Source organism: Helicobacteraceae bacterium, assembly GCA_031258155.1.
GTDB lineage: Bacteria > Campylobacterota > Campylobacteria > Campylobacterales > SZUA-545 > JAIRNH01.
The window spans coordinates 1-57671 of sequence record JAIRNH010000062.1; the positions used below are offsets into that span (position 1 = coordinate 1).

Genomic DNA, 57671 nt, shown 5'->3' on the forward strand with positions numbered 1-57671 from the left:
CTCGGTAATTTCGCCCCTAAAGGAAAGCGCGGCGCCCGTAACGCCAATAATGGCGATAATTACGCCAAGAACAATGCTTAAAAGCCAATGGATTCTGAACCACCACCCTTTTTTCACGAAGCGCCTTTTCTTGAAATCTAATCTCGCAATCATACATGATAACAGCTTCTACAATCACAATTGTATTGTTTGGGTTTCAGAGGTATTTAGCGCGGTCATTATTTGATCCGTCCGTGATCTCTTCGTGAATTGCAAGTAACGCGCCGAATCGTTTGGGGCGGAACCGGTCGCCAAAATTTTTAAACGATCGAAAGCGTTTGATCTAGCCCTCGCGACAAAGGGCGCGAAACGCCGCCGCGATGGAACGGTTTTTGTTTTACGCCTTCAAATACAAGGAGGAAACGTTGAGCCGAGTAGCCGCTATTCGCAGAGATATTCCCGTAAACGTCGTGCGAAGAACAATCAAAAATACGTCAGACAGCGCGTTTCGCTTAAGATTGATGATCATAGAAAAACTGCTTAGCGAGCCGGAGCTTAGCCTCCAGTCCGTCGCGAGATCGCTGATCGTCAATCGCGAAACGGTTACAAAATGCTTGCGTCTATTTAACGACGGCGGGCTTGACATGCTAAAACCAAAACGCGCGGGGCGTAAAGAGGGCAACCCAAAATACGACGGCGAAATTTTTCTGGAGTTGGTAAAAACGCTCAAAAAAACAAAAGAGGACTGGTCGGTTTATCGAATGCAAGACTACATTCGCGAACAGCACGAGGTAACGGTTCCCGAATCAACAATCTACTACCGCATCGCCAAACTAGGCTTCGGCAAGCGATCGCGCAGAAGCGCTTAACCCGCGCGTTTGACTATATTCGCCGTTCGTCTGACGATAACGGCGGCTTTTTGTCAGGTTGTTAAAAAGATTCCTCGCGAGCGAGCGTGATTGGCGGCGATTCGATCGCGAGCGAAACGAGACCGCCTACCCCTCCCCGCCGATCCCGCCTTTGCAAAAAGCGCCGAAAGGTCGAACGACCAATCGCCGCGAACGAGGATACTCCCCCTCTTTGCCGACCGTCGTAAGATAGCGCGAAGAACCGCCCGACTCTCTCTAGCCGGCGAGGGCGCGAAAATTCGTTAATCGGACTAGAACAGTATCTCCTCGTTCGTATTTACGCGGTTTTCGCGAATCTCTCTCGGCGGCTTGCTCGTGTCGGTGAATATCTCCTTGCGTTTATCGCTCGTCGTAATTTCGCGCACGCCTTCCGGTCGATCGAAACGGCGTTTGCGTTCCGGACGCTCGCGCGTTAGCTCCCTGTAGTAATCGGCGAAAACGGGCGCGCTAAAGCCGCCGCCCGTAGCCGCCGATCCCATCGGCGAATCGTCGTCGTTGCCAAACCATATAATCGTCTGCGTGTCGGGCGTGATGCCCACAAACCAAGCGTCCCTAGAGTCGTTCGTGGTGCCGGTTTTGCCCGCGATCTCTATATCCGCCACCCGCGCGCGCATACCCGTGCCGCGTCTTACCGCGTCTTGCAAAACGTTGATTAGCAGATAGGCTTGCTCCGGCTTGGTAACGACCGTGGAGTTGATCTCGTATTCGCGAACCTCGCCGAAGCGATCGATAATTTCGTTTGCCAGACGAGTTTGCGTCCGCTCGCCGTAGTTTGAAATCACGGTGTAATACTCCGAAAACTCTAAAAGGGTTAAGCTGTGCGCCCCAAGCGCGATCGTCATATCGTATGGCAACGGTTTTGGCAGATAGGTCAGCAATTTGTCGAAGATGGGGATCATGCCGATAGAGTCTATAAGGTTGATGGTGGCGAGATTGCGCGATCTGACGATAGCCTCGCGAGCCGTCATTAAACCGACAAGATTATTCTCGTAGTTTGTGGGACGCCAAATTTTTTCTTCCTCGTCCGCGCCCGCGGCGTATCGATAGGTTCTTGAAATATCGGCGATCTGGCTTGCGGGCGAGTAGCCTAAATCAAACGCGGCAAGATAGATAAACGGCTTAAAGGAGCTTCCAAGCTGCCTTTTTGCCTGAAAAGCGCGGTTAAAAACGCTTTTTTGGTAATCGACCCCGCCCACCAGCGCCAGCACGTCGCCCGTTTGCGGCTCGATCGTTACCAGCGCGCCGTTTAGCTGAGCGACTTTATTGCTTACGGCGGTTTCGTTTAGCTCCCAATTTGAGTAGTTGTTATCTAAGCTAGGTTTAATTTTTGTCATAAGCGCCGATTGGCTTTTGGCGATTTGATCTATTTCGTCGTTTAGTTTCTCCCGCTCTTCCGCCGTGCGATTTATATCGCGCGCGGCTCTTAGCTTTATAAGCGCGTTGTAGCGGTCGGTTTGAGCGCGATAAAAACTTTCGATTCTGTTTGCGTTCGCCTGATAACCTCTTTGCAACGCGCCCTCGGCAGCCTGCTGCATCTGTATATCCAGCGTCGAGCGGACGATATAACCGCCGCTTTTAATATCGGGGTAATCGGCGCGAAGCAAGGCGACAATCGCGTCGATCGCGTATGGCGCTCGATTTTTCGTCAGCGTGTCGTCATAAACCTTTGGAATCTCCATAATCGCCGCTTGATACTCCTCGTCGCTAATCCAACCTAGCGCCTTCATGCGTTCGATAACGATGTTTGCGCGCGCAAGCGTCGCCGAAAGTCTTTTTGTCGGATCGTAAACGTTAGGCGATTGGGGAATGCCGGCTAACATGGCGATCTCTTTTAGGCTTAGTTCGTCAAGCTCTTTGCGAAAATAGCCCAAAGAAGCGGTGCGCACGCCATAGTAGCCGTGTCCGAAAAAGATGGCGTTTAGATACCGCTCCATAATCTGCTCTTTGCTCAAGATAAGCTCGACTCGCATGGAAACAATCGCCTCGATCAGTTTGCGATCAAAGGTTTTTTCGCGCGTTAACAGGATATTTCTAACAAGCTGCTGCGTGATGGTGCTGGCGCCTTCGACCTTGCGTCCGGCGCGGATCATCTTATACGCCGCGCGAAAGATCGCCTCCAAATTAACGCCGTAATGCTCGAAGAAGATCGTATCCTCGATCGCTACTAACGCCTCGACAAGCCTAGACGGCATTTTGTCGAACGGAACATAGATTCTATGCTCGTCGGCAAAAAGATTCGCGATCAGTTCGTCGTTGCGATCAAACACCTGCGTAGTCAATTGCGGATTGTAATAGATAAGCGGATCGATATTTACGCTCAAACCGCGAACAATATATACCGCGCCAACTATGATCGCGACAATCGACCCCGTCAGCGCGGTTATCCACATTGTTAGCATAATTTTTTTTATCTTTGTCATTTTCTGAACTCCCTGTTTTCGAAGCCGGACTCGATTAACCTTTTGGTCTGCGCGTTTTTCGGAGCGCTTAAAATCTCGCGCGTTAAACCCGTCTCTATAATTTTACCTTGATCTATTACGGCAATCGCGTCGCTGATCGCCGCCACGCTCGCGAAATCGTGAGAAACAAAGAGCGCTTTTACGCCGCCGTCCTTTATTGTTTTAAGCAGCGCTATTATCTCCGTTTTAGACTTGCCGTCCAACGCGGTCGTAGGCTCGTCCAAAAGCAATAGCTTCGGGGCGCTAGATAGCGCGATCGCGCAGATTACGCGCTGCAGCTGCCCGCCGCTAAGCTCCGCAGGAAAACGATCTAACGCCCACGCGCCAAGCCCCGTTTGCTCTAATAGCTCTCTAGCCCTCTCTTTTTTCGTATGAAACTGATCCTTAATTTTACTCATCGGGCTAAGCGCGGTAAAGGGGTTTTGCGGGATAAAAGCCGCGCTTCTGCCGCGCTCGATCGTAAAAGGCGCCTCGATCTCCTTTTCGACGCTCATCGATTGCGGCAGAAGATTCAACAGAGCTTTTAGCGTCAGGCTTTTTCCGCTACCGCTAGCGCCGACAAGCCCAAGCGCGGAGTCGATTGTAAGCGAAATATCGACGAGCGTCCTATCGCCCAGCGCGATTTTGAGCTTTTTAATTACTATGCTCATGCCGTTTTCGCCGTTTATGTCGCGCGATATAGCCAACAGTCAAAATGGCGATAAACGCCAAAGCCGCCGCGATCGCGCCGTTTAGATAGGGTTTGATCGCCTCTTCGTTCTCGCCGATAAAATAGCCCAGCAGCGTTAAGACGATCACCCAGATTCCGGCGCCCAGCGCGGTAAATACGCTAAACGCCGCGATATTCATTCGCGCCAGTCCCGCCGGAAGCGATATATACTGCCGCGCTACGGGAATCAGCCGCCCGCTGAATATGGAGATATGCCCGTGCGTCTTGAAGTAGTTTTCCATCTTTGTCATAGTTTCTTCCGTGAAAAACAGGTAGCGCCCGTAACGAAGCAGCGCTTTTCGCCCAAGCGTGGCGGCTAGATAGTAGTTAAACAGCGATCCTAAGAGACTGCCTATAACGCCGCAGGCGATCGCCGCGTAAATATTCATTTCGCCTCTGCTTGCCAAATAGCCCGCTGGGATCATAGCCACTTCGCTTGGAAACGGAAAAAAACTACTCTCCAAAAACATCATGACTACTATGCCCGTATAGCCCATATCGGCTACCAGCTCCACGATAAAATTAACGATTTCGCCGAGCATTTACGATAAAAACCCAAGCGTTTTTTCGTCGTCAAAAGCGCCGCTTAACTCTTTTTTAATTGCGCGATCAAAAATCTCGTTGGTAAAAAGCGGCGTTTTTTGAACCGCGACGCTCATAGCGGCGTTTTTGATCGTAAGCGCGATCTGCGCCCCCGTGAGCTGATATTTAGCGAGCGTTTTGAGGTTGAAATTTTTTGCGATCGGCGCGTTTTTTGGAAATAGTTTTTTCCATATCTCAAGCCGTTCGGATTCGTTTGGTTTTTCAAACTTGATCTTGTAATCAAATCTGCGCGAAAACGCGGGATCGATGTTGTCAAGCAAATTAGTGGCGGCGATCAATATCCCGTTAAAACGCTCGATCTGTTCCAAAAAGATATTCTGCATCTGATTGTGCATCTTCTCCGCGCCGCCGATCGCGCCCGCAACGCGTCCCGATAAGAACTGATCGGCTTCGTTTAACAGCAAGATCGGCTCGGTTTTGGTTTTTGCCGAAATCTCTTTGTAGGCGTCGAAAATCCTGCGGACGTTTTTTTCGCTCTCGCCCACGTACATAGATAGTATCTTGGAGCAATCAAAACTAATCGCCCGTCTTTTGAGGGTTTTGGCGATCGAAAACGCGGTCATCGTCTTGCCGGTTCCGGGCGCTCCGTAAAAAATAATTTTGGCGTCGATTCCGCGCGATTTATCTTTGATTCCCCACTCTTTAAGCCGCTTCACGACAAGGCGATCCATCTGTCTGACGATATTGTTTAACGCCTCTTTGGTTTCGACTTGCAAAACAACGTCGTCCAGCGTGGTTTTCGGATCGATCAATTCAAAAATATCCTGCTCTTTTATCAACGTTTCTAGCTTGATCGCCCGCCCCCTTCTCTTTTTTGGGTGAATAATCTCCTTTAACGCGTCGTCGGCGACGTAGAACGATCTGCTAACGCCGCCGAAGGGGGTCAGCACCTCCTCGTAATCGATAGCGCCTTTAGAAATTAGCGGCGCGTTCTCCTCCAAAAGACTTCGGTTTTTGATCTTGTCGTAATCGTCGAAACTGACAATCTCGATAAGCGCGTTCATATCGCGCAGGCTATCCTCGTTGCCGCCGTATTCCTCTTTGAGCAGCGCTAAAAATATGATCCGCTCCTTTTCGTCAAAACGCCGATCTTTGAAGTATTTAACGAGTTTTGGCGGCTCTTTAGAGGCTAAAATACGCGCCTGAATCTGATTTTCAAGCGCCGCGATCCGCCCCCTTAACCGCTTGAAACTAGAGGTGGAAGGATCGTAGTTTTGACGCATAAGCGCCAGCTTCTGATAGAGATCGACGCGTAAAAACTCCTCTTGCAGATATTCCAAATGATCGTCGTAAGGCTTCACCTCCTGCGGCGGCGTATCCAAACTGCCGTCTTCGATCAGCTTCATAAAGGTTGTAGAGAGCGAGATTGACTGGCGTAACAGCTCCAGCGATACGATTTCGCTTGTGCGCCCGTGATGAAATCCGCCCAGCGTTACCCAACCTAGATCGATCAGAGTTCTCACTTCGTTTATGCGGGTTACGCAACCGGCGCGCTCTTTTTTATACGCGTCGCTTAACAAATTATAAACGCTGATCTCCGTCGCGCCCTCCAGATAGGCTTTGGTAAGCAGCCGCAAAAGCTCCGCTTCGGCTTCCGTGCATTTTAACTGCGCGAAGATCGCGCTCTGTTTTGCCGATTGCGCCTCGATAAAGTCAAGTAATAGTTCTAACGTTTTATCGTTTTTTTGCATTCTCTTTCCTCTAATAGCGCGTCTAAAACCTCGCGCCTCGCTTCCAAATAATCGTTGCGATCAATAATCTCCTTAGGCGAAACGAAACGGTTGTAATAACCGACCGTCAAAGACGGCATAATATAAGCCGAACCGCCGCTTACGGCAAAACCGGTCGTAGGCGCGATTATCGGAGCGAGACTGAGCATCGCTCCGACGCCGACGGCGAAAATATGCAGCGGCACGTTTTCGTCCTTCGCCTCCTGCGCGGCGAGCCTGCTGCGCGCAAGCTGAAAATCAATCGAGTCGCTTTCGTAAAAAAGCGCCTCGCACGACTTGACCGCGTCAATCTGCCTATGCGACGGGGCGCAACCAAGCGATATTAACGCAAACAACGGAAAAATAAAGCGAAACGCCGTCATCGATCTCATTTTTTACGGATTTTATTGAAAACAGGCTAAAAACGACGATTTAAATCCCGTTTAACCGTTTTTTGCATAATATTACGAGCCGAATTGACCGACGCGGAGAGCGATAGATGAGATTATTTGCGTTTTTTCTGTGTTGCTGTATTTCGCTTCTATCCAATCAGGTAACGGAAAAAACATGGGCGACCAACCTCGCCTTTTACGACTACCTCGCGGCGAACAATATCGACTCCTCTTTGCTCGCCGATCTTGACGACGAAACTTTCGGCGCGCTCAAAACGATTCTCGCGGAAACGCCGTATTACGAACATCGCGACGAAGAGAGCGACAGACTTCTGCACGCGCTTATTCCCATCGGCGACGAGAGGCAAATTTCGCTCTACTACGACAAAGCGGCGTATCGCGTCGAGATTATTCCCGTGCGCTACTACTACGTAACCGAAACGCTAAACGCCGAACTGAAAAACTCTTTGCGATACGATCTCGCGCAAATTACCGGCAACGGCAAACTCGCTTCCGAACTAGTTTCGATCTTCGAGGCGAAAATCGATTTTAATCGCGATCTATTCAAAAACGATCGCGTCGGAGCCGTCTATGATCGCAAAATCAGGCTGGGCAGAACGTGGAGCGCGATAATCGTGAAATCCGCGTTTATAGAAACGCGCAAAAAGCGTCATTACGCCATCTACCGTTCCGAAGACGAGAGCTATTACGACGAAACGGGCAAAACGTTAGCCAACCTCTTTTTGAAATATCCGACGCAGTTTCGCAAAATTACCAGCGAATATCTGCCAAACGGGCGCGTTCACCCTCTGTTGGGAGTTATTCGTCCGCACCTCGGAGTCGATTTCGCCGCGCCAAAGGGAACGCCTGTAGTCAGCGTCGCGGACGGCGTGGTGCGCTTTCGCGGCTGTCAAAAAGAGTGCGATAGCGGCTACGGCAGGCTCGTAATCATAGAGCATAAAAACGGTTGGGAGAGCCGTTACGCGCATTTGAACGATTTTGCCAACTCTTTAACTCCGGGCGCGCGCGTTAAACAAGGGCAAACGATCGGTTTTGTGGGGCAATCGGGAACGGCGACGGGATCGCACCTGCATTTTGAAGCGCGTAAAGGCGGTCAAACAACCAATCCGCTCGCGTTGCGCAACGTGCGTCAAAACGGGCTTGAGGGCAAAGAGCTAGAAAAGTTTTTAGCGGAGGCGAAAGAGCTGTTAGTAAGGCTCGATTATCTAGCGGACGTGGCGGAAAGCGGCGTAACCCGCATTACTTCCGCAAGGTTGTCCGAAAGCGACGCCGCGAACTAACGCGATGCGTTTTTTATTCGACAAGAACGCGGGCGACGCGGCGGTTATCGTATCTAGCAAAGCGCTCTCGCACCTGAAGGTCAGGCGCGCGCGAGTCGGAGATAGGATCGCGCTTCGCAATCTACTAGACGATAATATCTACTACTACTCGATTGAAAATTTTGGAAAAACGGGCGCGGTTTTAGCGTTTATCGAAAGCGAGCTAAAACCGGTTTTGCCCCGCCGCGACGTCTCCTTAGCGTGGTGCGCGGTCGATCCCAAAACAATAGCGAAAACGTTGCCCGCCCTCAACGAAATTGGCGTCGGCAAGCTAACCCTGCTCTTGAGCGAAAGAAGCCAACGCAACTTTCGCGCAAATCTCGATCGCCTCGATCGCGTTGTGGCGGGATCGTGCGAACAGTGCGGGCGATCGCGCAAAATGGAGATCGTTTTTAAGGAGCTTTCGCAATTCGCGGAGGAAACTCCAAACGCGGCGGTTTTTGATTTTGGCGGCGCGAAGCCGACTAGCGAGGCTTTGCGTAGTCATACGCTTGTCGTCGGTCCCGAAGGCGGTTTTGCAAACGGGGATTACGCGGCGCTGAAAAACCCGCCGCGTTTTGGAATCGATTCGCCGTTGATCTTGCGCAGCGAAACCGCGATCGCGTTACTCGCCTCTCTAAGCCTAGCTTACGCCTAACTCATCGTTCGCAAACGGATAAACGCGGCTTTCAAAAGCGCCGTATCGGTTTAATTTGGCATGTTAAGATTTATAGCGTTTAAAAAAGCCGCATTTTATTGCAAACGTTTGACGCGGCTTTTACATTTACGGTTTAAACGCAAAACCTTAATCGCGGCGACGATAGCAATTCGGGAGAATATCGCGTTCGCGCGCCGATTGAAACGGAGTATGCGCCCATATTTTCAAAACGCGCCTCGGTCGCGCCGCTTGCGAGCGCATATATTGAAACGGCTTATTTTGCCTGCCTTTCAACGTCGCGAGAAGTCGCGCTCTTTAACGGTCGCCCCTCTCGTCATACCCGCGCGGAGCGATAGGGCGGTTTCCGCCCGTAATCGCGTAGGAAGGCGGGTATCCAATAAAAACAAACGCAAACTTCTCGTCATTCCCGCGTAGGCGGGTATCCACCTTTTAATGATTGTTGTTATAGATTCCCGCTTTCGCGGGAATGACAATGCGCGTTATACCGCGTCTTCCTTATTTAGCGTTGATCGTCGTTCGCCGTTATACCGCGCGATTTTTGCCGTTTCGCCGTTTTACTTCCGGAGCGATTTAAGTCAAATAAGCGTTGGCGCGTTTAAAACGCTTTGATTGATATTTTAAGGTCGATTTGCTAAAAACGCGCATATGATTTTTGTAAAACGTCGAGATATAAGATTTAAGCGCTTTAGTAGTTAGAGCCTATTGCTCCCACGAAAGATAGGAATAGCCGTTACTCTCGTCTATAGCCTAAGGATTAGTCGCGTCAGTCCCAAACGACCAACCTAAGCTCTCGTAGGTCGTTCTCTGTTTTAGACTCAATTAAGCGCGGAAGGCGGCAAAAAAATAAATTATCTCTCGCGTTATTTCCGCGACGAAACGTTAACCGTTCCGTATTCTTTGTCTTTGCGAGGGATTGAAAGCGGTTCGCGAAACGAAAGTCGGTTGATTGTCGCCGTTTTACCGATAATTCGTCTTGATTAAGACGCGCGCTATATTCTTTCGACGAAATTGGAGAGTATTTCGCGTCGTATTCCGCAAAAGTTAATGGTGAGTTTTTGCTGTTTGCTTGCCTTTACCGCGCTAAGAACGCGCCCGATTCCAAAAATCTCATGCTTGATCAGATCGCCTTGTCTAAAGCGCGGGCAATCCTCGATCGTAAGGCAGCCCGCAGTCAAAGCGGCTTCGGCGAAAAAACGGCTTTTTTTCATCATTTCGCGCTTGCCGTGAAAAAAACGGCTTTGCGCCGAACAGAGCGTCAGACTTTTTTTCGCCCGCGTAAAAGCCACGTAGCCGAGCCGCCGCTCCTCTTCTATATCGCTCGTATCGCCAATTAGCGGAAAAAACCCCTCTTCTAATCCGACTACGAAAACGTGATCAAACTCCAACCCTTTTGCGGCGTGAATCGTCATCAGATTAACCACCTCGCCGCCAATCGAATCCTGATCGCTTGCCAGCGCGCTTTCCGACAGAAATTCCACGAGTCCCGCGCCGTCGTTGTTTACCGAGAAATCCCTAGCCAACCCGTAAAGCTCGTCCAAATTCAACGCTCGTTCGCTCTCCTCTCTCTCCTCGTAGTAACGCCGCAAGCCGATCAAGGCTTCAAAACGATCGATTAGCTTTGCCGCGCTTTCGTGCGCGAACGCCGAAAGTTCTCTGATTGCCGATTCAAACTCCCTTAGCGACTGCGCCGCCTTTTTGCTAACGATCGCCTCAAGTTCGTCGTCGCTTACGCTCTCAAGCAGTCCCATAAGCGTCAGCCGCCGATCTTCGGCGGCTTTGGCGAGCTTCTTTTGCGTTAGATCGCCTATGCCCCGTCTGGGTCTGTTCATCGCTCTGCGGGCGGAAAAGTCGTCGTCTGGATTGACGGCGAGGCGCAGATAGGCGATCGCGTCTTTAATCTCCTGACGCTCGTAAAAACTCACGCTATCCACAAGCTGAAAAGGCACGCGCGCTTTGGCGAATCCCTCTTCGAGGGCGCGAGAAAGCGCGTTGATCCTAAATAAAACGGCGATATTTTTCGCCGAAACGCCGCCGTCGATGCGCCTTCGCGCCTCTTTTGCGATAAACAGCGCCTCCTCGATCTCGTCGTTGGACTCTTTTATTTTGATCGCCTCTCCATTTCCTAAAAAGCCTCTAAGCCGTTTTTCGTATCTGACGCGATTGTGTCCGATTAGCTCGTTCGCCGCCTTGATGATCTCTTTGGTCGATCGGTAATTGATCTCCAGCTTAACGACTTTAACGCCGTTAAAATGATCGCAAAAGCCCAGAATATTGCGCACGTTGGCGCCGCGCCAGCCGTAAATGCTCTGATCGTCGTCCCCGACTACGCATAGGTTCTCGTGTTCGGAGCATAACTGTCGCAAAAGCTGAAATTGTAATTCGTTTGTGTCCTGATACTCATCAACCATAACGTATTGATAACGTCCGCTGATATGCGATTTCAGATCGGGGCAGTCGAGCATAATGCGGTGCGGCAAGAGCAACAGATCGTCAAAATCCACAAGATTATTCGCCGTGAGATAAGCGTCGTATTGTTCATAAATCTTCGCGATTGTCTCGAAACGTTTTTTGGAAAACGGGTCTAACCCGTCGTTTTGCGTTAGCGCCATTTCGGGACCGATTACGGCGTTTTTGTATCGGCTGATCGCGCTCGCGGCTATCTTAGGCTCGATCGCTTCGCCGCATAGCTGTTTTAATATCCGTTTTTTGTCGTCCGAATCTATAATTACAAAAGAGGGTCTGCGATTTAGCCTGTCGATATGAAAACGTAAAAACAGCAAACCGAATTTATGAAAGGTAAAAAGCTCCGGAGGATACGACGCGTTTCGATCAATCATACTAAGCGCGCGCGATCGCATCTCTTGCGCGGCTTTGTTGGTGAAGGTGAGCGTAAGCGTCGAGCGCGGATCGATTCCTAAAGAGAGCAGATAGGCGAGTCTCGTAGTGATCGTTTTGGTTTTGCCGGTACCAGCGCCGGCAAGAATCAAAATAGGTCCGTCGATCGTAGTCGCCGCCTCTTTTTGCTCCTCGTTAAGTTCGGACAAGTAGCGTTCCATCGTCCCCCTTTGCTTTACGCCAACCGAGAGTTTATCACACCCCGCTTTTTGTATCTCGCAAAAATGGCGCGAAATAACGTCGCCCGCCCTAATCCATAGGCTTAGCGCGATCGTAGTTTAATCTCGCGCCTGTTAGCATTCGCAAAAAATCGCGAGGATTTTAGATGGTTACGGCAATAGGCATAACGCAGCGTTACGGAGCGCGGGTTTTGTTTGAAAACATAAATCTAACGCTAGACAAGGGCAAACGCTACGGTCTGATCGGCGCTAACGGCGCGGGCAAAACGACCTTTCTTAGGATTTTAACGGGGCAAAACGAGCCGAGTTCAGGTTCGGTGGCGATCGATCCCAACGCGCGCGTCGGAGTTTTGGATCAAAATCAGTTTGCCTATGAAAACTACACGCTTTTTGATACGGTTTTGATGGGCAATAAACGGCTCTACGACGCGCTGAAGGAGAAGGAAAAGCTCTACGCCGAAGGCGATTTCGACGACGAAAAGGTCAATAACCGCCTAGCGGAGCTAGAGATGATTACCGCCGAAGAGGACCCGACATACGAAGCGCCCACGCGGGTAACTAAAATCTTGGAGGAGCTTGGTTTTAGCGAGGCTAGGCAACAACAAAAGATGAGCGAGATAACAAGCGCCGATAAGTTCAAAGTCCTTTTGGCGAAGGTTTTGTTTCCTAATCCAGACGCGCTCTTTTTAGACGAGCCTACCAACAACCTCGATCTGCCCGCGATCGCGTGGCTTGAGGAGCGACTGATTCGCCACGAGGGAACGCTTCTCGTCGTTTCGCACGATCGCCACTTCCTTAACGCCGTTTGCACTCATATGCTAGACGTGGATTACAAGAGCATACGCGAATTTACGGGCGCTTACGACGATTGGTATATCGCCGCGACGGTGATAAGCCGTCAAGCGGAGTTGGAGCGCGAAAAGAAGCTGAAAGAAAAGGCGGAGCTGGAGAGGTTTATCGCTAGGTTCAGCGCTAACGCCTCGAAGGCAAGACAAGCCACAAGCCGCCAAAAACAGCTGGAAAAACTTAATATCGAGGCTATTAAACCCTCGTCGCGCCGCGATCCAAGCATTGTGTTCAAGCCAAATCGCAAGATCGGCAACGAGGCGCTAAAGGTGGAAAATCTCTCAAAAAGTTACGGATCGCACAAGGTTTTTGAAAATCTGAACTTTGTTTTCGAGCCGACGGACAAAGTCGCGTTGATCGGCGCTAACGGCGCGGGCAAAACCACCTTTTGCAAAATACTAGTCGGCGAGCTAAAGGCGGACAAGGGCGCGGTTAAGTGGGGCGAAACCGTCCAAAGCGGTTATTTTCCGCAGGATACCGCCGATCGCGTAAACGGAACGGCGACGCTCTACGAATGGTTAAGGGCGTTCGACAAAAAAGCCGAGTTAAGCGCGATACGCAACTGCCTAGGGCGCATGCTCTTTAGCGGCGAGGAGCAGGAAAAAAGCGTCGCTAACGCGAGCGGCGGCGAAAAACACAGAATGACGCTCGCGAAACTGATGTTGGAAGGCGGCAACTTTCTCGTGTTGGACGAGCCGACGAACCATCTTGATCTGGAGGCGATCGTTGCGTTGGGCGAGGCGCTTTATCAATTTGATGGCGCCGTGATATGCGTCGCGCACGATCGCGAACTGATCGACGCTTTCGCAAACCGCGTGATAGCTTTCGGCGAGGACGGAAGCGTAACGGATTTCAGAGGCTCTTACGAGGAGTTTCAAGCGCGCTAAACGGGCGATTAGATCGCTCGCCGAGCGCTATAAAGTCGGTCTCGAAACAACGCCGCGTTTATACCCGCCCCTAAATTTGCGCTTAACGGACGCTTTGTCGGCGATAAAAGACAAAAAGGCGAAATAGCGCTAAACTATATCAGACGGAGGTTTTAAGATGGCGATAGGCGCTACCAATATAAGCGGCGCGGAGTTTAAGCTGTTTCAAGACTACGTGTATAAGAACGTAGGCATCTCTCTTGCCGATCATAAAATTACGCTTGTGCAAGGCAGGCTTTCAAAACGGCTTCGCGCGCTGGGCTTAAATAGCTACAAAGAGTATTACGACTATATGATCGCCGATCGTTCGGGCGAAGAGGAGTATCAACTGATAAGCGCGATCAGCACAAACGTTACGCAATTTTTTCGCGAAAGCTCCCAATGGGATTTTCTCGCCGACGAACTGCCCAATATAATCGCTAAGAAAAAAGACAAGAAATTGCGAATATGGTCGGCGGCATGCTCTAGCGGAGAGGAGCCGTATTCGATCGCGATCTTTTTATGCTCGCATATGCGCGACATATCGCAATGGGACGTTAATATCTTTGCCAGCGACATTTCAAAAAGAGTTTTGGATAAAGCGCAGAGCGGCGTTTACGAGGAGAAAGACGTTCAGGGCGTGCCGCGCAATCTGCTCGCCTCGTATTTTACGGCGGGGAAAAACAGCGCGGGCGAAAATCAATATCAAGTAACCGATCAGATAAAGCGATTGGTAACCTTCAAAATGTTCAACCTTGTTTATGACAATTTTCATCCGTTTTATTCGCGGTTTGACGTTATTTTTTGCAGGAACGTGATGATCTACTTCGACTCGCAGACTCAGCAGCGGCTCATAAGCGCCTACCACAAAGCTCTAGTCGAGGACGGTTTGCTGTTTGTGGGGCATAGCGAATCGCTCACTAGAAACAGAGACGAGTTTAAGCTGATCAAGCCGTCTATCTACAGGAGAATATGAAAGGAGTCGAGATGACGCAAACGCAAGAGATAAACGACGACGAGCTTATAGGCGAGCTATCCCGCAGGCTGAACGAAAAAAACGCCTCCATAAAAGAGATGGAGTTTTTAACAAAGAAACTACTCGCGCTAAACGAAAAAACTAAAGAAAACGAATCGATCAAAGATCAATTTATGTCGATAGTTATAAGCTCTTTTTCAAATCCGCTCAAATCGCTTCTGGAGATGGCGAACAGCTTGGCGGAAAAAGGCGATCGCGGCGATTTTGATTCGATCGCGCATCAGATCAACGTCGAGCTTTTAAGGCTTGATTTTGAATTTACCAATATCTTCGCGGCGACGGAGATAGAAGAGGGCAAAATCGAGAACGTTTATTCCAATATAAAATTCGACGACGTTTTTCAAAAAGCGCGTAACGCCCTACGCTACTTGATTAAAGGAAAAGAGCTTTCCGTAGTTTTGGCTTCGCGCGAGGATAGCGGTTTTATCGCCGACGAGCGCAAGATATATATAATTTTAATCAATCTGCTTTCAAACGCCTGCGAATTTTCGTATCCGAAATCAAGCGTGATCGTCGAGTTAAAGAGGCTGGAAAACGACTTTTTGCTCTCGGTAACGGATTTCGGCGAAGGCGTAAACGTGGAATACGCCGCGCAGGTTTATTGCAGATTTGCAAGATTTGGCGGCGGCAAGGTTAGATCGCGACAGGGGCTCGGTCTAGGATTGAGCGTCGCTAGAGGTCTTTGCGAAGCCCTGGAGGGCAAAATCGATTTTGAGAGCAAAGAGAGTCGAACGGTTTTTCGCGTAACGTTTCCAATCGCGCGCGAAGTCGAATGCGCCGGCGGCGAAAGCGATTTGTTTGACGAATTCAAGAAAAACGCCGTGGAGCTATAACTTGCGGACGGAGTTCGAGCGCGCGGAAACAGTTTATCCGCGTCATTTTATTCACGTAGGCGAGATATATATCGCGGAAAAACCTACGGAAATCGCCACCGTGCTTGGCTCGTGCGTCGGCGTCTGCCTGTTTGATCGCAAACTAAAAATAGGCGGAATGAACCACTATCTTTTGCCGCTGTGGAACGGCAACGGGCTTAAAAGTCCAAAGTTTGGCAACGTGTCGATCCCTAAAATGATCGAGCAGGCAAAAGCGGTAGGCTGCAAAATTGACGATATAGAGGCAAAGGTTTTTGGAGGCGCGAACGCCAACCCCACAAATTTAGAAGATATGATGATTGGCAAAAAAAACATCATTATCGCTAAGGAGATTCTAACGCAAAGCAAAATTTCAATAGTCGCCGAAGATACGGGCGGAACGCGCGGCAGACGAATCGTTATGAGAAGCGATACTAACCATATCTGGCTTCGTTACGCGGGCGCATAGGATCGGACGGTGGCAATTAAAATTTTGATCGCGGAAATCGGCGGCAAAAAGCGGGGCGTTTCGGCGTATGAAATACTCAAAAAAGAGCCGCGCTTTACAATCGTCGAGATCGCGAAAGATATATTTGAAGCGCGCGATAAAATTGGAAAAACGCGCCCTAACTTAATCTGTTTGGATTACGATAGCCAACAGTTGGACTACGTTCGGCATATAACGAAGCTAACGCCATTCGCGATTCCCGCGCTGATTTTTTCGCCGCTAGAGAGGCGCGACGCCAAGCTCGCGCTTGACGCGCTAGGACAAGGGGCGATTGACTTCGTCGTAAAACCGAGCGTTTGCAACGCGGCGATCGAAAAAGAGCTCATAGACAAAGTTTACGCGGGCGCGAAATCTAAGATCGCGCGCGTCGGCGGCGCGGATCGTCCCAAAGAGCCTATGATCGCTTTGCAACCTAGCCCGACAAAAAAAATTATCGCTATAGGCGCTAGCACCGGCGGCACGGAGGCGCTGAAAGAGGTTTTGACGCGCATGCCAAAGGGCAGCCCCGGCATAGTGATTGTTCAGCATATGCCGCCGAATTTTACGGGGACCTTCGCGCAACGTCTGGACTCTCTGTGCGCGATCAACGTTAAAGAAGCCAAGCAGGGCGACGAGGTGGTGGCAAATCAAGCGCTTATAGCGCCCGGCGATATGCATATGTTTGTGCGCAGAAGCGCCTCTCGATACTTTGTGGAAATATCGCGCGGCGATAAAATTTCGGGGCATCGCCCAAGCGTGGACGCGCTGTTTGAGTCCGTAGCGCAGAGCGCGGGCGCGAACGCGGTCGGAGCGATCCTGACGGGAATGGGCGGCGACGGCGCGCGCGGTATGCTAAAAATGCATAAAGCCGGCGCGAAAACGGTGGCGCAAGACGAGAAAACCTGCGTGGTTTTCGGTATGCCAAAGGTGGCGATCGAGCTAGGGGCGGTAGATAGAGTCGCGTCGTTGGAGACGATACCCGCCGCCGTTTTGCAATTTGCGGCGGAAATTTGAGCGGCGATCGCGGCAAACTAAGAGTCAATACATTACAATCCGCGCCTTGTAATTATCCAACATTAGGCAGAGTAGCTCAGGCGGTTAGAGCGTAGGATTCATAAACCTAAGGTCGGGGGTTCGATTCCCCCCTCTGCTACCAACTTTATCGCCTATTAAAAAATCCGTCAAACTTTGTAAAACGCCGAATGAAAGCCAATATGATCGCAAAATCGCCAATCGGCGCCGACTATCGCTTTACTCCGCTAAAATCGACGACGACGCGCTTTATCGTTTATGCGTCCGCGAACGCGTCTATTATTTTTTGAACGCGCTTGTCGCTTAAAATTTGATCGAGCGCGTCGGCGGCTTTGCGGCTGCTTAATAGTTCCGTAAGAAGGCTTATCGCCTCTTTTGGTCTGTTTTGAGCGCTCGCGTAAATATACTGCGCAAAGCGCGATACGTCCTCCTTGCTTGGATCGGTTTTTATCTTTTCTATCAGAGCGCTCTCGTAGGCTTTGACGTTTTCGTCCGTAGAGGTATAAACGCCCTCCAAAGAATCGATAGGCGCGGATACGTTTTCGCTTAAAAAGGCGATCGCCTCCTTATCCTCGCCCAACATAGCGCCGATCGCGCTTTCTAGCGTTTTAGCCGAAGGGCGCGCGCATAGGAGTTTAGATAACGCCTCGATCGTTTTTAGCTCGTGGCGCTTTAGAAACGCCGAACTTTCCTCGACAAGCGCGATTAGCGCGGGGTGGATACGGCTTGCTTTCGCCCATTTAAGCCAAGCGCCCGCCTCGATTGCGGAGAGCTTTATCGACGCGCAGCCGTCTAAGATCAGATTTTGGCGCGTAGTTACGATAAACGTCGCGTCGAACGCGTCGCCTAGTATCGTCCTTGTAGCCAGCAGCGGCTCTAAAAACTTCGCGCCCTCTTGCGTAGCGTTTTCTACGATAACTCTTTTTGACGAGATCAGACGCGATCTAACGGCGCCTAGATAGTCGCCCGCAAGCTCGAAATTGTGAATGATCGGCGCTTCGGGCGCGACGGCGCGCGCAAGCGAGGTTTTGCCGCTTTGCGTCTCGCCCGAAATTACGCAATCCACGCCCGCTTTAAGAAAGCCTTCAAGAAGCTCGCGCGCTTGCTCCGTTTGTCGGCTCACTCGGCGATCCTTTTAGCGAGCCAAACCAACTTGAATCGATACCCGTAACGGGCGCTACTAAACAGCGCCTTTAATCGGCGGGCGAAAATATCTTCAAACGCGAGCCGCAACGACCACGCCGACTCCTCGTATATTTGCTCGATCCAAGGCAGAAAGATTTCTCGATCGAAGGCTTTTTCAAACCAGTCGATCGCGCGCGCTCGAATTTTCTCGTTGGAGCTGTCAAGATGATGAAATATAAAGCTGTGCGCCTCGTATTGATCGCTGAAATTCACAAACGAGTCGATAATAATCGGGCGCAGATCGGCGTTTTCGTCGTAAAAGGCGCGAGCGAGTTTGAAATGCTCCGCCTTTCCAAAACTGCACAGCGATTTGAACGCCGCGACGCGCACTTCGGGTTCGTCGTCTAGCAGCAGAGCGATAAGCTGTTTTTCGTATATATCCAGCTCGAAACGGCGGATCGCTTTTAGCGCGCTAATTTTCACCCCGAAATCGCTATCCTCGATCATCGATCGCGTCGCTTCCGCCGCCGCTAGTTTGCTCAATTTCAGCACGGTTTGCGAAAAAGCGGCGCGTTTATCGGCTGAAATCGAGTTTAATTGGGTTAAAAACGCTTCGGCTGTCATGGCGCGCATTTTACGACTTAAAGGCTTGAAGCGCGCGGGCGATAAAATCTCAAAAAAAATTCGAGGATTCAACTATGAAAAAGATCGTCGCCGTTTTTCCGGGTCAAGGTTCGCAAGCGATCGGTATGGGCAAGAGCTTTGTCGAGCGTTACGACTACGCCAAAGAGTTGCTAGACGAAGCGAGCGGCGCGCTCGGTTACGATTTAGGCAAAGTCCTGTTCGAGGAGAACGATCTGCTTGGGCAAACGCGCTACACGCAACCGGCGATCTTGTTTGTCTCCGTAACGGCGTATAAACTTTTTGAAAGCGAATTGCCCGTTAAACCGATCTACGCGCTAGGACATTCGCTTGGCGAGCTTAGCGCGGTTTGCGCTATGGGCGCTCTGAGTTTAAGCGACGCTTTGCAAGTCGCCGCCGCGCGCGGAGAATCGATGCAAAAAGCGTGCGAGGGCGCCGGCGCTGGTATGATGGTCGCGTTAGGTTTGAGCGACGAAAACGCCGAAACGCTGTGCGAAACGGCGAGAAAAGAGGGCAAAAAGGTCTGGACGGCAAACTACAATTGCGACGGGCAGATAGTTTTAGCGGGCTTAAAAGCGGATTTAGAAACGCTGATCGATCGCCTCAAGGCGGCGGGAGCTAAACGCGCGGCGCTATTAGATATGTCCGTAGCCAGCCACTGTCCGCTTCTTGCCAGCGCGCAAGAGCCGCTAAGAAAAATCCTAACCGAAAAGCTAAACTCCGATCGCTTTATCGCGCCTATCGTATCCAACGCGAGCGCCAAACCCTACCAAACAAGCGCCGAGGCGATCGAGCTACTGTCCGATCAGTTGATCAAGCCCGTGCGTTACAAACAGAGCGTCGCGGCGATCGCGGAGGAGGCGGATATTTTCGTCGAGTTTGGACACGGAAACGTGTTAAAAGGGTTGAACAAAAAAATCGCGTCCAAAGAGACGATCGGCGTTTCAACCGCCGACGATTTAGAGGCGGCGATCGAAATTCTAAGCAAAGGAGAGTAGCGGCGATGATTGGAATAATTGGCGCGATGATCGAGGAGATCGAACCAATCCTCGAAAGATTAGACGGCGTAAAAACCATTAAGGCGGGAAACAACGACTACCATTACGGAACATACGGCGGCAAAAACGTGGCGCTCGCCTACAGCCGAATAGGCAAGGTAAACGCCGCGATCACCGCTACGATCCTAATCGAGCGGTTCAAAGCCAAAAAAATTTTATTTAGCGGCGTGGCGGGCGCGATCAACGACAGTCTGCGTATCGGCGATCTGATCTACGCGACGCGCCTCGTCCAACACGACGTGGATATAACGGCGTTCGGACACCCGATAGGCTTTATCCCCGAAACGGGCGACTACTACGAAACGAGCGAAGAGCTAAACGACTTGGCAAAAAGCGTCGCGCAGGCGTGGAGCGTCAAACTCGGCAAAGGCGTAATCGCCACGGGCGATCAGTTTATAGCCGATCCGGACAAGAAACGGCTGATAGCGGAGCGCTTCAAAGCGGACGCGGTGGAGATGGAGGGCGCGTCGGTGGCGTGCGTCTGCCGCTCGTTTGGCGTTCCGTTTTTCGTTTTGCGGGCGATCAGCGACGCGGCGGATATGGACGCGGGGTTTAATTTCGACGAATTTTTGCGCTCAAGCGCAAAGGTCAGCGCCAATTTCGTATTGGGAATGGTCGCTAGATTATGAAAACGGCGGCGGCAAGATTGCCTAAGCGGGTTATTCGCTCCTTTGCCAAAACGATCGCCGACTACAATCTGATCGGCGAAGGCGATCGCGTTTTGCTGGGTTTAAGCGGCGGCAAGGATTCGCTGACGCTGGCGCACCTGCTTTTACGCGCGCGGCGTAGCGCGCCGTTTAAGTTTGATTTTCTCGCGGTTACGATCGACTACGGAATGGGCGAGGATTTAAGCCGCGTCGCGGCGCACTGCGCCGAATACGGTATTCCTTACCATATAGAAAAAACGAATATCTTCAAAACCGCGCCCGATCATATCCGCGAGGGCAGCTCGTTTTGCAGCTATTTTTCGCGTATGCGGCGCGGCGCGCTCTATTCGCTCGCCGAGCGAACGGGATACGGAACGCTCGCGCTGGCGCACCATCTTGACGACGCGGCGGAGAGCTTTTTTATGAGCCTCTTTTACGGCGGCAAAATCAGGTCTATGCCGCCCGTTTATCGCGCTAGCGATCACGACGTTAAAATTATTCGCCCGTTAATCAAAACCCGCGAGTCCCAACTTGCCGAGTGCGCGAGGGAGAACGGCTTTCCCGTCGTCGGCGACGAAAACTGCCCCGCGTTCAATATGAACGTAAAACCCCCGCGCGTCAGATACGAAACAAAGAGTTGGCTAAAAGAGCTAGAATCCAAGCAAGCGGGGCTTTTCGATCAGTTTCGGCACGCTTTTGAGACGCTCGATATACAATCTTTCGCCGATCGCCGATATATTTAGGCGTTTTTTTATGATAGACTTCGCTAAAAAGGAGCAAAAAATGAAGTTAATCGGCTTAATAGCAAGTTGTTTGATCGCCTTCTTTGTCGTCGGTTGCGACAGTCAAAGCGGCGAGGAGGCTGATATGTATGATCGTCAAAAGTCGCTGGACGACGGCGATTACGCCCGCGTTTTAGAGCTGACGAGCAACTGCGGCGGCGATCAGCCGTGCTTAATGGATAGAGCGGCGGCGTATATGGGTTTGGCTGGGTTTGACGCGCCGTCAATCGTAAAGGCGATAACAAACGAAGAGGACGATAAAGGCTACTTCGCAATCCTCTCGCCGTCGATACGAGGAGGCGACGCAAACGCTTCGCTTGGCAAAGCGACGACGACATACACATCTGTTTTGGCGACGCGCGGCTACAACGTTAATAATTGCGACTCCTCCGTAGGCGTTCTTAATAAATACGAAAAAGACTCCTGCGTCAATTACGGATTAGCGGCGATCGGTAGGAGCGCGGTACTTGCGGATAAGGTCTTGAAGTTATACGAGAGCTTGAGTAGCTCCTGCGATACGATTGACGCTTGCTTTGGCGCCGCCGGCAACAAGGACGTAGTTAATGGCTTGCTGGCGGACGCGGTAGATCTAATTTTTAACGATTCCGACGCCATAGTCGATATGATCTCAAAGGGCGATTCCGACGCGAAAGAGAAGATCGGCGAGATTAAGCAAGATATTTGCAATCAACAGAGTATCAATCCGTGCAACGCCGCTGGCGTGACAAGCAATCTCGACGCGATTTTTAAATATATATTAGAAAAAAGATAGGCTGTTAAGATGAGAACGCAATCGATACTAATAGCGGGAGCGCTACTCGCAACTTCGGCGCAAGCGGTAACATACGAGTATAGGCAACTTTACAAAGACCCCAAAGTAATGGGCGCGGGCGGCGCGAACGTAGCGCTAGGCGGTAGTTATAGCGCGGTGTTTAGCAATCCCGCGGGTTTAACGAGAATACCAAAAGAGTACGGCTGGGAGTTTCAGCTTATCAACGTCTCGGCGGGGATAAACGACAATATGTTAGACCTGCCCGATATTATCGACGACGCGGACGAGAGCGACGCTCAAGCCGCCGAAACTTTAGGGGAGCATATCGGCGATATTTACGGCTTCGAGATCGGTATTACGCCGTTTTCGATAGCTAAAATGTTTGACGAAACCGCTTTTGGATTAGGAGCGTTCGTAGGCGCGAATACGCATTTCGCCATTCACCAAGGCTTTGGCGCCGAAGGTATTTTGGAGGCGAATATCTTAGCGGTAGGCGGCGCGGCGGGAGCGATCGCCCACAATTTCAACGAGCTGACGATTGGCGACTACGCGTTTAACAGGCTCTCCGTCGGCGTGGGAGCAAAGGCGTTAAGCTACGGCTCTCTTAGCAGAACCTATTCGGCGGCGGACATCGCCAACGAGGAGTTTGACAATATAGAGGACGAGATCAAAGAGGGAACAAGCGTCGTCTTTGATCTCGGCGTTATTTACGAAGCTCTGCCAAACCTTTCGGTTGGCATAAGCGCGCTGAATATCGGCGGCGTTGGCGACGAGAGCGCCGAGATACCTATGACGATCAACGCGGGCGTTTCGTATGTCTATCGCGTGGATGATCGCTCGTTTTTCAATCAGGCGCGTATTAGCGCGGACTATATCGACATATCCAAAGAGTATCCCGATAACAGCTATGTAAAACGCACGCGAATCGGCGCGGATTTGAACGTGTGGGACGGCTGGTTCTCCACCTTCGCCATTCAAGCGGGGTTATATCAGGGCGAATGGACGGCGGGAGCAAGCGCGCGTTTTTCAATCTTCGAAGTAGCTTTCGCCACCTACGCCGAAGAGCTTGGCGCGTATGCGGGACAAGATAGCGATCGGCGTTATATGGGTAGCTTCGGCATAAACTGGTAAGCGCCGCGCTTAGAGGTCGTTCCCTTTGGCTTGGGAAAGTCCGCGTCGCGATCGACGCGCGTCAATCGCGGTTGTCGATCAAATCGGCAAGTTTTATCGCGCTTAGAAGCCGCGTTCTCTCGGTTTTGGTTTATCTAACAAAGCTCGGCGCGCGCGATTTGGCGTTTTCGGGCGGCTTCGGGCGATCCGCTAACAAAACGATCTGTTAGCGAGCGCGCTTTTTGGCTAGGCTTTATAAGCGCAAAGTTAGCGACCACGCGGGTTTATGGATTTTGGGTTCTCTTGCGAAAACAGAGCTTCGCTTGGAGAGTTTTACATTCGCGTTAAAATCAACGCGCAAAAAAACTCCGCGCTAACATAGCGGTTTTTGATCGCCAAATACGCCGAAACGTTTTTGCGTTCAAGCGCGTATTTGCCCGCGCAACGAGGCATACGGCTTTGCGCAATCTTGTCAACAAGCGGCGCGAGCGCGCTCTTTCAACTTTTCCGTTTGCGATTAGTTCGCGCCGAACGCAAGAAAAAGCTAACCCGTTTACGGCTCAGCGTCGCGCCGCTTGGCTTTTTAGGGTTTTGAAAAGGCGTTTATAACCCGACGAGTCGCGTTAAAGTTTCTGAAAGGAGTTTATCATATCTTCAAAAATCGAGACGTAAGCGGCGCTACGAGGCGCCGTCGCGGTGCAGGCTATTACCATCTTTGTCGATCCTTTCAGCTCGAATATATAAAGCGTTTGGCGTAGCGCCAATCCAAATTGCGTATTTTCGATTACAAGCCGTTCGCCCTTAACGTTCTTGGAAGAAAACTTTTCGCGTTTAATCAGCTTAAAGTCGTCAAATGCGTTGGGTAACGCTTTTAGGTTTAGATCGACGTAGTCTTTAAGCGATCCGTCAAAAGACTCTTCAATAAAGTTGATATTGGCGCTCGCGCCGTCTTTTTCCGCTTCAATAAATAACTTGTATTTCACGCCCATTATGGATCTAAGCTCCCAGCCGGTTGGCGGGCAGACCGAAAAAACGCCTTCTTCCGTATAGCGTTTGGCGCAATCGACCGTAGCCGACGCTCCAAACGACGCTATCGCCGCAAAGCATATCAACGCCGCAAACGCTCGTTTCATCGTTTATCCTTTATTTTTACGCGCCTTAACATAAGCAGTTTATACGCCGCTGGGACGATAAACATGGAGAGCAAAGGCGCGCTGATCATTCCGCCAATCATAGGCGCGGCTATGCGGCTCATAACCTCGGAACCCGCGCCGTCGCCAAACATAATCGGAAGCAGTCCCGCTATGATGACCGTTACCGTCATCGCCTTTGGGCGCACCCTTTGAACCGCGCCGTAACGCAACGCGTCGTCTAACGCTTCGACGTTATCGATAGGGCGCGGCGAGTTTTTTACGGCGGATTTGAGATAAATCAGCATGACCACGCCAAACTCCGCCGCTAAACCAGCCAAAGCGATAAAGCCCGTTCCTACCGCCACCGAAAAATCCCACCCCGCGAGGTATAAAAACCAAAACCCTCCGATTAGCGCAAACGGAATTGTGCATATTATCAAAACCGCCTCGCCAAATCGTTTGAAAGCTATAAAAAGCAAGACAAAGATAATCGCCAGCGTAAAAGGGATCATCGTCGCAAGCCGCTCGCTCGCTCGCTTTAGAAGCTCGAACTGTCCGGTAAAACTTACGCTAACGTCCGTTAGATTCGCGCGATCGACGATTTTTGATCGAATATCTTCCACGACGGAAACGAGATCGCGCCCGCGAGCGTCGATATATATCCACGCGCTTGGGCGGGCGTTTTCGCTCTTTAGCATAGGAACGCCCGCGCTTATCGATACGTCCGCTATATCGCTTAGCGTTATCAGTTGTCCGCTTGGCGTTACGACGGGCATATCTTTAAGCGCCAAAACGCCGTCGCGGTAGCGTTGCGGCAGACGAATGTTGATTGGGTGGCGATGCGTCCCCTCCACGCTCTCCCCCGCGATTTCGCCGCCGATCGCCATAGACACAATCTCTTGCGCCTTGGCGATTGTCATATCGTAACGCGCCAGATTTTCGCGATTGAGGTCTATGTTGATATATCTGCCCCCCGTTAATTTTTCGGCTAACGCGCTTGTAACGCCCTCGACCTCTTTGGCGATGGCTACGATCCGCTCGGCGGCTTCGTCGATCGTCTCTAGGTTCTGCCCCGATACCTTGATTCCGATTGGGCTTTTTACGCCTGTGGAGAGCATATCGATACGGCTTCTGATCGGTTGCGCCCACAGGTTAGCCACGCCCGGAAACCGAACGCGATCGTCAAGCTCGCGGATTATGTCGTTTAGCGTTACGCCTTCGCGCCACTCCTCTTTCGGTTTTAACTTGATCGCCGTCTCGATCATCGACATAGGCGCGGGATCGGTGGCGGTGTCGGCGCGTCCCGCTTTGCCAAAAACCCTTTCGACTTCGGGTACGGTTTTGATAAGCCGATCGGAGTTTTGCAGCAGTTTTGCCGCCTGCGCCGAAGATATGCTAGGCAGGGTTGACGGCATATACAAAAGATCGCCCTCCGCGATCCTAGGCAGAAACTCGCCGCCTATATGTTTTATCGGATAGATCGTCGCGCCTAACATAACGATCGCGATCGCTATCGTCGTTTTGGGATGCGCCAGCGTCAGATTTAACGCGGGGCTATACGCTTTGATCAAAAACCTGTTTAAGCGGCTATCTTTTTCGTTTGGGATTTTGCCGCGAATAAGATAGCCCATTAAAGCGGGAATAACCGTTATGGCTAGTATCGCCGCGCCCGCCATAGCGTAAGTTTTGGTGAATGCGAGCGGCGAAAACAGCCGTCCCTCTTCGCCCTGAAGCGTAAAGATCGGAACGAACGAAAGCGTGATGATCAGCAGGCTAATAAACAGTGCGCCGCCCACTTCGCCGCAAGCCGAAGCGATCAGTTTCAGACGCTCCGCGTCCTCGATCGCGCCGCGCTCTTTTTTGCGCCGCTCTAAAACTTTGTGCGCGTTTTCGACCATCACGACCGCCGCGTCCGCCATCGCGCCGATCGCGATCGCCACGCCGCCTAGCGACATAATGTTCGCGTTGATACCCTGAAAATACATAACGATAAACGAGATAAACACGCCAAGCGGCAAGGAGATAATCGCCGCGAACGCCGATCGCATATGGCGCAAAAAAACCGCGCAGACAAGCGCGACGACGAGAAACTCCTCGATCAGCTTGCTTGTTAGATTGGCGATCGCCCGATCGATTAGCGCGCTTCTGTCGTAGGTTTCCACAATCTCCACGCCCTCTGGCAGCGAAGGTTTTAGCTCCTCTAATTTTTGCTTGACGGCGGCGATCACCTCGCGCGCGTTGGCGCCGTTTCTCATAACGACTATCGCGCCCGCGACTTCGCCCTCGCCGTCAAGCTCCGCTACGCCGCGCCGCATCTGCGCGCCGATCTGAACGCGCGCCACGTCTTTTAGATATATAGGCGCGCCGTTTGGATCGCTTCGCAGCAAGATTCGCTCAAAATCCTCGATCGTCTCCAGATACCCGCTGGAACGCACCATATATTCCGCTTCGGCAAGCTCTATAACGCTTCCGCCCATCTCGCTGTTTGATTGCGAAAGCGCCTCTTTGATCGCTCCAAACTCGATCCCGTATTGCTGGAGTTTCATAGGATCGACAACGATCTGAAACTCCCGTATCGCCCCGCCGACGCTCGCTATCTCCGCGACCCCGTTCACGGCGCGAAGCTCGTAGCTTAGAAACCAATCTTGCAGCTCTCTTAGTTGCGATAGATCGCGTTTGGCGCTTCTGTCTATAAGCGCGTATTCGTAGATCCAGCCCACCCCCGTCGCGTCGGGACCGATTTTAGGCGTAACGCCGCTTGGCAACTTAACCTGATTTAGATACTCCAAAACGCGCGATCTAGCCCAATACAGATCGGTTCCGTCCTCGAAGATCACATATATAAACGACTCTCCAAAAGCGGAAAACCCGCGCGTAGTTTTAGCGCGCGGCACGCTCATAAGCAGCGTGGAGAGCGGATAGGTGATCTGATCTTCTATAATGCGCGGCGCTTGCCCCGCGTAACTTGTTTGAACGATAACCTGCGTGTCGCTTAGATCGGGCAGAGCGTCTATCGGCGTGTTTTTGATCGCCCAAACGCCAACCACGGTTATCAACGCCGCCGCCGTCAGAGTCAAAAAACTATTGGCGATCGACGAGTTGATTACGCGGTTAATCATATCGTTTTAGACGATCGAGCGCGCCGTTTATATTGGCTTCCGAATCGATCAAAAACAGACCGGTTTCGACGACGTTTTCGCCCTCTTTCAACCCTTCGATCGCGGTTAGCCCGTTGGATTCGGCGATGATTTTCACCGCTTTTGGAGTAAAGTAGCCCTCGCTATCGACGACGATCGCGCGCGGCAAAACGCCGTCGTCGATCACCGCTTGGCTTGGAATCGTAGGCAGCGGTTCGCTAAAGATCGAGGCTTTTACGATCGCGTTGGCGTTTGGTCTGAGCTTGCGGTCCGCGTTTGGAAGCTCGGCTCTTAGCGTCGCCGTTTTGGTCGCTAGATTTACGCTAGGTAGCAGTTTGGCGTTGTTTAGCGCGTATTCTTTATCGTCGATTATCGCGCTGAACTTGGCGTTTTCGATACGGCGCGCGAGTTTTTCGGGAATAAACGCGACGATCCAGATTGGATCGATTCCGTCGATTACCGCCGCCACGCTCGATTTCTCAAAGTTCATGCCTTCGCGCATATTAAACTCGCTCAAAACGCCGTCGATCGGCGATCTAAGCACGAAGCGCGTTTTTATCGTCCGCCGCTTTTTTAGCTTTTCGATCTCCTCGTCGCTCATTCCCGCAAGCCTCAAGCGGTTTAGCGCGGTTTGGCTTTGCGTAACGATATATTCGCTTTGCGCCTCCGTCCATTCGACGACCGTTATGTCGCAGAGCTTGTCGCCTTTTTTCACATAGTCGCCGATCGCCAGCGGATAAGCCTTTTCGACAAAACCGCTCGCGCGGTGCTGAACAACCGCCTTTTGATATTCGTTGAACTCCAAAACGGCTGGAAAGCGTTGCGAGAAATCAAGCGCTCTATATGCAACGGCGGCGGTTTTAAGCCCTAAGTTTTGCCGTTGCGCGGCGCTGATCGTAAAACCCTCGCGCTCCCCCTCGTCCGCGTATTTGGGGACAAGGTCCATATCCATAAACGGCGAGGGACCGGGCGCGTCGAATTTTGTGTTCGGATACATGGGGTCGTACCAGAAAAGAATCTTGCGTTCGCCTTGATCGGCTCCGTTGGCTAAACAGGCGAGCAACGCAAAAACGCAATAAACTCTCATATCGAACCTCCGCGTTTAATTATATCAAACCAAGCGATATTCTCAACAAACAGGGTCTATTTTGTTTTCTCAATCGTCTTTAGCAGGCTTGTTCGCCCCTCCTGAACGAAATCGAATTTAACTTTATCGCCGGTTTTTATGCCTCTAACCGCCGCGTCGTTCTCATACGCGAATCTCATCGTCATCGACGGCCAATTAAGATCGGGAATCGGATCGTGTTCGATTGTGAGCTTTTTGCTCTCCGCGTCGATCGCCCGCACGTAGCCGCTCGCGCTTACAAGCGGCGTGTCGATTGCGCTTTTTTCTCTATGATCGCCGTGTCCGCCGTGATCGTCGCGCGCCGTAGCCGTTAGCGGCGTCAAAACTAGCGCCGCGACTAAAATTAACGATTTTTTCATGGTAACTCCCTGTAGAAATGCCGCCATAGTATGTAGCTAATGTGAATGGTCTGTGATTTTGCGATTTCGTTTTGCGGCGCGTATGCTAAAATGACGGACATAACTGCTCAAAGCGAAAATAATGGCAAATAAAGCGGATTTAATAGTAGGCGTTCAGTGGGGCGACGAAGGCAAAGGTAAAATCGTCGATCTGCTGGCGCAACAATACGATTACGTGGTTCGCTATCAAGGCGGGCATAACGCGGGACATACGATCGTAATCGACGGCAAAAAATACGCGTTGCATCTTATGCCTTCGGGCGTTTTGAATCCAAAGGCGATCAACATTATCGGCAACGGCGTCGTTATCTGTCCGGACGCGCTTATCAAGGAGGCGGCGCAGTTTGGCGATCTGCTCGGCAGGCTCTTTATCAGTCAAAACGCGCATCTGATCTTGGATTATCATATCGCGCTGGATCAGTCGCAAGAAAAAAGTCTGGGCGATAAAAAGATAGGCACTACGGGTCGCGGAATCGGTCCAGCGTATGCGGATAAAATCTCGCGATCGGGCGTGCGGCTTGGCGATCTAAACGATCAAAAAAGCGCGGTCGAAACGATTTTGGCGCGCTACGATCGGCACGGGGTGAAACCGCCCGCTAAAGAGGCGATCGCGCTTGACGTGGAGCGCTGGGCGGAAACATTGCTCCCCTTCGCGGCGGATACGACGCGGATGTTGTGGAAGGCGCTAGACGACGGCAAAAAGGCGTTGCTAGAGGGCGCGCAGGGAACGCTTCTGGACGTCGATCACGGCACCTATCCTTTCGTTACCAGCTCCAACACGATCGCTTCGGGAGCTTGCTCCGGCGCGGGACTCTCTCCAAAGGAGATCGGCAAGGTGATCGGCATAGCCAAAGCCTATTGCACGCGAGTCGGCAACGGTCCGTTCGCCGCCGAACAGGCAAACGAAGTAGGCGATAAGTTGCGCGAAAGGGGCGAGGAGTTTGGCACAAGCACGGGACGCGCTCGCCGTTGCGGCTGGTTTGACGCGCCGCTCGCCAGATTCGCGTGCCGAATCAACGGCGCGGACGAACTAGCGTTAATGAAACTCGACGTGCTAGACGGATTCGACGAGGTAAAGATATGCGTCGATTACGACGAGGGAAAACCGATATATAAAACCTTTGCGGGCTGGGATAAGATCGCCAAAACGCGATCGTTTGACGATCTGCCCAAAACGGCGCGAAACTATATCGCGGCGCTAGAGGAGCTAACGGGCGTGAAAATAACGCTGATCTCCACGGGCGCCGATCGCAACGACACAATTTATAGATAGACGATGCGAGGACTAATTCAGCTTGCCAAGATCAGAAACGCCAAAGTCGAGGATTTGCAAAGGCGGTTGCGACGGGTTTTAGACGATCTAGCGCAAAAGGAGGCGGCGCTAAAAACGCTGCAAAACGAGATGAGCGCCGTCGCCGCTCCAATGGCGGGATCGTTTGGCGATTTGATAAACTTCGAGGAAAACCGCGCGACCTACCGCCGCGAGATCAAAGCCGCGCAAAAAGAGATTTTCACCGCTCATCAGCAGGCTTTTCAGGCGCGTTTTTTTCTGAAAAGGGCGCTGTCGGAATACGAAAAAGTAAATAGCGTCGTCCGCGAGGAAAAGGCGGCGATCGCGCTTAGCGCCAAAAAAAGCGAGGAAAAGCGTCTCGACGACGCGGCGATCAACGCGCGCTATATGTTGCGAGGCGAACGATGAAAACGGCTTTTGTTTTGACGGCTTTTGTTTTGACGCTCGCCGCCGCCGACGATTGCAACGCGATCTTTGACGGGCGGAAAAACGAAATTCTATTTGAGATCGACCGTTTAGATCGCTCCAAAAGCGAACTTGACGCGCTAGGCGAGGCGACAAAGCGGATTTTGACCGAAAAAGAAAACGCGATAAAGGCGCGCGAGGAGAAGATCGCCGCCGATCTTAACGCGATCGAGGAGGAGAGAGCCAAGATCGAAGCGGCGCTAAAGACGCAAGAGGAGCTTTTGGCGCGTTTTAACGAGGCGAAAGAGGGCAAATTAACCGATCTCTACGGCGGAATGAAGGCTTCCAACGCGGGCGAGATTATGAACGCGCTCGACCCTTATCTCGCCGCCGATATTTTGAGCCGTCTAGACTCCAAAACCGCCGCCGCCGTTTTAGCGAGAATCGAACCCGCGAACGCCGCCGCAATCACGGGTATTTTGCACAAAGGACCGCCGTTTATTAAAGAGCAAAACGCGACCAAAGACGCAAACTAACCGCCGATCGTGTAAAATACAAAAAATCAATGTAGCGGAGGGCTTTGGTATGCGGCTGTTGAGCGAACACGTCAGATTTATAGCCGAAAAAATAGCCAGAGAACTAGCGACTAGCAAACTAGTCAGCCTAACGCACGGGGACGAGCCGGTGATCGGCGCGGCGATCAAACGTCTTGAGGAAGAGGTTAAGCTAGAGCGCGCCGTCGATAACGAGGTCAATAATATAATGGACGAGCTAGAAGATTGCGAGGATCCGCTTTTGGCGTTAAAAAACCCCGAAGATTTAGAAAAAAGCGAGCTTAAAAATCTTGATTGGCTAATTCATAATTTTGACTCTAAGAAACTTTTTTGGCTGATTAAACGCAGAGTCGCCGCCAAAGAGGGGCTTATTTTGGACAACGACGATCGTTTCAGCAATCTAGCGCACCGCATATTAGACGATCTATACGAGGAAGACTTGATCGACTACTCCGTTAGCGAAAACCTCGTCAAGAACCTGATCAGCAAAGCCATTTTAGATTACGGGCGAAGGCGGGAGGAGATCGAGGAAAAAGTGCGCGAGAAACTAAAGAGCTATAAACGCAACATTGTTCGCGGCACGGACGAATACGATATTCTGTTCGCGAGACACTACGCCGAAGAGCTAAAAAAGTTGGGATTATGAGCGCCGTCTATCTTTACCTTGAAAACGGCATATTGCTAGAGGGCGAGAGCTTTGGCGCGCAAGGCACGGCAAGCGGCGAGATCGTCTTTAACACCTCGATGAGCGGTTATCAGGAGATTATCACCGATCCAAGCTACGCCGGACAGTTCATTACCTTTACTATGCCCGAAATCGGCGTCGTCGGAGTCAATAAAAACGACGACGAGAGCAGAGGGGTTTTCGCGCGCGCCGTTATTGTCCGCAACTATCAGAGCGTTCCGTCGAACTACCGATCCGAAGAGTCGCTAGGCGACTTTTTGAAGCGCAATAACGTCGTTGGCGCTTGCAATATGGATACGAGGGTTTTAACGAAGCTAATCCGCAAAGACGGCGCTATGACGGCGGTCATATCGACCGAGTTTAGCTCTTACGCCGAGCTGCGCGCGGTTTTGGACAAGGCGCCAAAAATGAGCCAAACCAACTTCTTGAGCGAAGTGGCGACCGCCAAAGCCTATATGCACTCTCGCGGCGCGTGGAATACAAAAGCGCAAAGCTACGATCCCCCCGCGCCGATCGCAAAGCGCGTCGTAGCTTATGATTTCGGCGCGAAGCTAAACATATTAAACGAGCTGACAAACGCCGGCTTGCAGGTAGAGGTCGTCCCGTGCGACGCGAAAGCGGACGATCTGATCGCGCGTTTTAACGACCAAGAGATCGGCGGCGTCTTTCTAAGCAACGGACCGGGCGATCCGCTCGTGCTAAAAGATCAGATCGCGCAGATAAAAAAACTTGTCGATCGCAAGATCCCAATCTTCGGCGTTTGTCTCGGACATCAACTGCTTTCGATCGCGCACGGATACGAAACTTACAAGCTCAAATTCGGTCATCACGGCGCTAATCACCCCGTTAAAAACCTCCAAACGCTCGCGGTGGAGATCACCAGCCAAAATCACAACTACTCCGTGCCGGAAAACATAGCCGATATTGCCGAAATCACCCATATCAACCTATTTGACTATACGATCGAGGGCGTTAAATACAAAAACGAGCCGATCTTCTCGGTGCAGCACCACCCCGAAGCTAGTCCCGGTCCGCGCGAGTCTCGATACCTGTTCGAGCGTTTCGCGCAATACGTTCAACCGACGCCGAACGCAAAATCTTCGGCGTAAATCGCGCCGAGATGAGATTAAAAGTCTCCGAAGAGACGAGAGCCGATCGGTTTGTGGCGGGAGCGCTTAAAATCGGGCGAAACGAAGCGCGTAAGCTGATCGAGGGCGGCTTTGTAACGGGCGTGAAAAAACCTTCGCAAACGCTAAAACAAGACGACGTTATCGCGGTCGTTTTGCCGCCAAAACCGCTTGAGGCGCAAGCTCCGAACGTAGATTTCGATATTCCCATTCTCTACGAAGACGACGAGCTGCTGGCGATAAACAAGCCGGCCGGCGTAGTCGCGCACCCCGCGCCGAGCCATAAAGGCGCGACGTTAGTCGATTGGCTTAAAGCTAAAGGCTTCGCGCTTTCCAATATCGCGGGCGAGGAACGCTTAGGAATCGTGCATCGCTTAGACAAAGAGACGACGGGCGTTCTCGCGATCGCGAAAACAAACGAGGCTCACGTAGCGTTGTCGCGTCAGCTTGAAAAACGCGAGATGGGGCGTTACTATCTGGCGATTGTCGATCGCGCGTTAAAGGGCGATCTGATCGTCGATCGCCCGATCGGGCGATCGCCAAAGGATCGCGTGAAAATGGCTATCGTCGCCAAAGGGCGCGCGGCTAAAAGCTCGTTCTTAACGCTCGCGCGGCTTAAAAACGGCGAAGCGCTAATCGCGGCGAAGCTATTTAGCGGGAGGACGCATCAGATTCGCGTTCATCTGCAGTCGATCGGCGTTCATATAGTAGGCGATTGGTTATACGGTTATAAGGGCGCAAAAGATAAGATCGGAGCTACTTTTTTACACGCCCATCGGCTCTACCTGCGCCGCCCGTCTTCCGGCGAAACGCTAGTAGTGGAAGCTCCGCTTCCCAAGCCGTTTTTAGAGCGATTAAGTCTTGAGGAGGCATACCTAAATGAACTGCTTAGCGAAAGTCGTCTTTGTTCTCGCTTCGGCGCTACTGTTGGGGTGCGTTCGGCAGCCGACGATCCCTTCCGATCTTAAATTAGATTTGAAACTTAAAGGACCTCCGCGTTTAGAGGCGTTAAGCGACAGAACCGCGATCGGATTGGAATGGGAAGGGATCGACGACTACAACGTGGCGGGATACATAGTTTATCGCGGCGAAGGCGGATCGCCGTTTACGCGCGTTGGCTCCGCGTCCAACCGCTTCAGCAACCACTTTTTAGACGATAACGATATAAAACAGGGACGCTCGTATATTTACGCCGTCTCGTATTACACAAGAGACGGGCGCGAATCGGTTAAATCCGCCGCGATAGCCGCTTCCGCGCTGCCTATACCGGAGCCGATCAGCTGGCTTGCCAGCGGCAATATCCTGCCGCGCAAAGCGAAGGTGATTTTTAGACCGCATAGCAACGAGCGTATCAGCTCCTATATCATAGAGCGCCGCGACTCTAGGCGCGGCGAGTGGCGCGTGGTCGGCAAATTGCAGGGCAGGCTTCACGCCGAGTTTATCGACGAAAATCTAGCGGACGGCGCGGAATACGAATATAGAGTCGTTTCGGTAAGTTTTGACGAACTGCGCAGCAGACCTAGCGAAGCGATCGTTACGGCGACAAAGCCCCTGCCGCCCGTCTTAACCGGAGTTAGCGCTTCGACAAAGATTCGAGGCAAAATCGAAGTGAAATGGAATCGCGCCAAAGAGGACGCGGGCGGCGTTTATCGCGTCTACGCCTCCAATTCGGAAAACGGCGGCTTTTCGGTAGTCGCGGAGATAAAACCGACAAGCTCCGCGAGCGAAACGATTGAGAAAGAGGGGACGATTCGTTTTTACAAGGTAACTTTCGTCGATCCCGACGGCTTAGAGTCGCCGCTTCAGAGAAAAGCCATAAGAGGGGCTACTCCCGCGCCGATCGCGCCGCCGAACAAATAGGGAGACGATGCCGCATATTTTAGCCGCGAATTTCACGGCGGCGCAATCGCCGTTTGAAAGCGCGGGATTGAGATTTTTATTCGCTTCGATCGGCAAAAAAGGCGTCGCGGGCGTAGAGGCTAACAAAAGTAAGTTTTTGCTTCGTTTCGCGCCGCGCGGCGACGCGACGATCCTAAAGGTCGATAAAGCGACGCGCCCGCCCTGTCTGGAAACCGTTAAGCTCGCGCTGAGCGAGTTTGCCGCCGCGAGCGGCGCGACGGTCGTAAGCGGAAATTTTGGCAAAATCAAAAACGCCGTTTCAGGCGATTGCTTTTACGAGCCAAACGAGTTTATCGCCAAATACAACCGCGAAAAAAAGCTGTGGATCGAGGTTGGTTTTGGCAGCGGGCGGCATATTTTGCAAAACGCGAAACGGTTTTCCGACAAACTGCATCTAGGCGCGGAGATACATCGACCGAGCGCCATGCGGCTGTTGCGGCGCGCGGAGGGTATCGACAATATCGCCGCGATCCTATGCGACGCCAAGACGTTGCTGGCGGCTATGCCTTCGAGCGCCGCCGAGAAAATCTTCGTTCATTTTCCCGTTCCTTGGGACAAATCGCCCGATCGCAGAGTGTTTAGCGAGCCGTTTGTTAAAGAGGCGTTGCGCGTTTTGATAAAAGGCGGCGTTTTGCATCTTCGCACCGATAGCGAAAGCTATTTTAACGCCGCCGCGCGGATCGCCCAAAAGTTTAAGCGCGTCGCGATCGAAGCTAGAACAAACGAGGAAGCGATTACGCGGAGCAAATACGAAGATCGCTGGCGGCGGTTGAATAAGACGATATACGATCTATTTTTAACCAATTTGAGCGATCAATCTAAACGGATCGAAGCGTATAATTTCGATTTGCCAAGAGGCGTCAAGCCAAAAAGCGAAATCGCCCGCGATTTAATCGCGAATTCGGAAGAGTTTTTGCTAAGAGCGGACGAACGATGGCAACTTGCGAATAAAGGCTCTCTTGTGCGTTTAATTATGGGCGATCGGCTCGCTTTGCAGACGCTATATCTTTTAACGCAAAACGATACGCTCGCCTACTTTCCCTCCGCGCCGCTTCCCACGCGGGCTAACTCTTTAGCGCACCGCGCTTTGGTCGAAACGCTCTATGGTCGCTAACGAAATCGCGAGCGCCAAAGACCTCTCTCTAGCTTACGACAGCCGCGAGATTGTTTTGCGCAACCTCTCTTTCTCTATTTACGAGGGCGATCTGATCTTTGTAACGGGCGCCAGCGGCAGCGGCAAATCCACGCTGATCAAGGCGTTTTACGGCGCGGTCGCGCCAATAAAGGGCTATCTGCGCGTCGGCGGCGTGAACATGCCGTCGGAAAACAGAAGCTCGATCGATCGCCTGCGCCGAAAACTAGGGATCGTATTTCAAGATTACCGCCTGATCGACGAATGGACAATCGAGCGAAATATCGCGTTGCCGCTATACATCGCCGGCTACGATCAAAGGCGGATCAAAGATCAGGTCGAAAAGCTATTAAAACACGTGCGCTTAACGCACCGCCGCGATCGATTCCCGCGGGAACTAAGCGGCGGCGAACAGCAAAGAGTCGCCGTCGCGCGCGCGCTTTCTCATAACCCTATGCTGCTGTTAGCCGACGAGCCTACGGGCAATCTGGACGACTTCTCGGCGCAGTTGGTTCACGAGTTGTTTATGGCGGTAAACCAGCTTGGCAAAACGGTAATGATCGTTACGCACCGAATGCCTAGTATCGCCGATATAAACTATCGTCATTTTTGTATCGAAGAGGGACGGCTCTTTGAAATCGATTAAAAACCATCTATCGCTGATACTCGCGCTATTTACGATGCTCGCGGCGTTTCAAACCTTCGCGACGTTTTCGCAGATAACGACCGACTACGAGATCGCTTTGGGGGACGAATACGCGATCGTATTGGCGTCGAAAAAAACCCTTGAGCTATCCGATATTCCTCGCGTTTCGCCGCAAGCGGTCGCGTTAGAGGCGATCGATTCGGCGCTGATTTTGGACGAGGTCAAAGACGCGCTCAGCGAGACTAATTTAGCCTATCTTAAAACGTCGTTGCCGCGCTTTTATAGCCTTCGGCTTAGCGCGTATCCCTCGATCGCCGAACGCGAAAATATCGAGGAGCAGTTGCTAAAAAACGATTCGATTGTTCGCGTCGAAACCTTTGCCAAAACGCAGGATAAGATTTACAGACTTTTATTGTTAATCAAGACGATACTCGCGGCGTTAGCCGCGCTGATGTTTATCGCCGCGATCTTGCTGATCGTGCGGCAGATGGAGGTATGGCGTTTTGAGCATAGCAAACGCATAAACATTATGGCGATCTTCGGCGCGCCGCTACTGCTTAGAAGCGCGTCGCTATTTCGTCTGGCTATCGCCGACTCTTTTTTAGCCTCGCTAGTTGTCGGGGGTTTATTTTATCTGCTTTCAGCCGATTCTACCGTCGGACGACTGTTAAACGAGGCTGGATTGAGCGGCGTTCGCTACGATCCGATCGTTTCGTCTTTGACGCTTTTTGGCGCGGCGTTGGCGATCGCGCTAAGCGGCGTTTTGTTCGTGATCTTGAAAGCCGAAGAGACGCAATGAGATTTTTTAAACTTTTACCGATACTAGCGCTAGCGGCTGTCGCGATCGAAGCTAAAGATATAGAGACGATCGAAAAAGAGATCAAAGCGGCGCAGGAGCGTCTTGAAAAAAGTCAAAGCGACGAGGGCGCGCTTCAGAGCAAAGTCGATTCGCTTTCAAAAGAGATAGCGGACGCCAACGCGCTGGTAGCGGAGATCGAGAAAACGCTGTTAAACGGCGATCAAAAAATTAAAGCGCTGGCGCAAAAGGTATCCAACGAGCGCGGCGAATTTGCCGTTTTGCAGAAGCAAAAAGAGTCGCTGATCGTTGAAAGAGACGCGATTGAAATAACGCTTGTAAAACTGCTGACCAACCACGCCGCGCAAAGTTTGACGCTAGAAAAAAGCGGCTCTCAAAGCGAAGCCGACATAATAAAAGTCGAGATTTTTTACCTAATGCGCGATCGCGTTCAAAAAGACGCGGCGCGGCTAAGATCGAACTACGCCGATAAGATCGCGCGGATTAAAAAGACGCAAGATCGCATAGACGAGTTGCAGAACAATTTAGATTCGTTAGCCAAAGCCGACGCCAGACAGCGCGCGCTAAGAAACGAACAGACGAAACTAATCGAAACGTTAAACAAGCGCAAAAACGGTTATTTAGCCGAGCTTAATAAGTTGATCGATCAAAAAAACCGCGAGCGGCAGCTGCTCGCCGATCTGAACATTATGCGCCAAAACACGGTCGATGATCTAAAGCAGTCGCGGATAACGAGACAGGATACGCCTCCGGGCGCCGCGATCGCCGTTAAACAATACGGCGTTTCGTATCAGAGCGCGGGCGCGGGCGCGTATAACGGCAAAAAGGTCAAGGCGCCGCTGGATAGCTCGCCGATCAAGATTACGAAAGAGTTCGGTCCATACACCGATCCGATCTATAACATCAAAATACACAACGACTCCGTAACGCTCAAAACAAACTCAAGCGACGCGCTTGTAAGAAGCGTCCTGCCGGGCAAGGTGGTGTTTGCCGACAACATTAAAACGCTTGGCAAGGTGGTGATCGTAGAACATCAGGGCAACCTTCACACGATCTACCGCAATCTTGAAAGCATTTCGCCTAATATCAAAGTGGCGCGTTCGCTTAAAGAGCGCGAATCGATAGGGCGCGTAAGCGGCGAGCTTGTCTTTGAAGTTACCAAAGACGGTTTGCCGATCAACCCTTTGCAGCTAATTGCAATTTAACAAAACGCGCTATAATAAGCGGAGATTATGAAGGCAAGGAGCGAGTTATGCGGACGTTTCAATTCCGTTTTGCTTTTAGTTGCGTCGCCGGCGCTTGTCTCTCTCTCTCTCTCGTTTTTGCGGGTTGCTACGGCGGCGGCGGCGATCCCAGCGTAAATTACGCCGAAGTCGCTTTTTACGATAGCGAGCTGACGTTGCTGGAAAAAGACGATTTTCGCAAAAGAACGACGATAGACCTTAGCGTTTACTCCGACAAATATGGCGTGAGCGCTTGGTATGAAAGCGGCAAAATCGCGGCGGCGGCGACAAGATATTCAATCGATGGCGACGTTAATTTATACGCGGAAAAGAACGTAACCGAAATAACCGACGAAAACGGGTTAAAAAAGATTGGCGACGCTTGCGCGAATCAATATATCTTGCGAAACGATATAGCGCTGACAAGCCAATGGACGCCGATATGTTCCTACGGCTACCCCCCTAATACCTTTGCCGGCGTTCTAAACGGCGAGGGGCATAGTATAACCGAGCTAAGCGTCGATGGCGACGGCGTTGCGAACGCCGGACTGTTTGGCGCGATCGCGATTAACGGCATAGTGAAAAACCTAAAGTTAAAAACGGCAAACGGCAAAGAGATCAACGGCACGCAAAGCGTCGGCGCGATCGCGGGAACCAGCGGCGGGTTAATCGACAACGTTTTGTTTGAAGGCAACATTAGCGGTTACGGCTCGGCTACCGGAGGCATAGTCGGGCAAAACGACGGCGTAATAAGCCGCAGTCAATTCGAGGGTAACGTTAGCGGCGGCGACTATGTCGGCGGTATCGCCGGAAAGGGCGCCGGTAAAATAAGCGGCAGTCGATTCGAGGGTAACGTTAGCGGCGGCAGCTATGTCGGCGGTATCGCCGGTTGTCTTGACGGCGATATAAACGGCAGCTACTCCGAAGGCGACGTTAGCGGAAACAATTACGTAGGCGGCATTGTCGGCTATCTTTACGGCGCCGACGTAAGAAATGCGTATTCCGCGGCGAGCGTTAGCGGCGGCAGCTATGTCGGCGGTATCGCGGGCGCGGTTCATAATAATGGCGGCGACGCCGAAATAAATAATAGCTACTCAATCGGAAATATCAGCGCGGAAGGCAATTTTAGCGGCGGAATTGTCGGTCGCACGGAAATATCTAGCTCTAACCACGGTTATATTTGGATCGCGAATAACTACTCCGAAGGCAATATCAGCGGCGATCATAACGTTAGCGGTATTGTCGGCGGAACCGCGCCGTCCTGGGCAAAAATTTTAAACAACGCCGCTATCAATGAAAAAATTACGGCAAACGGCGACGCTAATCACACGGTTGGACATGTCGGAACCGCTCCTCCCGAAGTAAAAAATAACTTCGCGCTGAGCGGTATGATTATTACCGGAGCGAGCAATAACGGCGCGGAAGGCAACCTAACGACGCAGGCTAGTTTTGAAGCGAATACGACTTATCAAAACGCGATAAACGGCGACGGGGGCGGAGGGCTTGGCTGGCGCTTTGGAAACGACGATAGCGCCCCTTGGGTTTGGGGCGCGTTTGGCGGTTATAAATATCCGACGCTCTACTGGCAAACAGAGCCGCCGACGCGCTAAAAGACGTTCTCGGCGCGGCGCGCAAAATCATAGCGGACGTTTGGATTAGCGCTCGCGCTATAATGGTTTGCGTAATCCATAATTAAGGAAAACAGATGCGTTTTACGTTTAGAAAAGCGGCGATCGCCGCCGCGATCGCGATTGTTTTTGCGCCGATCGCGCTGGCAAGCTCGCAAAAATCAATTTCGGCGACGGTTTATAAAGATCCAAATTGCGGTTGTTGCAACGAGTGGATCGCTCATTTGGAGAAAAACGGTTTTGTCGCAAAAATCATAAACGAAAGCGACGCTAAGACGCGAAACGCTCTTGGAATACCGAATCGTTTCGCCTCCTGCCATACGGCGAAAATCGGCGATTACGCGATCGAAGGGCATGTTCCAGCAAACGATATTTTGCGTCTGCTTCAAGAACGACCGGACGCGATCGGGCTATCGGTTCCAAATATGCCGATCGGCTCGCCCGGAATGGACGGCGAAGCGTATGGCGGGCTAAGCGAGCCATATCAAACGTTGTTAATCGCGAAAGACGGCTCGGCAAGCGTTTTTAACGAGTATAAATAACCCTTAAAAGCATTATCTCTCTCGCCTCGCCATTCCCGCTTGCGCGGGAAATGACGGTTCCTACGCAATCAGCCTTTTTCGCCCGATATTAACCTAAACCTACCCCAATAACCCAACCTACAAGCAATCCTTTGATTGTATCACAAATTCTTAAAGATTGCAATTTGAGCAAAACTCAGTCAAACTTTAGATTGTCTAGAAACTTAGCTCTTTTAACCTCCTTTCTTGGAATGTATTTGGCATAGACGCTCAAAGTAATTGACAGATTTTTATGTCCAAGCATCGCTGATACCCACATAGGCTCTTCGTTTTCAGAAAGCATTATAGAGGCAAAAGTGTGTCTTGTCGAGTAGAGTTCTCTGTATTCAAGATTACATCGCTCCAGCAAGGATCGCCAGAGCTTCTTTCTCGCGTAAGAAATATCCTTAATCACGCTATTGCGGTGATTGACAAAGACGAAAGAATCAAGATAGCCTGTTCTTAAATATTGCCTTCTTAAAGCGTCCTCCACTATGGGGAGCATATCGACGTCTCTCTCGCTTGAAGGCGTTTTAGGAGTGCCAAGAGAGCCTTTGTATATAGTTTGCTTTACGCTTATGATTTTCTTTTCAAAGTCAATATGCTTCCATTCAAGCCCGAACGCCTCTCCCGTTCTTAAGCCTGTAAAGAAGGAAAGAATAAGAAAATCTCTGAACCAGCTATCCTGCTCTTTAGCGATTAGCAGGTCTATCTCCTCTATGGAGAAGGGTTTCTTCTCTTTGGGCTGACCTTTTGGCGGCTTAACGACTGAAAGAGGACTGCGATTAACGATCTCGTCGGAGACAGCCTCCTTCATTACCGCATTTAATACGGAGCGATACTGCTTTATTGTTGAAGCCGCCAATCCCTCATTGATTAGATCGAGTTGCCACCGCTTAATGTCGGCGGCTTTAATCTCGTCGATCCTGTAAGCGCCGAATACAGGAACGATCCGCTTGCGGAATATGTAATCGTATTTGCGATTGGCGCCGTCCCTGCGTAAGTTTGCTCCTAACTCAAGAGCGCGAACGCCGTATCCGGCTATGGTATCGCTTCCGCTTGAACGCAACTCCCTGTCTTCCTTTTGTTTAGCGGCTTCTCTTTCAGCTTTCCTCGCCTCTCTCTTTTTCTCGGCTTGTTTTGCCTTTTTCTTTCTGATCGCTTTAATCAGAAAGCTCTCCCAGTTATTTCTCGCCCATTCGATATTGTCTTTCGTCGCTGTCCTGCCCGTGGTGTAGCGATAGGTTCTGTTGTCGATCCGCCCATAGACGTATATAATCCCCCCGCGCATATAAATATGCGCGGCGCGCGATGCGATACCCATTGAATCTCCTTTCTCGACTTTTTTGAAAGAGTAATCGACGCTTGAATGACGTTTGGGGGAAATGAAACGAAGTTTAAGAGAGTTTAATAACTAAATACAAGCAAATCGTTGAAATTAAGAAAATGTTAACGCCGGAAGCGAAGGTTTTGGAGAAAATATTGAGGGTTTTACAGTTTTACATTTGGCGGTGGCGCGAGAATACAGCGATCAAGTCCGCAGAGTTTGCGAGAAGCCGAGACAGAATGGAAGCAAACATAAGGGCAAAGACTAGAGGAAACTAGCCTTGAATGGGTTTGATGAAGCATTCACTATTAAGGTTTGCCTGTTTCTCCAATCGCCGTTGGCGACGATTGTAAAGCCATACGCCCAGATAAACTAATATAATTGGCGGAAAGAACAATGTGAACATCGTCCCCGCTATTACTAGGACGAACGTGCGCACATTTTTTGCTACTAGGAGTTCTTCTGCTGTCAAAAGCCCCGTTGCTTCATCCGCGCCCCTATCCCTACGACTTCTCTCAATATCCTCATCAATAAGACTCATATCTAGCCCAAGATCAATGCCATGCTTTGCGCCCACACCACATACCTTCTTTATTTTTAGTAAACACGATGATATCATAGCTATAATTATACCACATTATCAAACTTAATGTCATTTTTTGTTTCTTGGATCAAACGGATTATGCCTCTTAGTCCCTACAGTGTTGCTAGCGCTTATACCGATTTCATCAAACGGCGCGGGCATTGCCCTCACAAAATCAGGCGACCCCTTCAAATTATCGCCTCGTCCTATCGCTCCATTGACAAGCTCTTTCATTTTATCTTCGCCTATCGTGTTTGCATTGGCTTTACTAATTAGCCCCCGATCGGCAAAGAATTCCTTATTGGCTTCAAAAGCGGCTCTGTAATCTATTCCCGCTTGAGCGTTTTGCTGTCGAGCGTTTGCTAGAGCCGCGCCGTAATCGAAATTATCGACGATTTGCGTATTGTTAATCTCGTTTTGAGCGCTTGCTATAGCTTTTGGCGCGCCGAGAATCCTTCCGATCTCCGCGCTTGCCTGTTCAGCTCCCATAGCGTTTAGGTTCTGAAGCGCCGTCTGCGCTCTTTCGTGCGAAAAACCGTATTCTGTCTCACCCATATATTGCGCATACTCGATCAATCTATTCTTTGATAGGTTTGCCTGAGTGGATTCGGCTACGCTAAGAGCTTCTTGTTTAGCTTGTAGGTTAGAATAGGCTTCACTTAACTTTCCGCCGCTTGATTGACTGAACGTATTGGCTTTGTTTTCGTCTATAGCCAAAGCTCTGCCCATAGCGGTGTCCATAGCCCTGTTGAGTCTTTCTATGTCTTTATCGGTAATGTTTGACGTTGCGCTTTCAGAGGTTGAGCCTTTGCCAGTTAGCGTTCCGCGCGCGCCGACGGCAACTTCTGCGCCATTTCCCAAAATTTTTAATCCGGTTGAAGCGTGCGCGTCGGCATATAGTTGCGCCGCCGCCTCGCTACTCATCCCCGTCGCCTTAGCCAAAGCCTCGGCGTTTTCAAACGTCTTAAGAAACTCCTGTTTATACGCCTCTCTCGCGCTCGCGTCCTCTTTAGCGTTATATCTAAACGAACCGTCCTCTTTTACCGAAAATAGCTCCTCTCTCGTTCTAGTCGCTACCTGTTGAGCGGTCTCCTGCAACGATTGTTGCGCCGTCGCCGTTTTGTTTTCCAAATGTTGAGCGTTAATACCGGCTACATTAGCGTCCGTAACTCGACCGTCAACGCTGTTTAACTTTGCGGCTGAATTGGCGGTTTCGGTATGCGTATGTCCGTTTAACTCTCGTTCTATCCAGCTTGTAGGATAACCTCCCATATCGTGCATTCTATTATAGGTCGCCGTTTCGTCGAAATAGGAGACGCTCCCTCCGGAGATAGAGCTTCCATAAGAGAACCCCTTATCGGGACTATACGCGCTATGTCCTCCGGTCGCCTGTTTATCTACGCTTGTGTTGGAAGCCGCGTTAGCCGCTCCTCCAAAGGCGTGTCCTAACATACTAAAGAGTCCCGCAAAAGCTACGTCGCTCCCCTTTGCCAAAGCAAAAGCAAGAATAGGTATTAACCACGAAATATACCCAAGCATAGCCAGTCTATCGCCTATCGTAGAATCCAGAGCGTCTTTGAAAACAAGCTGATACGCTCCCGTAGTTACGTTGTATGTTATGGTCTTAATCGCCTTTTCTAATTGAAGATCGAAACTGAAGTTCATTATGGAGGCTATGATCATCCATAAAGAGATTGTAAGCATAAGGGTTATGAATAGGCGAATATACTTAATATCGTGCATCGCTATCGTTAAAAGCACTAATATCCACGATACGCAGATAACGATGGTAATCAGCGTCGCTTGCATTATGGGCATATATTTCTTAGCCATAAAGCCGCTCGTATAAAACGCCGACTGAGCTTTTCTCTCGGCGTATGCCGGCATCCAAGCCATAGCGCTTAGGTTAATGCCGGACATAGCCGACATTGTTCTGACTCCTTGATTGTTCATATTTACCAACATTGATTGGGTAACGTAAGTTTCAGCGTCTTGACTCATACCTAAGTAATGGTTAGCCACAGTCCCAACCTTATCTCCAAACTCGGTGGCGCTAGGGTTGGCGCTTGGACTTATATCGTATCCCATAGAACTAGCCAACTGAGATAAAAAGCGTCTGGACTCGGTCGTAAGATTGGACGCTATCTTGTCCCAAGCGTTAGGGCAGTATTCGACGCTTGCAGAGCCGTCTATGGTAGAGTAATAGGTTGTTATGAAGTTGGTATTTACCTTCAAGTCGTCTATAAGGCTAGAGCTTTGATTTAACCGCATTTTGAACGATGGGTTGAGACCAGATTCATTAACTAAGCAATCCTCCATATAGGCGTTGAAACTTGCCATAACCGCGCTATTAAGCGGTCTTGCCGTAGCTATGCTATCATGAACGCTCATTGCAAAACCAAGCCCTGAGTTTCTAAACGACAGCGAGTTGGGAGTTGTGTAGAACTTGTCTAAAGCGGAGAGTATGCTTCTTTGCATATTAGAAAACAAAGCGAAGCTCTCGCCTATCGCTAAAGGTAGCTTGCCCACGGAGTAAGGCGTATTTGTCGTTTCGTCTATGACCATATACTTAGGCGAGCCGTTTAGCGATAAGAATATCTGCTGCAGCAGAATAACCATTGCGGGATACTTGACTAAATCAAAAGGAGCGATAGGTTTGCCCATAGCTCCGGCAAATTTAAATATGACGATCATACCGCCAATTGATACGGCTACGGCAGTAAGCCCCTTCCCCGTCGCCCCTATTGTTTGAGAGAGGGCTCTAAAAGCTTCAGCTATGGTATCGCCGCTACCCCATACATATATTGGAGTGTCGGCAAAAAGAGCCGAGGGGATAAACGCTAGAAGCGTTAGCGTAAATAGTTGTTTAGTCATTGGTTAATTCCTTTATCAAAGTTGCTTTTGTTCGTCTAACAAATAAACCGAATATGGACGAAAACTCTAAAAAAAACGCGACGGCAAGCTATAGTTTCTTTGCGAGTTGCGCTTTTGCCTTGCGTTTCGTCGCGTCTATTGATTGGCACTCCGATCGTCAAGCTCTTGCCTCGCGCTCTTGTATCGTAAATCCGTCTTACTTCAATCATTCCGCTCTCTCCTTGTCGGGTATCTTTCCGCGAGATAGCCAGAGTATGTCCTTTATAAACTCTACGTTGCTTTCACTCATTCGGAACTGCTTGTCTTCGAGAGAAACTGAAAAGAGTTCAAAGACGGCTTGCATATTGACGTTTGGAAACGTCTCTTGAAGCTCCGCAAAGACAGGAGAGGAGCTATTAGCCGCTCTGCTCTTTTGTATCTTTGAATAATAGCCTCTGTAAATCCCGTGAGCGATCCGCTTCATTCGCTTTACCTTCTCCGCTTTCTCCTGATCGTTTGTGAATAGTAGTCTGTATAATACCTGCTCGACTTTCTTGAAGTTAAACTTTTTATTCAATCTCAAGCATCCCAAATGCGCTTTTCGGCACGCGCCCAATACAATCCTATTGAAGTGGCTTTTTTGTTTGGAAGCAACGCTTTCAACTTCTATCTTTAGCCTTTTATCTTTTCGTATAGCCGCTTCTATACGAATGCTATCTCCCGCTTGCGCCTCGTCTATCATCTGATTCAGTTTTGAAAGCATTCCAATGACCGCTTCGGTTTGCTGCTCTGTGAAAGCGCCTTGAAGCAACTGCCGAAACTGATCAAGTTTATCGTTGTTTTCTATCTTGGTTTTCATCGTATTTGCTTCGTTATAGCTTTTTGGTTAAAACGGACGTTTAACCCGCAAGGAGATCGGAAAGCGGGACAAGACGAGACTAGGGCGTTTGAGAGGCTATCAAGCGTCTTTTTTCGCTCCGAATGCCAAAGTTCCGAAAATATGCCAAAAATGGGGGATAATATCAAAGATAACCCCGCAATTTTCCACACCATTGATTTTTGAGCGGTTTTCCACACAGATATATATATTATATACAACTCAGAAATTTTCCACACTTCTCCCTCTCCCCCTCTCATCTCTAAAACCCCTCCCTTCCGCTCGCTATAGCCCTGACCACGAAAAGGGCTATAAACGACAGCAGAAAGGTTAAGAACATTACGCCATACGCGCTATCCACAAACACATATCTAGTCGTTACAAGAGGCTTCCTTATCTTAAACCCGTTCTTGACAAACCTATAAACAAATCTAACCGAAGCCACAATTCCAATTCCTGAAAACAAAGCCATAACGATAAAGAATATTACAAGAAGCGTTGAGGTTTCTTGAACCTGTCCAGCCTGCTGATACAAAGCTATATATTGTTCCATAGCTTCTAATGTGGCGTTTCGTTCCATCGTTAATCCTTTGCCGTTGTAGTATCCGTTATCGCGTCGGTCAATACCAACGCCATTTCTTTATCAAGCGATCCGATATATTTGCTATTGTCTATCTCAAACTCTATCTTTTTGCCAATTGACAAAGCGATATAAATCTTTCGCAAAAGCGGCAACGGAGCTTTTTCTTTGGTTATTCCCTGAATGCGGTTAGAGAAAAAAACGTTGGACTTTGCTCCGTCTAAGATAACTTGCCAATTTTCCGATGGAGAGATATTTGTCAGAGATTGAACGATAAGACGCTCGTATCGCTCTCTTTCCTCTGTTTCTTTCGTTTGTTTTTCTTTATGCGTTGCTAACCGTTTTAACATTGTTTCTTGAGAGCTATTGATTAAACTAGAGCATAGCTCCAATAATCTATTATTGCCGATTATTGAACTAAACGACAAAAATCCTTCGTCTTGCGTTGAAAGATAAAGATTTTCCAAGCTCGACCCCTTTTCTTTAACGGCAATAGCGTCAAGGGTTTTATATAGCTCGTTTGCCTTTCTTTGTTTTTCCTCTTGTTCCGACTTAATTTCCTGTTCGCGTTTATACGCGATATATTGATTAACTCTCGCTTCTTTATCGCCTAGTTTGCCGTTATCCAGCAATTGCCTAAGATGAACTTTATACGCGCTCTTATTGGTCGCGTCTTTCGCCAAGAAATCTAAGAAACTCTCTTTATTTATCGTTTGATTGAATAGGGTTATCTCGTTTGATTTGCTGTTATTTAAGCCGTTATTGGCGTTATTGGCGTTGTCGTCGAACAACGTAGTCTGTATCGGTTTGCTTTGCTTGTATCTGCCTCGTATTCTGACGGCGATTACTCTTCTGCCGTTTAATTTTACATCGTCGTATTTGTCGAAAAATGCGTCTATGTTGGTCTTGGAGTTTATTTCGTCGATGGCTTTGTCAATCACAAATGTTCGCAGATTTTTGAAGTTGGAGAGATATTTATCGCCTCCCACCAGCTTAGCGAAGGTTACGATGTCTATAAACGGCGTTTGACCTCTACCTCGCTTTTCGTCTATATAGTCCAGGAGCAGTAGGTAAATGGCGTGGCTTGAGCCGTGTTTTAGCGAATTGAGCTTTTTTGGAAGGAATTTGCAATAAAGACGGGTTTGCGCTTTATCAAGATAGTAATTGACTAAATTAGTAAACGAAAAATATAACTTGTCGTCTTTGTATATAACCGCGTCGATTATATTGCTTTTGCCCGATATGGCTTTTACCGCCGCCCTCGTTTTTTTCTCGGTCGTATGACCGCACGAGGGGCAGACAAGTCGATTATTTAGTTCGCTCATATAAGTTCCGCATTCCGAGCAAATGACAATATCGTCCTTGTCTTTGCCTAATAAGTTAAACGATACCGAGAGATCGACAAGCGCGTCTATTGAACGTTTAAACAGGCTGTAATCGTTGCTGTTAAATTCTGATAGCTCGCGCAATTGCTTGAGATTGACGCACCAGTGAAAGATTGTCATTTCGTCCGGTTCTGAATTATTTAGTTTTGGTCTGCGCGCTATCTTTGTCGTTACAGCGTAGATAAGGCTTGCGAATATTTTTTGTTGAAGTAATGGAAAATTGCCTCTGGTAATCTGAACCGAAGCCGATGGCATACGCCCCAAACGTTCGGCAAAGATTTGCTTTGCGGAGATTTCAGCCTCTGGTTCTTTAACGGCAACAGGCGTATCGGACATAGCTAGTTCCAACCTTTCTTAGTTCCTAAGTTAGCTATAGCTTTTCCAACGCGATCCGTTCCTAGAATATGTTTTATCCAGTCAAGATTGTTTTCAAAAAAGGAGAGGTAGATTTCGTTTTTATCGCTCGAATCGCCGCCTCTGAGACTGATTAGGTTAAGGCGGGAGGTAAAGCGCCATTCGCCGTCTTTGTGATAAAACCATAACGATACGCCGCGATTAAGCTCCATTGCGACGATTTCAATCTCTCTTTTGTCAATATCCTTGAAAGCGTTGTTTTGTTTGATTGCTTCGTATAGTTTCGTTAGATTAAGACGATGGGTTGATATGCGTTTGAAATCAAGAGAACCGCTCTTATAGGCTTCCTCGTCGTAAGTTTTATTAGGCTTTATAGTATCGTCTAAAGCGATTAAAACGGCTTTTTCTAATCTGTTAAATCCTCTTGAAAGGACTATATCGACGTAGGAGCCGTCGTTAAATACCCTGTTTCCGATAACGGCGCTCATCTGTTTTTCTCTTTTGGGTTGCTTTGATTATTCATCATTGACACCCGTCGCAATCGCAAAAATTGTTTTGGGTTTGGTCTGGCAGTTTGAAATCATCGTCTTGTTTATTATCAAACGCAGGGACGGGACAAGCGTCCATATTTATCTGCTCTTTGGTTAGTTCCGCTGAAGCTATAGGAGCGCGGTCTCTTAAATCTTGCTTGAAATAAGCCTTAGCCTTATGTCGGTTGATAAACAATCTGGCAAGGTCTAGGAATATCTCCCAATCTACGGGAGGCTGAGGAGTTCCGCTAAACGCTCCTATACGATAATAATCGCATAAATCGTAAATAAGGCAATCGACCAACAACGTAAGGCTTTGAGAAAGGTCGATTACAGGCTCAAAGGAAGCCCACGTCGGTATTCCGTTTTTCTTTAGAGCGTCTAGGGTTTCTAGTCTTTCTTCGGGTTCCGCCGTAAAAGGTTCAAAGAATGCGCTTAGAATCGGATCGTAGAAGGTTAGGGATTGACCAATTCTAATAGATTTGCCAAACTCCTTAAACAGGTCTAGGTCTATTAGACACCTAGCGCCGCCTTTGGTTAGGATTTGGACGGGAACGCGATGCTTTAAGCAAAGTTCCAAAGCTCTACGAGTCGGGGAGTTATCCTTGCGCGTTTTGTCGTAGGGGTCTCCGACAAAGGAGATATGAACGTATTTGTCCGTAGTGTTGGCGTAACGCTTTATGCTCTCTTCCAACTCGAACATATCTCTAGGCGAAGCGTTGAACGCGAAATAATCCGCTTTATCCTTTCTTAGCGTTTTTGGCGCGTAACAGTAAAGACACCCGTGTCCGCAGTTGAGATAGAGATTTAGAGCTAGAGGGGCGTATTCTCTAGCCTTGCCTTTTGGTTCGTAGATCATAAAGTTCCTGTTTTTTTGTTTGGCGGTCATATGGAACCGCTTAACGCACAAATAAACGGAACGTTCGAGGAAAACAAAAAAATCGGGGGACGGATGAAAAATCAGGGAATGAGGATAGCTCCCCGCAGGCGGCTCAACCCCCCGTAGAATTACCAATAGCTGGCTCTCGACTCCCCGCAAAATTACCAATAAGCCTCGTTTGAACTCCCATATATCCGCGATTTAAGCGGCTTCGCTGGTATAGCTCCCCGCAGGCGGCTCAACCCCCCGTAGAATTACCAATAGCTGGCTCTCGACTCCCCGCAAAATTACCAATAAGCCCCAACAAACCCGCTCCACCACAGCATTCGTTCAAGCGCAAATATATTAAGAGTATTCTTAATTAGTCTCATAAATATATTATATTTGCGCAACGCGCGCGCGAGAAATCGAAATCGCCGACTTTTGCGAAAAGTTTGCGCGGCTCCGCGAGCTACGCTCGCTTTGATCGGAAGGGGGCTTTTCGCCCCCTTACCCCTTCATTCGCTTTGCTTTCGTTTCAAAAGGAGCTTCTGATCGCTTCCAACAGGAAGGGGCAAAGCCCCTTACCCCCTGATCGCTTCGCTCTTGTTCTGAAACGATTTCTTTTTTTTGTTGCTTGTCCGCTTCGCTTTCGTTCTGAAAGGATTTTTCTTTTGTTTCTCTCTGATCGGAAGGGGCTATCGCCCCTTACCCCCCTATCTCGTTTTCAACAGTCAATCGCCAAAATCACCGCCTTCCTTTTTTAACGGCTTTTACGACAATCGCAAATCCGAAGCTCTCCAAGATTTGGGGATTTGCCGTTAAAAGGTGAAAAAAATCAGGAAATTGCGGAGATTTTTGAGAAATTTTAGGAAATTTCTAATATTTACGGCAATTTTTCGTAAATCCCGTTTATTAGTATTGCAAGGAGGTAGAGAAGATGGAACTGCACACTGTAGCGGTAAAGCTCGAACCGGAGCTTTACGAGGCGTTTTTGTCTCTCGTCGAGGACGAGCGGAACGAAAACGAGATCAAAGTGCCTTTGGGGCACGTAGCACGAAAGATTGTGATTGCCCACCTGCGCGCCAAAGGTTACTTAACAACAAATAAACCTAAAGTCGCGCTAGATAGCCAAAGACGAGGGAAAGAGAGCAAACGACAAGAAGGCGACAGACAAGATAGCGGCGATAAATCGCCATCGTTGTTTGGGAATGGCGATAGCGGTAGCGACGGCGACGATAGGAGCTAAACGATGGTAAAGCTAAATAAAGGCGAAACGGCGATGTTAGACGAAGCCGTTAAAGGAAAGGAGACCTCAATGAGCGACGCAAACCAAAAGGAGACCAAAATGGCAAACAAGACCCAAAAGATCATCTCGATCTACAACATCAAAGGCGGCGTGGGCAAAAGCACAATCGCTAGAGAGTTAGCGTATAGGCTCGACGCTACTCTTGTAGATTGCGATCGAGGAGGAGCGCAAGAGTATATGAAGCCTCTTAAGGTCGTTAAAGCGCCTCACACGATCCCGCTCAATATTGACGATAACATCGTAATATACGATTTCGCGGGTAAAGACGACGAGCGCAAGCACGGCGCTATAATGAAAAGCGATCTAATCGTCGTGCCTTATACGCCGACCTTTTACGCATTGCAGAATACGGTCGATAGCTTCTTGCAGATTTGGCTCGTCAATAAAAACATAATGACAATAGCCAATATGCTAAAAGAAGAAAAAGACCTGCAAAGGAGCAAAGAGGATTTGGAGGAAGCGCTAAATCAATGCGACGAGAGCGTGGGCGAAATACTTGTCCTGCCTCTGCGTTTTACGCGGGGGCTACAGTCGGCGGAGAATAAAGGCAAGACGATTTATGATTTGCGAGAAGAATCGTCCATTAACAGGCTCAACTACGAAAAAGTGTGCGGCGAGATCGACACGATAACCGACACAGTAAAAAGGATCATCAATGTCTGAAAGGCTTAAAATAACACCGCGACTTGAAAACATCACGACAAACAGAACCCTAAAAGGAACGTCGGGAGAGATTAGGCGGCTTCTTATTGACGAATTGACGCCGAACCCATATCAGCCTAGATGGGATTTTGAAGTGGAGGCTCTACAAGAGTTGTCGGATTCTATCAAAGAGCACGGGCAAATACAGCCCGTAGTCGTATGCGATAGAGACGACGGCAAAGACGGCTACTATATCATCGCCGGAGAAAGACGCTGGCGAGCTTGCAAATTAGCGGGTATGTCCACCGTTAGTTGTGTGATCCAACCGCCAATGGATAAAAAGGGAATGCAAATCGTGGCTTTACAGGAAAATATACAGCGCGAGAATTTGCATCCGATTGAGGTTGCGATAGGAATACAGCGGATGGTAGAAACAAATGTGCTAAACGATCGGGGCGAACTAGACGCTATATTAGGTTTCGGAGATAGAACGATGTGTCGGTATCTTGATATTGCTAAGCTCAGCGAACCTGCTTGTGAGGTTGCCCTCAAATCAAACTATAGGGATACAGTGGTGCTTGGAGTCATCGCCAAACAGGTTACGCCTACAAATCAAGAACGCGTTTTACAAAAAATCATTAACGACGGAATGACCCAGAAAGAAGCGCTTGCTCATGTTAGGCAACTTAAAGCGCCTAAAACTATTGAGCCGTTCAGTTTTAGGCTGACCTCTAAAGGTGTGGCTACTTTTACTTGGAAGCCGAGCGTAACCTTTGAAGACGCGTCTAAAAAACTAGAGAGGTATCAACAAGAGTTGCGAGATTTCTTGGAAACCCTTGACTCAAAATACGCCGCCGAGAGTAAGGCAATTGCGTAAACTCCCTGAAATTACCCCCCTAGAGAGGGGACAGAAACCCTCTCAAATCCTCTTGTGGAGCGAATTTATCGTAAAATTTGCAATGTGATTGCATTCCCAACAAAAGACCTCCCCTAAACGCCAACCCTCTCCCAACCAAAAACCAGCGCTTACCCGCTATTTCTATTTATGAGTTCATAGAGAAGAGATACGGGCTTTACGTTTTTGTAGCGGAACTGCTTGTGTCGATTGCGGTGTTTGGCTCTTGTTTTACGGGGATTACGGGCTTCTACGATTTTATCGCCAAATCGTATAACCCTTTCATAGCCCTGTTCGCAATGTCGCTGGCGCTAGGAATGGTCATTTCGACTACGGTTATTGTCGCGATGCTTATGTCCGAGATAATGAAATTGCATAAATAAGGAAAAATAATGACGCGAGAGCTATGGTGGGATATTTACGGTTACGTTTTAGCGGGAGCGACAATCATCGCTTTATCGCGGATAATTTACGGACACATAAAAGACTCTTTTGACGAGAGGCGAAAAGCGAGGAGAAGCGTAGAAAGAGGCGACGATCTTGGCTACTATCGCCCGTTCAAAAGAAAAAAACGTAAGAAAGCCTGAGCTTATCAAGTTTCGTTTTGTCCGCTTGATCGGATAAAAACTCTCTTGGCTTCGTAAAAACCCCCTCGATTCTTTCTTAAAATCTTTGCCATTCCTCTAAAAAACTCCTCGATCGCTCTTTAATTTCGCTCAGTTTTTGCAAGTTTCCGTAAATCTCGTTTATCTGTAATTAAAATAGTTTTGTAAGGAGAAGAAAATGAAAGTCGCGGGTTCAGGTTTTATGGATAAGTTAGCCGTATTGGTTGGCTTAGGTTGTTTTGCCTTTGTAATCGGAGCATTAGCTTATAGCGGTTCGGACGACTTTGGTCTGGACTTTGTTTTAACAAAAATAGAGAGCCTACTAGGAGGAGCAGGCGGAGTGCTGCTGGCGATTTTTTTAGTCGCTATAGGCGTTGTGATGATTATGCGCGCGGCGTTTTTGCCCGGCATCATAACGATTGTTTGCACTTTTGTATTGATGGGAATCGTGGGTATCGCGAAAAAAGTATCTGGATTGATACTCTAGGGACGCGCTATGAATAACGACGAAAACGACTACACGCAAGTCCATAAATACATAGACGCGCCGGTTATGATCGGCAATTGGGAGATCGATCAGTTTCTGCTTGCCGTTATCCTTATCTGCTTTGCCTATATACTCCCTACGGGCGTATGGATTTTATTCTTCGAGACGATAGCGATTGGGGTTTGTTTTCTTTACGGCTCCTATAAAAAAGGAGCGGTGAGGGGCAAGGGGAAACAGACGCTCTACTCTCTTGGGCTAAATAAACCTAAAACTCTCGTTCCCTCTAATATCCGTTACTTTGTGGGAGGGTGAAAAGATGAAACAGCCGAAGCTCGTCGCAAACAAACCTAACGCAGAAAACGGTTTCTTAAACAAGGTATCACTGTGATTTTTGAAAAGTTCAAGTCCGAACAATACAAGATATTTCTGCAAAACCAGAAACTCACCATAGCTCTTGTTGCGATGGTAATCGCCAATCTGATTTTAGGCGTTTATATTCTAGCTTTCGCCACAAATTCTAGAACGGTATTTCTGCCGTCTTTTAACGCCACTCAGGAGTTCTGGGTGTCTGGACGCGAAGTGAGCGCAAGTTACCTTGAACAGATAGCGCGGTATATATCCGATGTGCTATGGAACGTCCACCTTGACAACATTAAAAACGTCAAGCCCGCAATCTTACCTCTTGTGCCTAGCGATCGTAGAAACGAAGTCGATCGGGCGATAACGCAACAACTGAGCTATATCAGCGATAACGCTATTACAAGGATGTTCCAACCCATAACTATTGATTACGGCGAAAGAAACGTGATATATATCAGAGGTCTCTTGAAGGAAATGACGGGCGATATTGTAGCCTTAAGCAAAACAACCACGCTACGTATCCAATATAAAATTGATAACGGACGCTTTTGGCTGCTCGGCGTTGCGGAAGTTGAAAGGAAGAATCAATGAGAGATAACGCGCTTGCTCTTTTAACGGCGTTGATTAAGCGAACTATCGTTTGCGCGATTGTTTTCGCCGCGCCCTTAATCGCCGCCGCCCCTCAGATTATTACCGATCCAGTCGGAACAATAACGCTGAAGCTCTCCCGCACCGACCAGAACGTTATCGAAATGCCTAATCCGATTATCTCAAAGCACTACAGCCAAGAGAAGGATATACAAGTAGATACCATCGGTCATAGGGCGATTATCAAGTTTCTGCCGTCGGTTAGACAACAATACGAGGTCGTAAATAATCAACAAACCCCTGTAGGCGAACCAGAAATAAGCTACGCGAAGGTTAAACCAGCCGATCTTGTGTTAATTACATCCGATAACGCAATCTATACCTTTAAGGTTATCCCGTCGGATACCGCGTTAAAGACTGTGATTATCCGATCGACTGCGGCAAACCTAAAAGAGGCTCTAGCCTACGAGACAGCCTCTCCTTACCAAGAGACGTTGGGGAAATTAGCAAAGGCTGTATTCCAAGCGCAAACGCCAAGTGGTTATAGAGTAGTAGAGAACGGAAGCAAGAAGTGGAGAATAGCCTCTAAAGACGCTAATATGACCATTACCTTGCTAAAAACATATAAAGGCGCGCTATACGATATACATCTCCTAAACGTCTATAACAGAGACAACACGGAAAGACGCTACGACGGACAACTGCTTTTCTCAATCGCTGAAAAGATTTCTCCAAAGAATCCCGCTAGAGCCGTTAGTTGGTATTACGGCAACTACGCTCACGTAGCGCTCCCTAAAAGCTACGTTAAAGCGATTATTATCGTAGAGGGGGGCGGCAATAATGGCAAATAGACCGGATAACGCCTCATCTAATCAAACGCTGACCAAATGGATAATAATCGGAGCTGTAGCGCTATTTGCAATCTTGCTCCTTATGGTATGGGGAGGCGGTTCGCCGTCTGATAATCCCGATTACGGAGACAAGTTTAGGATTATCAACGACGAGCAAGCCGCCAAGACAAGATGGGTTGGAGAAGCAAGCGAACAGATGCGGGGCGCTAACGAAGCGGTTAGCGCCGTCAGAAATCAGAATACCCAGATATTACAGCGTATGAACCAGCTTGAAAGCGAACTGAAACAGGCTCAAGCTGAGTTAAAAGCCGCTAAGGAACATAACTCGACAATAACCGTCGTTCAGCGAGGAGGCGCGGCGTATCCTCCTATACCAAATCAACAACAACAAACGACGGGAACGGGAAGCTCGACAAGCTCATCCGCCTCAAATCCATTTTCTCAGCCCGCTCAACAACAACAAACCTCAAATAATCAACAACAATCTTCTACTTGGGCGGATAGGTTTATTTCCAGAAATATGGGGACGCAGACCGATCCAAACGGCGTGCCGCTTGTCAAAAGAGAAACAATAACCCGCTATCAAGTGATCAACGGCGCTCTTAAGAGCGAAAAAACTGGGGAGAAGATTGACGAAAAAAAAAATAACGAAGCCGCAATAACCTTGCCTCCTATACCTGCGGGAACAATAATCCCCGTAGTTAGCATTACCGGAGTTGACGCGCCGACGATGAGCGCGGCAAAGTCTCAGCCTCTCCCAATGTTATGGAGAGTTACCGATCTATCTATTATCCCTAACGCTCATAATCTTGATATTACAGGTTGCCATATCTTAAGCGAAGCCGCAGGCGATCTGCCTAGCGAAAGAGTGCTTATTAGGACAAACACCTTAACCTGCACGAACTCTGAAGGTAAATTGTTAGAAGCTCCATTAAGCGGTTACGCCGCTTCCGGTAAAGATTCCAAAAACGGAATTAGAGGCAGAGTGGTAAGCAAACAAGGGACATTATTAGCAAACGCTCTTATAGCGGGATTTTTGGACGGAGTAGCCGAGTCGTTTAGCGTCAAGGACCAAGTAACAATGACATCCGCAATTGGAACAACCACAACCTCTACCGCAAACGATAATGAGCTATTAGAAGCAGGAGCTTATAGAGGCGTATCCAACGCTATGAGCAGATTGGCTGACTTTTACCTTGACATGGCTGACCAAGTCTTTCCGATTATTGAACTTGCCGGAGGAACGGAAGCCGACATTATTGTAACCGCCACTCAAGAGATGGCGCAATACAAACCGAAAGAGGATAAGTAACAATGGGAACAATCAGGATTAACCTATCCGCGTTTGTTGTTGTCGCGGCGATTGGAGCCTTATTATCTGGTTGCGCCTCTCCTAAATACGAAGTCGTTAAAACCGATCGCTGGATTGTTAAAGATGGCTGGGTTGTAGGGGAGAAAGATAACAAGAGAGTTAAGGATACTAACGGCGTTACGGGACAATCAGCCGTTAAAGAGGAAAAGAGCGACGGAGCGAATAGCGACAATAACGGCAAATACTGCGATAACGCGCCAAAACAATCTGACAATCGCAATATCAAGCCGGATCGTTTTAATCGCCCGACTAGCCGCGATCGCAACGATACCGCGCGCAACGCTACGCTTGCGCAATACAAAGGCAAACCAATTGAAGCCATAGAAGAA

General features: G+C 49.6%; 56 protein-coding genes and 1 tRNA gene (1 of these 57 running past the window's edge). 38 read left to right on the plus strand and 19 right to left on the minus strand.

The window, feature by feature from the left end; genetic code table 11:
- Positions 1–359: 359 nt before the first annotated feature.
- Complete coding sequence (locus LBF86_08365) at positions 360–848, plus strand: helix-turn-helix domain-containing protein (GenBank protein MDR0665513.1); 489 nt, start codon at positions 360–362, stop codon at positions 846–848.
- Positions 849–1138: 290 nt separating this feature from the next.
- Here LBF86_08365 and LBF86_08370 read toward each other — a convergent pair whose 3' ends face one another.
- The 5 genes from LBF86_08370 to LBF86_08390 are packed head-to-tail and all read right to left on the minus strand — an operon-like array spanning position 1139 to position 6750.
- Positions 1139–3307 (minus strand): PBP1A family penicillin-binding protein, encoded by a 2169-nt coding sequence (locus LBF86_08370; protein MDR0665514.1) that lies wholly within the window; start codon positions 3305–3307, stop codon positions 1139–1141.
- A complete protein-coding gene (locus LBF86_08375) occupies positions 3304–3996 on the minus strand; it encodes an ATP-binding cassette domain-containing protein (GenBank protein MDR0665515.1) in 693 nt (230 codons plus the stop codon). The genes LBF86_08370 and LBF86_08375 overlap by 4 nt, the downstream gene beginning before the upstream one ends.
- Positions 3980–4597, minus strand: coding sequence for a DedA family protein (locus tag LBF86_08380; GenBank protein ID MDR0665516.1), 618 nt, complete (start codon positions 4595–4597; stop codon positions 3980–3982). Before LBF86_08380 ends, LBF86_08375 begins: the two co-directional genes overlap by 17 nt.
- Positions 4598–6349 (minus strand): ATP-binding protein, encoded by a 1752-nt coding sequence (locus LBF86_08385; GenBank protein MDR0665517.1) that lies wholly within the window; start codon positions 6347–6349, stop codon positions 4598–4600.
- Entirely contained in the window at positions 6325–6750 is a 426-nt protein-coding gene (locus LBF86_08390) for a hypothetical protein (protein ID MDR0665518.1), read from the minus strand. Before LBF86_08390 ends, LBF86_08385 begins: the two co-directional genes overlap by 25 nt.
- 116 nt (positions 6751–6866) lie before the next feature.
- Here LBF86_08390 and LBF86_08395 point away from each other — a divergent pair, with 116 nt between their 5' ends.
- Together LBF86_08395 and LBF86_08400 are read left to right on the plus strand one after the other, a co-directional pair.
- Positions 6867–8060 (plus strand): peptidoglycan DD-metalloendopeptidase family protein, encoded by a 1194-nt coding sequence (locus LBF86_08395; protein MDR0665519.1) that lies wholly within the window; start codon positions 6867–6869, stop codon positions 8058–8060.
- A 4-nt stretch (positions 8061–8064) separates the two neighbouring features.
- Entirely contained in the window at positions 8065–8736 is a 672-nt protein-coding gene (locus tag LBF86_08400; GenBank protein ID MDR0665520.1) for a 16S rRNA (uracil(1498)-N(3))-methyltransferase, read from the plus strand.
- 1010 nt (positions 8737–9746) lie between these two features.
- Here LBF86_08400 and LBF86_08405 read toward each other — a convergent pair.
- Positions 9747–11813 carry a UvrD-helicase domain-containing protein gene (locus LBF86_08405; protein MDR0665521.1) on the minus strand — a complete coding sequence of 689 codons (2067 nt, stop codon included), beginning with the start codon at positions 11811–11813 and terminating at the stop codon, positions 9747–9749.
- A gap of 164 nt (positions 11814–11977) precedes the next feature.
- Between LBF86_08405 and LBF86_08410 the strand changes: the two genes are divergently transcribed.
- The 6 genes from LBF86_08410 to LBF86_08435 all read left to right on the plus strand — a co-directional run bounded on the left by LBF86_08410 (position 11978) and on the right by LBF86_08435 (position 17112).
- Positions 11978–13564 (plus strand): ATP-binding cassette domain-containing protein, encoded by a 1587-nt coding sequence (locus LBF86_08410; GenBank protein MDR0665522.1) that lies wholly within the window; start codon positions 11978–11980, stop codon positions 13562–13564.
- A gap of 157 nt (positions 13565–13721) precedes the next feature.
- Positions 13722–14558, plus strand: coding sequence for a protein-glutamate O-methyltransferase CheR (locus LBF86_08415; GenBank protein ID MDR0665523.1), 837 nt, complete (start codon positions 13722–13724; stop codon positions 14556–14558).
- An 11-nt stretch (positions 14559–14569) separates the two neighbouring features.
- Positions 14570–15451 (plus strand): sensor histidine kinase, encoded by an 882-nt coding sequence (locus LBF86_08420; protein ID MDR0665524.1) that lies wholly within the window; start codon positions 14570–14572, stop codon positions 15449–15451.
- Between the two features lies 1 nt (position 15452).
- A complete protein-coding gene (locus tag LBF86_08425; protein ID MDR0665525.1) occupies positions 15453–15938 on the plus strand; it encodes a chemotaxis protein CheD in 486 nt (161 codons plus the stop codon).
- A 9-nt stretch (positions 15939–15947) separates the two neighbouring features.
- Entirely contained in the window at positions 15948–16970 is a 1023-nt protein-coding gene (gene cheB / locus LBF86_08430; GenBank protein MDR0665526.1) for a chemotaxis-specific protein-glutamate methyltransferase CheB, read from the plus strand.
- Between the two features lie 65 nt (positions 16971–17035).
- Positions 17036–17112 (plus strand) — tRNA-Met (locus LBF86_08435).
- A gap of 132 nt (positions 17113–17244) precedes the next feature.
- Here the strand turns inward: LBF86_08435 and LBF86_08440 are convergent.
- Entirely contained in the window at positions 17245–18111 is an 867-nt protein-coding gene (locus LBF86_08440) for a CpaF/VirB11 family protein (protein ID MDR0665527.1), read from the minus strand.
- Positions 18108–18746: a hypothetical protein gene (locus tag LBF86_08445; protein MDR0665528.1), complete on the minus strand. Its 639-nt coding sequence runs from the start codon at positions 18744–18746 to the stop codon at positions 18108–18110. Before LBF86_08445 ends, LBF86_08440 begins: the two co-directional genes overlap by 4 nt.
- A 65-nt stretch (positions 18747–18811) precedes the next feature.
- Here LBF86_08445 and fabD point away from each other — a divergent pair, with 65 nt between their 5' ends.
- The 5 genes from fabD to LBF86_08470 are packed head-to-tail and all read left to right on the plus strand — an operon-like array spanning position 18812 to position 23145.
- Positions 18812–19753 carry an ACP S-malonyltransferase gene (gene fabD / locus LBF86_08450; GenBank protein MDR0665529.1) on the plus strand — a complete coding sequence of 314 codons (942 nt, stop codon included), beginning with the start codon at positions 18812–18814 and terminating at the stop codon, positions 19751–19753.
- 5 nt (positions 19754–19758) lie between these two features.
- A complete protein-coding gene (locus LBF86_08455; GenBank protein ID MDR0665530.1) occupies positions 19759–20442 on the plus strand; it encodes a 5'-methylthioadenosine/adenosylhomocysteine nucleosidase in 684 nt (227 codons plus the stop codon).
- Positions 20439–21203, plus strand: coding sequence for a tRNA 2-thiocytidine biosynthesis protein TtcA (locus LBF86_08460; protein ID MDR0665531.1), 765 nt, complete (start codon positions 20439–20441; stop codon positions 21201–21203). The genes LBF86_08455 and LBF86_08460 overlap by 4 nt, the downstream gene beginning before the upstream one ends.
- A gap of 40 nt (positions 21204–21243) precedes the next feature.
- Entirely contained in the window at positions 21244–22014 is a 771-nt protein-coding gene (locus LBF86_08465; GenBank protein ID MDR0665532.1) for a hypothetical protein, read from the plus strand.
- 9 nt (positions 22015–22023) lie between these two features.
- Positions 22024–23145 (plus strand): hypothetical protein, encoded by a 1122-nt coding sequence (locus tag LBF86_08470; GenBank protein ID MDR0665533.1) that lies wholly within the window; start codon positions 22024–22026, stop codon positions 23143–23145.
- Positions 23146–23747: 602 nt separating this feature from the next.
- Here the strand turns inward: LBF86_08470 and LBF86_08475 are convergent.
- The 4 genes from LBF86_08475 to LBF86_08490 are packed head-to-tail and all read right to left on the minus strand — an operon-like array spanning position 23748 to position 28879.
- Positions 23748–24257, minus strand: coding sequence for a DUF1795 domain-containing protein (locus tag LBF86_08475; protein MDR0665534.1), 510 nt, complete (start codon positions 24255–24257; stop codon positions 23748–23750).
- The gene (locus LBF86_08480) at positions 24254–27376 is read right to left on the minus strand and encodes a CusA/CzcA family heavy metal efflux RND transporter (protein ID MDR0665535.1); all 3123 of its coding nucleotides are present in this window, start codon (positions 27374–27376) and stop codon (positions 24254–24256) included. Before LBF86_08480 ends, LBF86_08475 begins: the two co-directional genes overlap by 4 nt.
- Positions 27369–28481, minus strand: coding sequence for an efflux RND transporter periplasmic adaptor subunit (locus tag LBF86_08485; protein ID MDR0665536.1), 1113 nt, complete (start codon positions 28479–28481; stop codon positions 27369–27371). Before LBF86_08485 ends, LBF86_08480 begins: the two co-directional genes overlap by 8 nt.
- A 56-nt stretch (positions 28482–28537) precedes the next feature.
- Positions 28538–28879, minus strand: coding sequence for a copper-binding protein (locus LBF86_08490; protein ID MDR0665537.1), 342 nt, complete (start codon positions 28877–28879; stop codon positions 28538–28540).
- A gap of 121 nt (positions 28880–29000) precedes the next feature.
- Here LBF86_08490 and LBF86_08495 point away from each other — a divergent pair, with 121 nt between their 5' ends.
- The 13 genes from LBF86_08495 to LBF86_08555 all read left to right on the plus strand — a co-directional run bounded on the left by LBF86_08495 (position 29001) and on the right by LBF86_08555 (position 40867).
- The gene (locus tag LBF86_08495) at positions 29001–30191 is read left to right on the plus strand and encodes an adenylosuccinate synthase (GenBank protein MDR0665538.1); all 1191 of its coding nucleotides are present in this window, start codon (positions 29001–29003) and stop codon (positions 30189–30191) included.
- 3 nt (positions 30192–30194) lie between these two features.
- Entirely contained in the window at positions 30195–30617 is a 423-nt protein-coding gene (locus LBF86_08500; GenBank protein ID MDR0665539.1) for a flagellar FliJ family protein, read from the plus strand.
- Entirely contained in the window at positions 30614–31150 is a 537-nt protein-coding gene (locus tag LBF86_08505; protein ID MDR0665540.1) for a PDP protein, read from the plus strand. Before LBF86_08500 ends, LBF86_08505 begins: the two co-directional genes overlap by 4 nt.
- A gap of 49 nt (positions 31151–31199) precedes the next feature.
- Positions 31200–31814 carry a DUF507 family protein gene (locus LBF86_08510; protein MDR0665541.1) on the plus strand — a complete coding sequence of 205 codons (615 nt, stop codon included), beginning with the start codon at positions 31200–31202 and terminating at the stop codon, positions 31812–31814.
- On the plus strand, positions 31811–32962 hold the full coding sequence (gene carA, locus LBF86_08515; protein MDR0665542.1) for a glutamine-hydrolyzing carbamoyl-phosphate synthase small subunit: 1152 nt from the start codon (positions 31811–31813) through the stop codon (positions 32960–32962). The genes LBF86_08510 and carA overlap by 4 nt, the downstream gene beginning before the upstream one ends.
- Positions 32963–32973: 11 nt before the next feature.
- Positions 32974–33948 (plus strand): RluA family pseudouridine synthase, encoded by a 975-nt coding sequence (locus tag LBF86_08520; GenBank protein ID MDR0665543.1) that lies wholly within the window; start codon positions 32974–32976, stop codon positions 33946–33948.
- The gene (locus LBF86_08525) at positions 33860–34840 is read left to right on the plus strand and encodes a hypothetical protein (GenBank protein ID MDR0665544.1); all 981 of its coding nucleotides are present in this window, start codon (positions 33860–33862) and stop codon (positions 34838–34840) included. Before LBF86_08520 ends, LBF86_08525 begins: the two co-directional genes overlap by 89 nt.
- 7 nt (positions 34841–34847) lie before the next feature.
- Positions 34848–35993, plus strand: a complete 1146-nt coding sequence (gene trmB / locus LBF86_08530; GenBank protein ID MDR0665545.1) for a tRNA (guanosine(46)-N7)-methyltransferase TrmB — start codon at positions 34848–34850, stop codon at positions 35991–35993.
- Positions 35983–36657 carry an ATP-binding cassette domain-containing protein gene (locus tag LBF86_08535; GenBank protein MDR0665546.1) on the plus strand — a complete coding sequence of 225 codons (675 nt, stop codon included), beginning with the start codon at positions 35983–35985 and terminating at the stop codon, positions 36655–36657. The genes trmB and LBF86_08535 overlap by 11 nt, the downstream gene beginning before the upstream one ends.
- Positions 36644–37456 (plus strand): cell division protein FtsX, encoded by an 813-nt coding sequence (locus LBF86_08540; protein ID MDR0665547.1) that lies wholly within the window; start codon positions 36644–36646, stop codon positions 37454–37456. Before LBF86_08535 ends, LBF86_08540 begins: the two co-directional genes overlap by 14 nt.
- Positions 37453–38679 (plus strand): peptidoglycan DD-metalloendopeptidase family protein, encoded by a 1227-nt coding sequence (locus tag LBF86_08545; protein ID MDR0665548.1) that lies wholly within the window; start codon positions 37453–37455, stop codon positions 38677–38679. Before LBF86_08540 ends, LBF86_08545 begins: the two co-directional genes overlap by 4 nt.
- Positions 38680–38726: 47 nt before the next feature.
- Entirely contained in the window at positions 38727–40307 is a 1581-nt protein-coding gene (locus LBF86_08550) for a hypothetical protein (protein MDR0665549.1), read from the plus strand.
- Between the two features lie 95 nt (positions 40308–40402).
- Entirely contained in the window at positions 40403–40867 is a 465-nt protein-coding gene (locus LBF86_08555; protein ID MDR0665550.1) for a DUF411 domain-containing protein, read from the plus strand.
- Between the two features lie 175 nt (positions 40868–41042).
- Here the strand turns inward: LBF86_08555 and LBF86_08560 are convergent, their stop codons facing one another.
- The 7 genes from LBF86_08560 to LBF86_08590 all read right to left on the minus strand — a co-directional run bounded on the left by LBF86_08560 (position 41043) and on the right by LBF86_08590 (position 50263).
- Complete coding sequence (locus tag LBF86_08560) at positions 41043–42209, minus strand: site-specific integrase (protein ID MDR0665551.1); 1167 nt, start codon at positions 42207–42209, stop codon at positions 41043–41045.
- Between the two features lie 655 nt (positions 42210–42864).
- Entirely contained in the window at positions 42865–45669 is a 2805-nt protein-coding gene (locus tag LBF86_08565; GenBank protein MDR0665552.1) for a conjugal transfer protein TraG N-terminal domain-containing protein, read from the minus strand.
- Positions 45670–45874: 205 nt separating this feature from the next.
- Positions 45875–46507 (minus strand): hypothetical protein, encoded by a 633-nt coding sequence (locus LBF86_08570; protein ID MDR0665553.1) that lies wholly within the window; start codon positions 46505–46507, stop codon positions 45875–45877.
- A 280-nt stretch (positions 46508–46787) separates the two neighbouring features.
- Positions 46788–47078 (minus strand): hypothetical protein, encoded by a 291-nt coding sequence (locus LBF86_08575; GenBank protein ID MDR0665554.1) that lies wholly within the window; start codon positions 47076–47078, stop codon positions 46788–46790.
- Between the two features lie 29 nt (positions 47079–47107).
- The gene (locus tag LBF86_08580; protein MDR0665555.1) at positions 47108–48745 is read right to left on the minus strand and encodes a replication initiation protein; all 1638 of its coding nucleotides are present in this window, start codon (positions 48743–48745) and stop codon (positions 47108–47110) included.
- 83 nt (positions 48746–48828) lie between these two features.
- Positions 48829–49332, minus strand: coding sequence for a hypothetical protein (locus LBF86_08585; GenBank protein ID MDR0665556.1), 504 nt, complete (start codon positions 49330–49332; stop codon positions 48829–48831).
- Positions 49333–49366: 34 nt separating this feature from the next.
- The gene (locus tag LBF86_08590; GenBank protein MDR0665557.1) at positions 49367–50263 is read right to left on the minus strand and encodes a hypothetical protein; all 897 of its coding nucleotides are present in this window, start codon (positions 50261–50263) and stop codon (positions 49367–49369) included.
- Positions 50264–51173: 910 nt separating this feature from the next.
- Here LBF86_08590 and LBF86_08595 point away from each other — a divergent pair.
- From LBF86_08595 to LBF86_08645, 11 genes are all read left to right on the plus strand, one after another.
- Positions 51174–51482, plus strand: coding sequence for a hypothetical protein (locus LBF86_08595; protein MDR0665558.1), 309 nt, complete (start codon positions 51174–51176; stop codon positions 51480–51482).
- A gap of 3 nt (positions 51483–51485) precedes the next feature.
- Positions 51486–52205 carry a ParA family protein gene (locus LBF86_08600; GenBank protein MDR0665559.1) on the plus strand — a complete coding sequence of 240 codons (720 nt, stop codon included), beginning with the start codon at positions 51486–51488 and terminating at the stop codon, positions 52203–52205.
- Positions 52198–53061, plus strand: coding sequence for a ParB/RepB/Spo0J family partition protein (locus tag LBF86_08605; GenBank protein ID MDR0665560.1), 864 nt, complete (start codon positions 52198–52200; stop codon positions 53059–53061). The genes LBF86_08600 and LBF86_08605 overlap by 8 nt, the downstream gene beginning before the upstream one ends.
- Before the next feature lie 221 nt (positions 53062–53282).
- The gene (locus LBF86_08610) at positions 53283–53462 is read left to right on the plus strand and encodes a hypothetical protein (GenBank protein MDR0665561.1); all 180 of its coding nucleotides are present in this window, start codon (positions 53283–53285) and stop codon (positions 53460–53462) included.
- A 9-nt stretch (positions 53463–53471) separates the two neighbouring features.
- On the plus strand, positions 53472–53666 hold the full coding sequence (locus LBF86_08615) for a hypothetical protein (protein ID MDR0665562.1): 195 nt from the start codon (positions 53472–53474) through the stop codon (positions 53664–53666).
- 196 nt (positions 53667–53862) lie between these two features.
- The gene (locus LBF86_08620; GenBank protein ID MDR0665563.1) at positions 53863–54171 is read left to right on the plus strand and encodes a hypothetical protein; all 309 of its coding nucleotides are present in this window, start codon (positions 53863–53865) and stop codon (positions 54169–54171) included.
- A 9-nt stretch (positions 54172–54180) separates the two neighbouring features.
- The gene (locus LBF86_08625) at positions 54181–54483 is read left to right on the plus strand and encodes a hypothetical protein (GenBank protein ID MDR0665564.1); all 303 of its coding nucleotides are present in this window, start codon (positions 54181–54183) and stop codon (positions 54481–54483) included.
- Positions 54484–54555: 72 nt separating this feature from the next.
- Positions 54556–55122 (plus strand): type IV conjugative transfer system protein TraE, encoded by a 567-nt coding sequence (locus LBF86_08630; protein MDR0665565.1) that lies wholly within the window; start codon positions 54556–54558, stop codon positions 55120–55122.
- Entirely contained in the window at positions 55119–55970 is an 852-nt protein-coding gene (locus LBF86_08635) for a type-F conjugative transfer system secretin TraK (protein ID MDR0665566.1), read from the plus strand. Before LBF86_08630 ends, LBF86_08635 begins: the two co-directional genes overlap by 4 nt.
- On the plus strand, positions 55960–57282 hold the full coding sequence (locus LBF86_08640; GenBank protein MDR0665567.1) for a TraB/VirB10 family protein: 1323 nt from the start codon (positions 55960–55962) through the stop codon (positions 57280–57282). The genes LBF86_08635 and LBF86_08640 overlap by 11 nt, the downstream gene beginning before the upstream one ends.
- Positions 57283–57284: 2 nt before the next feature.
- Positions 57285–57671, plus strand: the start of a protein-coding gene (locus LBF86_08645) for a thioredoxin fold domain-containing protein (GenBank protein ID MDR0665568.1). Its footprint extends 738 nt past the window's final position; 387 of the gene's 1125 nt are visible here — the first part of the coding sequence; the start codon lies at positions 57285–57287; the stop codon falls past the right edge of the window.

What these genes read in the sequence shown, in the direction of transcription:
- LBF86_08365 (MDR0665513.1), top strand. Translation starts at nt 360, where the DNA reads ATGGAACGGTTTTTGTTTTACGCCTTCAAATACAAGGAGGAAACGTTG.
- LBF86_08370 (MDR0665514.1), bottom strand. Translation starts at nt 3,307, where the DNA reads ATGACAAAGATAAAAAAAATTATGCTAACAATGTGGATAACCGCGCTG.
- LBF86_08375 (MDR0665515.1), bottom strand. Translation starts at nt 3,996, where the DNA reads ATGAGCATAGTAATTAAAAAGCTCAAAATCGCGCTGGGCGATAGGACG.
- LBF86_08380 (MDR0665516.1), bottom strand. Translation starts at nt 4,597, where the DNA reads ATGCTCGGCGAAATCGTTAATTTTATCGTGGAGCTGGTAGCCGATATG.
- LBF86_08385 (MDR0665517.1), bottom strand. Translation starts at nt 6,349, where the DNA reads ATGCAAAAAAACGATAAAACGTTAGAACTATTACTTGACTTTATCGAG.
- LBF86_08390 (MDR0665518.1), bottom strand. Translation starts at nt 6,750, where the DNA reads ATGACGGCGTTTCGCTTTATTTTTCCGTTGTTTGCGTTAATATCGCTT.
- LBF86_08395 (MDR0665519.1), top strand. Translation starts at nt 6,867, where the DNA reads ATGAGATTATTTGCGTTTTTTCTGTGTTGCTGTATTTCGCTTCTATCC.
- LBF86_08400 (MDR0665520.1), top strand. Translation starts at nt 8,065, where the DNA reads ATGCGTTTTTTATTCGACAAGAACGCGGGCGACGCGGCGGTTATCGTA.
- LBF86_08405 (MDR0665521.1), bottom strand. Translation starts at nt 11,813, where the DNA reads ATGGAACGCTACTTGTCCGAACTTAACGAGGAGCAAAAAGAGGCGGCG.
- LBF86_08410 (MDR0665522.1), top strand. Translation starts at nt 11,978, where the DNA reads ATGGTTACGGCAATAGGCATAACGCAGCGTTACGGAGCGCGGGTTTTG.
- LBF86_08415 (MDR0665523.1), top strand. Translation starts at nt 13,722, where the DNA reads ATGGCGATAGGCGCTACCAATATAAGCGGCGCGGAGTTTAAGCTGTTT.
- LBF86_08420 (MDR0665524.1), top strand. Translation starts at nt 14,570, where the DNA reads ATGACGCAAACGCAAGAGATAAACGACGACGAGCTTATAGGCGAGCTA.
- LBF86_08445 (MDR0665528.1), bottom strand. Translation starts at nt 18,746, where the DNA reads ATGCGCGCCATGACAGCCGAAGCGTTTTTAACCCAATTAAACTCGATT.
- fabD (MDR0665529.1), top strand. Translation starts at nt 18,812, where the DNA reads ATGAAAAAGATCGTCGCCGTTTTTCCGGGTCAAGGTTCGCAAGCGATC.
- LBF86_08455 (MDR0665530.1), top strand. Translation starts at nt 19,759, where the DNA reads ATGATTGGAATAATTGGCGCGATGATCGAGGAGATCGAACCAATCCTC.
- LBF86_08460 (MDR0665531.1), top strand. Translation starts at nt 20,439, where the DNA reads ATGAAAACGGCGGCGGCAAGATTGCCTAAGCGGGTTATTCGCTCCTTT.
- LBF86_08465 (MDR0665532.1), top strand. Translation starts at nt 21,244, where the DNA reads ATGAAGTTAATCGGCTTAATAGCAAGTTGTTTGATCGCCTTCTTTGTC.
- LBF86_08470 (MDR0665533.1), top strand. Translation starts at nt 22,024, where the DNA reads ATGAGAACGCAATCGATACTAATAGCGGGAGCGCTACTCGCAACTTCG.
- LBF86_08475 (MDR0665534.1), bottom strand. Translation starts at nt 24,257, where the DNA reads ATGAAACGAGCGTTTGCGGCGTTGATATGCTTTGCGGCGATAGCGTCG.
- LBF86_08480 (MDR0665535.1), bottom strand. Translation starts at nt 27,376, where the DNA reads ATGATTAACCGCGTAATCAACTCGTCGATCGCCAATAGTTTTTTGACT.
- LBF86_08485 (MDR0665536.1), bottom strand. Translation starts at nt 28,481, where the DNA reads ATGAGAGTTTATTGCGTTTTTGCGTTGCTCGCCTGTTTAGCCAACGGA.
- LBF86_08490 (MDR0665537.1), bottom strand. Translation starts at nt 28,879, where the DNA reads ATGAAAAAATCGTTAATTTTAGTCGCGGCGCTAGTTTTGACGCCGCTA.
- LBF86_08495 (MDR0665538.1), top strand. Translation starts at nt 29,001, where the DNA reads ATGGCAAATAAAGCGGATTTAATAGTAGGCGTTCAGTGGGGCGACGAA.
- LBF86_08500 (MDR0665539.1), top strand. Translation starts at nt 30,195, where the DNA reads ATGCGAGGACTAATTCAGCTTGCCAAGATCAGAAACGCCAAAGTCGAG.
- LBF86_08505 (MDR0665540.1), top strand. Translation starts at nt 30,614, where the DNA reads ATGAAAACGGCTTTTGTTTTGACGGCTTTTGTTTTGACGCTCGCCGCC.
- LBF86_08510 (MDR0665541.1), top strand. Translation starts at nt 31,200, where the DNA reads ATGCGGCTGTTGAGCGAACACGTCAGATTTATAGCCGAAAAAATAGCC.
- carA (MDR0665542.1), top strand. Translation starts at nt 31,811, where the DNA reads ATGAGCGCCGTCTATCTTTACCTTGAAAACGGCATATTGCTAGAGGGC.
- LBF86_08520 (MDR0665543.1), top strand. Translation starts at nt 32,974, where the DNA reads ATGAGATTAAAAGTCTCCGAAGAGACGAGAGCCGATCGGTTTGTGGCG.
- LBF86_08525 (MDR0665544.1), top strand. Translation starts at nt 33,860, where the DNA reads ATGAACTGCTTAGCGAAAGTCGTCTTTGTTCTCGCTTCGGCGCTACTG.
- trmB (MDR0665545.1), top strand. Translation starts at nt 34,848, where the DNA reads ATGCCGCATATTTTAGCCGCGAATTTCACGGCGGCGCAATCGCCGTTT.
- LBF86_08535 (MDR0665546.1), top strand. Translation starts at nt 35,983, where the DNA reads ATGGTCGCTAACGAAATCGCGAGCGCCAAAGACCTCTCTCTAGCTTAC.
- LBF86_08545 (MDR0665548.1), top strand. Translation starts at nt 37,453, where the DNA reads ATGAGATTTTTTAAACTTTTACCGATACTAGCGCTAGCGGCTGTCGCG.
- LBF86_08550 (MDR0665549.1), top strand. Translation starts at nt 38,727, where the DNA reads ATGCGGACGTTTCAATTCCGTTTTGCTTTTAGTTGCGTCGCCGGCGCT.
- LBF86_08555 (MDR0665550.1), top strand. Translation starts at nt 40,403, where the DNA reads ATGCGTTTTACGTTTAGAAAAGCGGCGATCGCCGCCGCGATCGCGATT.
- LBF86_08560 (MDR0665551.1), bottom strand. Translation starts at nt 42,209, where the DNA reads ATGGGTATCGCATCGCGCGCCGCGCATATTTATATGCGCGGGGGGATT.
- LBF86_08565 (MDR0665552.1), bottom strand. Translation starts at nt 45,669, where the DNA reads ATGACTAAACAACTATTTACGCTAACGCTTCTAGCGTTTATCCCCTCG.
- LBF86_08570 (MDR0665553.1), bottom strand. Translation starts at nt 46,507, where the DNA reads ATGAAAACCAAGATAGAAAACAACGATAAACTTGATCAGTTTCGGCAG.
- LBF86_08575 (MDR0665554.1), bottom strand. Translation starts at nt 47,078, where the DNA reads ATGGAACAATATATAGCTTTGTATCAGCAGGCTGGACAGGTTCAAGAA.
- LBF86_08580 (MDR0665555.1), bottom strand. Translation starts at nt 48,745, where the DNA reads ATGCCATCGGCTTCGGTTCAGATTACCAGAGGCAATTTTCCATTACTT.
- LBF86_08585 (MDR0665556.1), bottom strand. Translation starts at nt 49,332, where the DNA reads ATGAGCGCCGTTATCGGAAACAGGGTATTTAACGACGGCTCCTACGTC.
- LBF86_08590 (MDR0665557.1), bottom strand. Translation starts at nt 50,263, where the DNA reads ATGACCGCCAAACAAAAAAACAGGAACTTTATGATCTACGAACCAAAA.
- LBF86_08595 (MDR0665558.1), top strand. Translation starts at nt 51,174, where the DNA reads ATGGAACTGCACACTGTAGCGGTAAAGCTCGAACCGGAGCTTTACGAG.
- LBF86_08600 (MDR0665559.1), top strand. Translation starts at nt 51,486, where the DNA reads ATGGTAAAGCTAAATAAAGGCGAAACGGCGATGTTAGACGAAGCCGTT.
- LBF86_08605 (MDR0665560.1), top strand. Translation starts at nt 52,198, where the DNA reads ATGTCTGAAAGGCTTAAAATAACACCGCGACTTGAAAACATCACGACA.
- LBF86_08615 (MDR0665562.1), top strand. Translation starts at nt 53,472, where the DNA reads ATGACGCGAGAGCTATGGTGGGATATTTACGGTTACGTTTTAGCGGGA.
- LBF86_08620 (MDR0665563.1), top strand. Translation starts at nt 53,863, where the DNA reads ATGAAAGTCGCGGGTTCAGGTTTTATGGATAAGTTAGCCGTATTGGTT.
- LBF86_08625 (MDR0665564.1), top strand. Translation starts at nt 54,181, where the DNA reads ATGAATAACGACGAAAACGACTACACGCAAGTCCATAAATACATAGAC.
- LBF86_08635 (MDR0665566.1), top strand. Translation starts at nt 55,119, where the DNA reads ATGAGAGATAACGCGCTTGCTCTTTTAACGGCGTTGATTAAGCGAACT.
- LBF86_08640 (MDR0665567.1), top strand. Translation starts at nt 55,960, where the DNA reads ATGGCAAATAGACCGGATAACGCCTCATCTAATCAAACGCTGACCAAA.